The organism is Couchioplanes azureus, from assembly GCF_014648355.1.
GTDB lineage: Bacteria > Actinomycetota > Actinomycetes > Mycobacteriales > Micromonosporaceae > Actinoplanes > Actinoplanes azureus.
Genome location: NZ_BMQY01000005.1, coordinates 114,597 through 171,168, shown reverse-complemented (window position 1 = coordinate 171,168; position 56,572 = coordinate 114,597). Strand labels below are relative to the sequence as shown.

Genomic DNA, 56,572 nt, shown 5'->3' with positions numbered 1-56,572 from the left:
CGTGGGTCGGCAGCGGCGGCGGTCTGCAACTGGCGGTGGCGTCCGAGGCCGTCCGCCCGGACTGCTGGGATGAGGACGACGATTTCCTCCTCGCCTCGATCGGAGAACTGTTCTTCGACAACGGCGGGAGCGCACCGCTCATCACCCGCATCCGGTACGCGACGAACGCCGAATCGGACCCGGACCGCGGCATCGTCCGCTGCGCCGAGTTCCAGCTGGGCCTGCAGAACCGGCTGTTCTGCGACCCGAGCTGGGTGCCCGGCATCCGCCTGTCGACCTCCGGCGGGTACGAGCAGTGGCAGCGCGAGGACCGCGACCGGGAGCGTGACCTCCACGGGTTCGTGCACGAGCACGTCTGGGAGCCCGCGCGGCGCTGAGCCCTCAGAGCCGTGGGAACACCCGCGGGGAGAGCTCGGTGCCCTCGACCGCCAGGGAGGCCGGGCCGACGATGTGGGGATCGGGGGTGCCGACGATGTCCGGGTCCTTGTCGTCGTACTTGAAGCGGTGCAGGACGTGCCGCATGGCCTCGAGCCGGGCCCGCTTCTTGTCGTTGCTCTTCACGACGGTCCACGGGGCGTCGGCGGTGTCCGTGTAGAAGAACATCGCCTCCTTCGCCTCGGTGTAGTCGTCCCACTTGTCCAGCGATTCGAGATCCATCTTCGAGAGCTTCCACTGGCGTACCGGGTCCACCTGGCGGATGGCGAAGCGGGTGCGCTGCTCGCCGCGGGACACGGAGAACCAGAACTTGACCAGGTGGATGCCCGAGCGGACGAGCATCCGCTCCAGGTCCGGGGCCTGGCGCATGAACTCGAGGTACTCGGCGCGGGTGCAGAAGCCCATGACCCGCTCGACGCCGGCTCGGTTGTACCAGGAGCGGTCGAAGAGCACGATCTCGCCGGCCGCCGGCAGGTGCTTGATGTAGCGCTGGAAGTACCACTGGGTGCTCTCGCGCTCGTTCGGCTTCTCCAGCGCCACCACGGACGCGCCGCGCGGGTTCAGGTGTTCCATGAAGCGTTTGATCGTGCCGCCCTTGCCCGCGGCGTCGCGTCCCTCGAAGAGGATCACCAGGCGCTCGCCGGTGGCCTTGCACCAGTTCTGGAGCTTGAGCAGCTCGATCTGCAGCAGGCGCTTGTCGTGCTCGTAGTCCGTGCGGGCCAGGCGGGAGTCGTACGGGTAGTCCTCGCGCCAGGTGTCCACCGGCTTGCCGTCGGCCGTCAGCAGCACCGGGTCGTCGTCATCGTCGTCGGCGACCCGGTAACCCTCCAGCTCGCTGATCGGCCCCTGGTACGGAGCGGTCCGCACGTCGTCCCGGGCCCCTTCCCGGGCCTTTTGATCATCGTGGGGCTGCGGGTCGTTCTGGGACTGCTGTTCCTCGGCCTCCATGAACAGGCTTCATACCCCGTCCGGGGCGGTGCCAACTCGCTCAGCCGAGCCAGCGCCGCAGCTTGCCCTTCCGCGAGCTCCTGATCACCCCGGGCAGCTCGTGGAACGTCTCCTCCCCGATCCGCTCCTGGCGGGCGTAGAGGATGCCGTAGGCGAACGCGTCCGGCGCCGTCCGCGCCACGTCGCGCAGCACCTCGCGGGCCACGACGGAGTCCTGGTGCGCGCCGAGGACGTCCTGCAGCGAGGTGAGCGCCGAGACCAGTTTCCTGCCCGGCTTGCCGGCGGCGGGCGCGATGACCTCGACGGCGTACCGCGCCTGCTTGTACTTCTTGCGGGCCTCGTGCAGCTCCGCGTCGACGCCGTCGCTGACGGCCGTGTCGAGCAGCGCGTCGGCCCGGTGCAGCACCTTGCGGGCGCGGCGGCGGGCGCTTGCGGCCCCGGGGCGGGCCTCGTCGAGCAGGGCGTCCGTCGCGTCGAGCAGGGCCAGGTAGCGGTCGCTGTCCAGGGCCTCGGTCAGCGCCTGCCGCCCGCGTGCGACGTCGTCCTCCAGCTTCTCGCGGACCCGGGCGGCCACCTCGGGAAAGCTGTCGGCCGCGGCGGCGAGCTTCTGCCGCAGGACCTGGCCGTCGCGGACGTCGCCGAGGCGGTGCGCGAGCCATTTCAGCTCGCCCTTGAGGGACTCCGCCCGCTCCGGATCGAAGGAGGGCCGGAAGGTCTTGAGCGTGCTGCGCAGGCGCCGGGTCGCCACGCGCATCTTGTGCACGGCGTCGGGGTCGCCGGCCCGGACCGCCGCGTCGTGGGCCTCGATGGCGTCGCGCTGCTCGCGCGCGTACCCGAGGACGGGGTCGCTCTTGCGGGCCTTGCCGGGCCGCGGCGTGCGGAGGCGGTCGCCGAGCGCCCGGGCCAGCTTGGACGGCCCGGCGGCGGGAGTGGCGCCGGCCGCCCGCAGCAGTCCCTCCACCGCGTCGAGCAGCTCGGGCCCGCCGTCGACCAGCTCGACCTCGATCTCCTGCCAGCGCTGCGGGTCGCCGCCGGCCTCCGCCTCGACCTCGTCCTGCGCGACCAGGGCGAGCGTACGGCCCTCGGCGTCGCACAGCGACGTCTCCACCCGCCGGGTCCGCAGCGTGGCCACCGGCCGCAGCGGACGGGTCCGCACGATGGTGCGCACCTCGGCGGCCAGCTCGGCCGGGACGTCGTCGCCGTCGGTGAGGGGAAGCCGGTGTTCGGTGCGGTCGGAGCCCTCGCCGGGGGTCTTGAGATGCCACCCGGCGTCCGTGCCGCCGGTGCGCCGCCGCAGGGTGCGTTTGTTGCGGGCCAGCCGCAGGTCTTCGGTGTCGAAGTACGTGGCGTCGAGCTCGTGCGTCTGGGGCTCGCCGCTGCAGCTCACGCCGCCCGCGCCGGTCAGCGGGGGCAGGGTGAAGCCGGCGGGCACGTCGTACTTGCGTTCTGACTCCGTCGCGCTCTGCATCGGCCAAGTCTGGCGGATCCCCGGCGACTCAGCGACCTCTCAGGAAAGCGACGCACCCTTGCCGCAGGCTCCTGGAGGGCTCGGCCCCCGTCCCCCCGTGCGGGTGTCGGGCTCTCCAGGGCCGATGGCGCTCAGACCCGGGCCTCACCGCGGCTGCGCAGGTAGTGGGCCCGGGAGTAGTGCGCCGCGGCGGCGTTGTAGTACATGGTGGCCAGCGACACGTGGAAGCTGTTGTCGGTCAACGCATTCTTCGCGTTCGCCGTCTCCGACCAACGGATCTCCGCGTCGGACTCGCTGATCCCGCGTCGCGCGCACCGCAGCCGGGTCATCTCCTTGCCGATCCGCCACGTCTCCAGGGCGGTCTCCGCCTGCCGCATCATGGCCCGCGCCTTCTCGATGAGGGATTCGGCGAGAACCCAGGCGGCGCGTTCCTCCTCGTTGTTGAACATCGGACACCTCCCGAGGGCTACCTCCCGAATTGTCGGTCCATTCAGTGTGTGAGATGCCTTCGGCGGCTGTCGATCTTTTCCACCCGCACGGGTTACGGCCGCCGTCCCAAACGCCGACGGCGGCCGTACATTGCCTGCTCAGATGCGGATCAGGAGGAGCGCGCCACGCCGACCGGGCAGGTCATGCCGTTCGGGCCGTGGTTGCAGTAGCCGCCCGGATTCTTGCTGTCGGACAGGTACTGCTGGTGGTAGTCCTCGGCGTAGTAGTACGCGTCCAGCGGCTTGATCTCGGTCGTGATCGTGCCGTGGCCCGCCGCCGTCACCACCGGCTGGAAGGCCTCCAGCGACTCCCGCGCGATCCGCGCCTGCTCCGGCGTGGTCGTGTAGATCGCCGAGCGGTACTGGGTGCCCACGTCGTTGCCCTGGCGCATGCCCTGGGTCGGGTCGTGGTTCTCCCAGAACGCCTTCAGCAGGTCCGCATAGCTGATCTTCGACGGGTCGTAGACGACCTGGACGACCTCGGCGTGCCCGGTCCCGCCCGAGCAGGTCTCCTCGTACGTCGGGTTCCTGGTGGTGCCGCCCGCGTACCCGACCGACGTCGAGTGCACGCCCGGCAGGCGCCAGAAGATGCGTTCGGCGCCCCAGAAACAGCCCATGCCGAACACGGCGGTCTCGAAGCCGGCCGGCCACGGACCCTTCAGCGGCGTACCGAGCACCGTGTGCGTGTCGGCCACCGGCATCTCGATCAGGCGGCCCGGCAGGGCCTGGTCGGGGGTGGGCAGCTCGAGTTTCTTGTGTCGCAGGAACACGGTGTCTCCCTTCATCCGCCTGGGTGCAACGCCGTCCGGGCGGGGATCCTTACCCGAGCACGCCGGCTATCCGGGAAGCGTAGGAGGCCGCCTCCTCGTCCGAGTCGTATTTGTGCCGCGGCCAGAAGAACCCGCGAAGTCCGTCCCCCTTCGTCCGCGGCACGACGTGGGCGTGCAGATGCGGCACCGACTGCGACACGATGTTGTTCATCGCGACGAACGTGCCCCGGGCGCCCGTCGCCTCCGGGACCGCGGCGGCCACCCGCTGGACGAGGGCGAAGAAGCCGGGCAGGAGATCCTGTCCGAGGGCCGCCAACTCGGGTACGTGCGGGCGCGGCACCACCAGCACGTGCCCCTTGAAGACGGGCCGGATGTCGAGGAAGCCGACGCCCTCCGGCGAATCCACCACCTTGAACGCGGGAACCGAGCCCGCCACGATCGCACAGAACAGGCAGCCGGGCATGGGCGCAGACTAGCCTTGCCCCTCATGACGGGTAACGAGTACGGCTTCGACACACTGGCCATCCACGCCGGGCAGGACCCGGACCCCCGCACGGGTGCCGTGGTGCCGCCGATCTACCAGACCAGCACCTATGCCCAGGACGCCGTCGGCGCGCCCCGGCTGGGCTACGAGTACAGCCGCTCGGGCAACCCGACCCGTGACGCCCTGCAGGAATGCCTCGCCGCGATCGAGGGCGGCCGGCGCGGCCTGGCGTTCGCCAGCGGGCTGGCCGCGGAGGACACGCTGCTGCGCACGGTGTGCCGTCCCGGCGACCACGTGGTGATCCCGGACGACGCGTACGGCGGCACCTTCCGGCTCTTCAGCAAGGTCGCCGAGAACTGGGGCCTCGCCTGGACCGCGGTGGCGCTGCACGACCTCGACGCGGTCCGGGCGGCGTTCCGCCCCGGCCACACCCGGATGATCTGGGCCGAGACGCCCACCAACCCGCTGCTCAACGTCGCCGACATCGCCGCGCTGGCCGGGCTCGCCCACGAGTACGACGCGATGCTGGCCGTCGACAACACGTTCGCGTCGCCGTACCTGCAGCAGCCGATCGCCCACGGCGCCGACGTGGTGATCCACTCCACGACCAAGTACCTGGGCGGGCACTCCGACGTGGTGGGTGGCGCGCTGGTGACGGCCGACGACGAGCTGGGCGAGCGGCTCGCCTTCCACCAGAACGCGATGGGCGCGGTCAACGGGCCGTTCGACGCGTGGCTGACGCTGCGGGGGATCAAGACCCTCGGCGTACGGATGGACCGGCACTGCGACAACGCCGAGCGGATCGTCGCGTACCTGGACGGCCACGCCAAGGTCGGTCAGATCCTCTACCCCGGGCTGGAGTCGCATCCCGGACACGAGATCGCGGCCAAGCAGATGACGCGCTTCGGCGGCATGATCTCGTTCCGCGCCAAGGGCGGCGCCGAGCAGGCCATCGAGGTATGCAACCGGACGAAACTGTTCGTCCTCGCCGAGTCCCTCGGCGGCGTCGAGTCGCTCATCGAGCACCCGGGGCAGATGACACACCTCAGCGCGGCGGGCTCCCCGCTTGAAGTACCCGCCGATCTCGTGCGACTGTCTGTCGGCATCGAAACCGTTGACGATCTGCTCGCCGATCTGGAGCAGGCGCTCGGCTGAGGTTCCACAGACAAGCGGAGAGGGCCATGGACAACCTGGCGACCACATGGGTGGGTGCCACGGCGAAGCAGATCTCCCGTGCGGTGCGCCGTGGCGACACGACCGCCACCCAGGTCGTCGCCGACCATCTCGAGCAGATCGCGATCTCCGAGCCCGCGCTCGGCGCGTTCCGCGTGGTGCGCGGCGGCGAGGCGATCGTCGAGGCGGAGAAGGTCGACGACCAGGAGGACCTGGCCAACCTGCCGCTCGCGGGCGTACCCGTCGCGGTGAAGGAGAACACCCCGGTCGCGGGCCTGCCGACCTGGCACGGCTCCGCGGCCGCGCGGACGCCGGTGGCCGAGGAGGACCACGAGGTGGTCCGCCGGCTGCGCGGCGCCGGCGCGGTCGTCGTGGGCGTCACCCGCATGCCCGAGCTGGGGCTGTGGGGCACCACCGACGACGCGGAAGGCGCCACCCGCAACCCCTGGTCGCTGGACCGTACGGCGGGCGGCTCGTCCGGTGGTTCGGCCGCGGCCGTGGCCGCCGGACTGGTGCCGATCGCGCACGGCAACGACGGCCTCGGCTCGCTGCGCATCCCGGCGGCGTGCTGCGGCCTGGTCGGCCTCAAGCCGGGCCGCGACGTCATCCCGCGCGACGTCGGCCGCGACGGCTGGATGGGCCTGGTCGAGAACGGCGTCCTCGCCACCACGGTCGGGGACGCCGCCCTCGGCTTCCACGTGCTCGCCGGGCGCACCCCGGCCAAGCTCACCCCGCCGGGCAGGCTGCGGGTCGGCGTCGCGTTGCGCTCCCCGGTCCAGGGGGTACGCCCGGACGAGCCGAACCGGGCGGCCGTGGCGACCGCGGCGAAGCTCCTCGTCCAGGCCGGGCACGACACCGTCACCGCCGAGCCGGGCTATTCCACGGTGCTCGGCGTGACCGGACTCCTGACCTGGTTCGCGGCGGCGTACCGGGAGGTGGAGGCCGCGGGCATCGACCCGGCGGCGCTGCAGCCGCGCACCCGGCGCCACGTCCGGCTCGGCGGGCTCGCCTGGAAGCGCGGCTGGGTACGGCAGGAGCAGCGCGACGCCTGGCGCGCCCAGAGCATCGACTTCTTCGCGGACCGCCGCATCGACGTGCTGCTCACTCCGGCCCTGGCGGCGACGCCGCCGCCCGCCGTCGGTCACGCGACCGGCCGGTGGCGGCGCAACATCGTCGACAACATCCGGTACGCGCCGTACGCCGCGCCGTGGAACATGGCCGGGCTGCCCGCGATCGTGGTGCCGGTCGGCATGCGACCGGACGGGCTGCCGGTGGGCGTGCAGATCGTCGGGCCGCCCGATTCCGAACTGCTGCTGCTGTCGATCGCCGGTCTGCTGGAGGTCGCCAACCCGTGGCCCCGGCACGCCTTCGTGTGAACTGTCCGCCCGCGCCGCTGTGGCACGATCTCTGCCATGGCTGACCTGCTATCGCTTGCCGACGTCGAAGCCGCGCGGGCACTGCTCACCGGCGTCGTCCGGACCACACCGCTGGAGCACTCGACGCACCTGGGAGCCTGGCTCAAGTGTGAGAACCAGCAGCGGGCAGGCTCGTACAAGGTGCGCGGGGCGTACACCCGCATCGCCCGGTTGTCGGAGGCCGAGCGCGCCCGCGGCGTGGTCGCCGCGAGCGCCGGCAACCATGCCCAGGGCGTGGCGCTGGCGGCCGGCCTGCTCGGCGCCAAGTCGACGGTCTTCATGCCCCAGAACGCCCCGCTGCCCAAGGTCGCGGCGACGAAGGGGTACGGCGCCTCGATCGAGTACGCGGGCACCACCGTCGACGACGCGCTGCGCGCGGCCCGCGCCTTCGCCGAGGAGACCGGCGCGGTTTTCATCCACCCCTTCGACCACCCCGACGTCATCGCCGGTCAGGGCACGGTGGGCCTGGAGATCCTCGACCAGTGCCCGGACGTCGGCACGATCGTCACGGCGGTCGGCGGCGGCGGGCTCATCTCGGGTGTGGCGGTCGCGGCCAAGGCGATGAAGCCGGACGTACGGATCGTCGGCGTCCAGGCGACCGGCGCGGCCGCGTACCCGCCGTCGCTGGCGGCGGGCGCCCCGGTGACCCTCACGTCGCTGGCGACGATCGCGGACGGCATCGCGGTGATGCGCCCCGGCGACCTCACCTTCGCCCACGTGCACGACCTGGTCGACGACGTCGTCACGGTGACCGACGAGGACCTCTCCGCGGCGCTGCTGCTCATGCTGGAACGCCACAAGATGGTGGTGGAACCGGCCGGCGGCGCGGCGGTGGCGGCCCTGCTCGCCGGCAAGGTCGACCTGGAACCGCCGGTGGTCGCGATCCTCTCCGGCGGCAACATCGACCCGATGCTGCTGATGCGCGTCATCGAGCACGGCCTGGCGTCGGCGGGACGTTTCCTGCGCCTGTCGGTGCAGACGGGCGACCAGCCGGGAGAGCTCGCGCGGCTGCTCACCCAGATCGCCGAGCACCGCGCGAACATCGTCGACGTGCTGCACTCGCGCCACAACCCCCGGCTGAGCTTCGGCCAGGTGGAGGTGCAGCTCTCGGTGGAAACCCGGGGGCCGGACCACTCGGCGACGCTGATCGGGGCCCTGCGCAGCTCCGGCTACGCCATCACCCTTTTGTCGGGAACCCCCTGACCTCCCCCTGTCCGGTTGTGGGACAGCGGCGAAGGGGCAGGATGCGGCAAACTCTCGAGCCGTGATCACGTCCTGTCCCCGCTGCGCGACCGCCCTGTCGACCGCCCGCGGCGCCGAGCCCTGGTGCCCCCGATGCGAATGGGGCCTGGCCGCGTTCGAGCCGGACCGGCGCCACCCGGAGATCGGCTGGCGCTGGGCGGACCGGGCCACCCACCGGATCGCCTGGCGCCTGAACGAAAGCCAGTTCCGCGCGCTGGCGCACGGCCCGCTCGCACCCCGCACGTTCACCATGGCCCGGGCAGCGATCATGGCGCTCGCCGTGGTGATGCTGCTGTGCGTCGCCGCAGCCGCCGCCGCGGGGATCTGGCTGATCACGTACGACTTCCCGCGCTTGACGATCCTGCCCGGCGTCGCGCTGCTGGGCCTGGCCGTGGCATTGCGTCCCCGCTTTCCCGGCCCGGGCGAGGCTCAGGTGCTGTCGCCGGAGGAGGCGCCGGAGCTCTTCGCCCTGATCGAGCGGGTGGCGGCGGCCACCGGAGCGCCGGTGCCGCACATCGTCGGCGTCGACTCGTCGATCAACGCGTACGCCACCGCGGTGGGCATCCGCCGGCGCCGCGTGCTGGTGCTGGGCGTACCGCTGTGGGCGGCCCTCGACCCGCAGGAGCGGGTGGCCCTGCTCGGCCACGAACTCGGCCACTTCGTCAACGGTGACGTCCGCCGGCTCCCGCTGCAGACCATGGCGCTCACGACGCTCGGCGAGCTCGCCAGCCTGACCCGGCCGTACCTGCCCCGGGGAAGCGGCCTGTACGACCTGATCGTCGGCGCCGCCCAGTGGGTGTTGTTCCGCGTGGTGCGGGCACTGCACCTGCTCGTGGTGTCGCTGAGCCAGCGAGACTCCCAGCGCGCCGAGTATCTCGCGGACGCCCTTGCCGCGCGGGCGGCAGGCACCCCGGCGGCGGTGCGCATGATGGACATGTTCCTCGTCACCGACGCGCTGGAGACGGTGATCTGCCGCGAGGCCCGAGCCCGGCGAGCGGGTGCCGCCTGGCGGGAGGCGGCGGACACCGTACGCCGGAATCTGGCCGGGTCGCTGCCCCTGCTGCGCCAGCTGAGCCGGCGGGAGGAGGCTTCGCTGTTCGCGTCGCATCCGCCGACGGGACTGCGCGCCGCGATGCTGCAGTGCCGTCCGCACCTGCCGGCGGAGGTCACGCTGACCGAGTCGCAGTCGGCCCGCATCGACGAGGAGATCGCCGGGCCGATGGAACAGGCCCGCCGCGACCTGGCCGCCGCCCACTAGCCGCACAGCCTGGCGAGCGCCCATGAGTCGCACAGCTTGGTCGGCGCTTATGAGTCGCACAGCTTATGAGTCGCAGAGCCTGGCGGGCGCCTACGAGTCGCACAGCCTGGTGCCCAGTAAGCCGCACAGCCTGGCGGGCGCCCACAAGCGGCACAGCGTGGCCGGCACCTACTGGCCGCACCGCGGTTCGGCCGGCCGGTCTTGCGCGCACGGGGTCGGGCCGTCTGGTCTCGTGGCCGCGCTTGGGTTGGCCGGCAGGCTTTCGGGGCGGCGCGGCTAGCTGGCCGGCCGGTTTCGAGGCGTGCTCGATTCCGGCCGCGCTCCCTTCGAGACGAGCCGGCGTCGCTCTTTCTGGTCAGGGCCGCACTGCTTCTCGCCCGAGGGAGACGCCGTGGGGGCGCGTCGGTGTTGCGCGCGCCCCCGTCCGCGGTGTGCTCCGGTGGGCGGATGCAGCGGGGTCCGGTGGGCGGATCAGGCGCCGAACGGTGAGAAGTCGACGACGGTGACCTTGATGTCCGCGCCGCTGGGGGCGGTGTAGGTCACGGTCTGGCCCTTGGCCGCGCCGAGGATTGCCACGCCGAGGGCCGACTCCGGGCTGTACACCGTGAGGTCGGTCGTCGAGGCGATCTCCCGGGAGCCGAGGAGGAACTTCTCCGTGTCGGTCTTGTCCTCGTCGAAGTAGATCGTCACGACCATGCCCGGAGCGACCTTGTCGGCCGTCGGGGCCTCGCCGACCTCGGCGTTGCGCAAGAACTCCTTCAAGTAGAGGATCCGGCCTTCCTGCTTGCCTTGCTCCTCACGGGCGGCGTGGTAGCCGCCGTTCTCCCGCAGGTCGCCCTCCTCGCGGCGGGCGTTGATCTCGGCGGCGATGGCCGGCCGGGCTGCGATCAACTCGTCGAGCTCGGCCTGCAGCCGGTCGTAAGCGTCCTGGGAGAGCCAGGTCTTCGACGCTTCTGAACTGGTCACAGACTCTTCTCCTTGGGGCGGGACAGGCGTACGGAGCGAATCACCTAGCTTACCAGCGGTGTGCCTGCGGCTGGTTCGCTCGATAACGCACGGTGAACGGTTGATCCGCGGGCGGATCCTTTGCGGCGCCGGAACTCGCCGGCGGGCGCCGGTGCGTTCCTATCTTTTGTAGCGTGCGGGTCCGACAGTTTCCGCCCGGTGGCGGCCGCTGAGCCGGACGATGCGACGGAGGCCTGCGCGCCGCGGCCGAGGCTTCCCTGCTCGCCGAACAGCCGTTTCGTCCCGGTGGGCGGGCGGCGTCAGGCGGCTGGGCGGCAGCGGAGGACCTCGCCGACGAAGGCCTTGGCGGTGGTGGGCACGACCTCCGATGCCTCGATCGTGCTGCCGCCGGCGGCCGCCCGTACGGTCACTGTCCGGATGCCGACCTGATTGCCCGCATAGTCACGCGCCCGCAGGTCGCAGGTCGCCGCGGCGCCGGCGGGCACCCGTACGGTGAAATCGATGGTTATCTGGGTTTCTGTCGCCCCGGTCCATCGGATGATCTGGGCGTCGTAGTGCGGGCTGCCGTATTGCTGGTAGAGGCGGACGGCGAGGGTCACCGCGACGACCGCGACCACCACGGCGAAGATCACGGGTACGAGCAGACGTCGGCGACCGTCGCGGCGCCGGCCGTAACGACCCGGCGGGAATACCGGCGCTGTGGCGCGCGTCTCGCTCACCAGGGGGCCTCTCCTGCGAAAAGTGTCGGTGCCATCGGCCAGAATGGCCGTGTCCATCTTCGCAGCCGGAGCCGGGCCTGCGACAACAGGCCCGGTCGAGGGAGAGATCAGTGGCTGAGCAGTTGCGTCTGATGACGGTGCACGCGCACCCCGACGACGAGTCCAGCAAGGGCGCGGCCACCATGGCCCGCTACGTCGCCGAAGGCGTCGAGGTGCTGGTCGCCACGTGCACGGGCGGGGAGCGCGGCAGCGTGCTCAACCCGAAGATGGACCGGCCCGAGGTGCTGGCCGACATCACGAACATCCGCCGCCGGGAGATGGACCGCGCCCGCGAGATCCTCGGCGTCAAGCAGGCCTGGCTGGGCTTCGTGGATTCGGGACTGCCCGAGGGCGATCCGCTTCCGCCGCTGCCCGAGGGCTGCTTCGGCCTGGTCGACCCGGCCGAGGGCGCGATTCCGCTGATCAAGCTGATCCGTGAGTTCAAGCCGCACGTGATGACCACGTATGACGAGAACGGCGGATACCCGCACCCGGACCACATCATGTGCCACAAGATCTCGGTGGTCGCGTTCGAGGCCGCCGGCGATCCGGAGAAGTACCCCGAGCTGGGCGAGCCCTGGCAGCCGCTGAAGCTCTACTACAACGCCGGCTGGAGCCGGGCGCGGATGCTCGCGCTGCACGAGGGCATGCTGGCCGCCGGCCTGGAGTCGCCCTACGCGGAGTGGCTGGAGAAGGCGCAGGACCGGCCCGACCGCGGCGACAAGATCACGACGCGGATCGAGTGCGGAGAGTATTTCGAGATCCGTGACAACGCGCTGCGCGCCCACGCCACGCAGGTGGACCCGGACGGGTTCTGGTTCCACGTGCCGCTGGAGCTGCAGCAGAAGGTGTGGCCGACGGAGGACTTCGAGCTGGCGCGCTCGCTGGTCGACAGCCCGGCGCCGGAGTCCGACCTGTTCGCGGGCATCCGCGAGTCCGTCGAGGTCGGCTGACACCGAGCCGTCGCCCCCGTCCCGCGCGTTGCTCGCGGGCTGGGGCAGAGATGTAGGTCTGCGTGCGCTGCCTCCGAGCGGGGGCGGATCCTGGTTCCCGTGCGGTGCCCGGGATCGGAGGGAATCCTCGTCGTCGTGCGCTGCCTGGCCGGGTGAAGCTCGGCGCCGGCCCGCCTGGTCAGCGTTTCGCGTCTCTGCGTCAATTGGCGGCTTGTCGGGATTTGTCATCGTCTGGGCATGGATGGCTCAGTCGGTGCTGCAGGCGCTTGTGCGGTGTTTGTAGGCGCTCACGGAATGCCACGGGCGCTGGGGCGGTGCCGTGGACGTTCGCCCGGATGCCGCACGCGCTTACGCGGTGCCGTAGACGCTTACGCGGTGCTGCGGTCGGTCGTGCGGCGTCGTGGACGGGCTGGAAGCGGCGTTCTGGACGGGCTGAAGTGGCGCCGCGGGCGCTCACGCCGTGTCAGGGACCTGCTTACGCGGTTCGTGGACGGGCTCATGCGGTGGCGGAGAGATGGGCGCGGTGTCCGGACTTGTCGGGGCGGACGGCGGCCCTTTGCCGCCTGCGGGAGCCCGGGGTCACGGGAGGCGGCGAGGGGCGTACCGTTGGGGGGTGAACTTTGTCGTGGCGGTCAACAACTTCGGAGACACCCGGTCCGGCGGCCTGGCCGGGCCGATGGGCCTCTTCATCATCGTGTTGTTGTCGGTAGCGACCGTTTTGCTGATTCGCAACATGAACAAGCGGTTGCGTCGGCTTCCCGACAGTTTTCCCGACGAGCAGGATGTCGCGCGGCAGGCGGAGATCGCCCGGCTGGATGCCGATCTCGCTCGCAGTGAGGTGACGCCCGGGTCGTCCTCCGGCGGCGCGGAGAACTCCACTGTGGAGGGCGATGTTGCGGACGGCGAGGTCAAGCGCCCGGCGTCCGGGCGGACCCGGTCGGATGACCTTGACCGCGGCGAGCGCGCCTAGTTACTCACGGCTGCGGTCCACTGTGTCGAGGGGTCCTGACCTGCGACGTCGGAGACCTGCGGCGATCCGGCCATCGACAATGCTTCGCCGCCTACCCCTGTTGCGTTCCGCCGGATTGGCTTAGCCTTCCGCCGGGGGGCTTTGATGTCCCTCGACCCTGCGCGGAAAGGGGGGCAACCGGTGACCATCATCAGCCCCCCGCTTCCTCCACTGCAGATGCACGTGCATCCTCCTGTGCCACTGCTCAGCGCGCCGCAGCCGCCGGGCACAGCTGCCCCGCCATCGGGCTGGCCCACGAGAACGAGCGGGCCTACCAGAACGAGCGGGCCCACCAGAACGAGCAGGCCCACCAGAACGAGCGGGCCCACCAGAACGAGCGGGCCCACCAGAACGAGCGGGCCCACCAGAACGAGCGGGCCCACCAGAACGAGCCGGCCCACCAGAACGAGCCGGCCCACGAGAACGAGCCGGCCCACGAGATCCTGTCGGGCCACGAGAACGTGCGGCACCGAGCATGGCCGGTTGCTTCCGCACCGGATCGGCCGGGTGGTGGCATGACGTCGTCCTCGGCCTTCTCCGCCTCCGTTCGCCGTGACGCCGGTGGTCGTCTCTCTGCGGTTGTCCGGCGCAGTGCCGGCGTACGGATGATGACCGGTGGTGTGGTCGGCGTCGCGGTGGTCCTCGCGGTCCTCGCCGTGCTGCTTCCGTGGGAGCGACCCCGGGCGCTCGCGCATCCGCCGGCCGTCGGCGTGGCGGCCGCCTTGGTGCTCGCCGGCCTGGCGCAACTCGCTCAGCTGCGGGTGAGGGTCGGGCGGGGGACCGTCAGCGTCTCCTGGGGCGAGACCGCGTTCGTGCTCGGCTTCGCGCTGGCGCCGCCCGGGTGGCTGCCCGCCGCCACCCTCGTCGGTGCGGCCGCCGCCTGGTCTCTTGTCACCTGGCTCAACGGCCGGCGGGCGGTCGCCGACGTGCTTCATCTCGCGGCCTGCCTGAGCCTGGGGGCGTGCGGGGCGGTTCCCGTCGCGTACGCGATCATCGGTCCGGGCGCGTCCATGAGCGGCACGCGTACGTACGTCGGCTTGATAGCCGGCGCCGCGACCTACCTTGCCGTCACCCTCGGTCTTGTCCTGCTGACGCTGTCGGTGCATCGTGACGCCCCGCCCGCCCAGATCGCCGCGCGGGCGCTGCATGCCAAGCTCCCGATGTTCGTCGGCAACGTCCTGGTCGGACTGTCCGCGCTGTATGCCCTGGTCAACGAGCCGCTGTGGCTCGTCGCCCTGGTGCCCGTGCTGTGGCTGCTGCAGCGGACCTATCGGTATCATCTGCGCGCCGAGGAGGAGCGCCGGGTGTGGGAGGCGTTCGCGCGGGCCACGCGTACCCTCGGCGGCCCGACCGAGGTCGCGGTGGCCGAGGCCGGACTGCGGGGTGCCCTGGACGTCTTCGGGGCGCGGCGTGTCGAGATCGAGGTCTCGCTGCCGTCCGCGTCTGTGGACAGTGAGCCCGCCTCCGGCAACCGGCGCTATTCTGGCGAGGCGTCTCCCGATGCGGTGCCCGGTGCCGCCCCGGGGTCCGTCATCACGCGGAGCATGGCCGTCGGCGGCGCGACGGTCGGCAGGCTGACCGTCTGGCTCGCCGAGCCGACCATGCCCGCCGCGCGTGATGAGCTGGCTGTTTCCGCATACGCAGACGTGCTGGCCGGCGCGCTGCATGATGCGGCGGCGCACGAGCGGCTCGCCCTGCTGGACGCCCGGGTCGCGCACGACGGTGTCCACGATCACCTGACCGGTCTCGCCAACCGCCGCGCGCTGCTCGCCGAGGGCGAGGCGCTGCTGCGCTCGCTGCACCGCGACCGGGCCGTCGCGGTTCTGCTGCTGGATCTCAACAACTTCCGGGAGATCAACGGCACGCTCGGTCACGGGGCCGGCGACGACGTCTTGCGTACGGTGGCCGCACGCTTGACCGAGCTCGCCTGCGAGGGAGAACTCGTGGCGCGTCTCGGTGACGACGAATTCGCCCTGCTGCTACCCGCCGTGGCGACCCTTGCCGACTCCGCGACGGCCCTGCGGGAGGCGCCCAGCCCGCTGCCGCAGGCCGTACGGCGGGCCCGGGAGATCGCCGACAGCCTCGGGCGGCCGACCGAGATCGGGGGAGTGCGGCTGGTTCTCGAGGTCGCCGTCGGTGTCGTGGTGGAGCGCGCCGGCCACGCCGACCTCAGCGAGCTGATCCGCCGGGCCGGCATCGCCCTGGAGCAGGCGAAGGAACTGCACGTGGGCGTCGCCGCCTATGACAGCGCCCGCGACGCCAGCAGCACCGACCACCTTGCTCTCCCCGCCGAGCTGCACGACGCGCTCACCGCGAAGGACCAGCTCATCCTCATGCTGCAGCCCGAGGTCGACCTCGACACCGGCGCGCCGACCGGGGTGGAGGCGCTGATCCGCTGGAACCACCCGCGCCGCGGCCTGCTGACGCCGGCCGTCTTCGTGGAGACCGCGGAGGTCGGCGAGCTGCTCGCCCCGTTCACCCGCTATGTCCTGGACCGTGCCCTCGAGGCGGCCGCGGCGTGGGCGGCGGCAGGTGTCGACGTACCCGTCTCGGTCAACGTCTCGGCCCGCAGCCTGCTCGACGCGACCTTCCCGGCGCAGGTGGCCGACGCCCTGCGCCGGCACCGCATGGCACCGGGGCGGCTGGTCCTCGAGATCACCGAGTCGGTGGCGGTGAGCGACCAGGGTGTCGTGGACGAGGTGCTGGCGGCGCTGCGAGAGATGCAGGTGCAGATCTCGGTAGACGACTTCGGCACCGGATTCTCCTCGCTCGCCTTCGTGACCCGGGTCCGGGTCGACGAGCTCAAAGTGGACCGTTCCTTCGTCACCGACATGACGGACTCGCCCGCCGCGGCCGCCGTCGTCCGCGGCGCGGTGGAGCTCGGCGCCCGGCTGGGCGCCCGGGTCGTCGCCGAGGGAGTGGAGACCGCCGAGCAGCGTGCGGCCCTGCTGGCCCTCGGATGTACGGCGGCACAGGGCTACCACTTCAGCCGTCCGCTGCCCGTCGACAAGATCATTCCGGCGCTGGTGCACCTGGCCGACGCCGCGCCCGCCACGATCGTGCCGCTGCGAGCCGACGGCGCTTCGTAAGGTTCTCCGGCGTACGCCGGGGCTAGGTTGGGGACATGGCCAACCGTCTGGCGACCGCGACCTCGCCCTACCTGCTCCAGCACGCCGGCAACCCCGTCGACTGGTGGCCGTGGTCGCCGGAGGCGTTCGAGGAAGCCCGGCGGCGCGACGTCCCCGTGCTCATCTCCGTCGGCTACGCCGCCTGCCACTGGTGTCACGTGATGGCGCACGAGTCCTTCGAGGACGAGGGCATCGCCCGTCAGGTCAACGCCGCCTTCGTGGCGATCAAGGTGGACCGCGAGGAGCGCCCCGACGTCGACGCCGTCTACATGACCGCGACACAGGCCATGACCGGCCAGGGCGGCTGGCCGATGACGGTCTTCGCCACCGCGGAGGGTGAGCCGTTCTTCTGCGGGACCTACTACCCCCGAGCCACCTTCGCCCGTCTGCTCGACTCCGTGGCCACCGCGTGGCGCGACCAGCGCGACGACGTCGTCAAGCAGGGCTCGGCGGTGGTCCAGGCCATCGGCGGCGCCCAGCTGGTCGGCGGTCCCGCGACGCCGATCTCGGCGTCGCTGCTCGACGCCGCGGCGACCCGGCTCGCCAAGGACCACGACCAGGAATACGGCGGCTTCGGCGGCGCACCCAAGTTCCCGCCGCACATGAACATGCTGTTCCTGCTGCGCCGCCACCAGCGCACCGGCGCGGCCGAGGATCTGGAGATCGTCCGCCACACGGCCGAGCGGATGGCCCGCGGCGGCATCTACGACCAGCTGGCCGGTGGCTTCGCCCGCTATGCCGTCGACACCACCTGGACGGTGCCGCACTTCGAGAAGATGCTCTACGACAACGCCCTGCTGCTGCGCGTCTACACCCAGCTGTGGCGGCTGACGGGCGACCCGCTCGCCCGCCGCATCGCGGACGAGACCGCCGAGTTCCTCCTGCGTGACCTCGCCACACCCGCCGGGGGCCTGGCCTCGGCGCTGGACGCGGACACCGACGGCGTCGAGGGTCTCACCTACGCGTGGACGCCGGCGCAGCTGACCGAGGCGCTGGGCGAGGAGGACGGGCGGTGGGCGGCCGACCTCTTCCGGGTCACCGCCGAGGGCACGTTCGAGCACGGCAGCAGCGTGCTCGTCCTGGCCCGCGACATCGACGGCCTCCAAGAGCCGCTCGACCCGGACGCCGACGGCGTCGGCGGGGCGCTCGGTGGTGACGCCGGCGCGGGCAGCCCCGGTGAGGAGAGAAACGGGGGTCCCGAGCGAGGTGACCGCCCTGACGGTGCCACCGCGGCGGTCGTGGCTCGGTGGAGGGACGTGCGCGGCAGGCTCCTCGCCGCCCGCGCGCAGCGACCCCAGCCGGCCCGGGACGACAAGGTCGTGGCGTCGTGGAACGGGCTCGCCATCACGGCGCTGGTCGAGCACGCCGCGCTCGTCGGCTCGCCCACGTCCCGCGCGGCGGCCGTGGCCCTCGCCGAGGTGCTGGCCGACCGGCACATCGTCGACGGCCGCCTGCGCCGCGTCTCCCGGGACGGCGTCGTCGGGGAACCGGCCGGCGTGCTCGAGGACTACGGCGCCGTGGCGGAGGCGTTCTGCGCGGTGCACCAGCTCACCGGCGACGGCCGCTGGCTCACGTCGGCCGGCCGGCTCCTGGACGTGGCACTGGCCCACTTCGGCACCGGCCAGGGCGGCTTCTACGACACGGCGGACGACGCGGAGCGGCTGGTGACCCGACCGGCCGACCCCACCGACAACGCCACCCCGTCGGGCCTGGCGGCCATCTGCGCCGGCCTCGTGGCGTATGCGGCGCTGACCGGTGACGCGCGCTACCGCGAGGCGGCGGACGCGGCGCTGGAGACGGTCGGGTCGCTGATCGGCGGCCACCCGCGCTTCGCCGGCTACTCGGCAACGGTGGCCGAGGCGGCGCTCGCGGGCCCGTACGAGATCGCCATCGCCACCGACAACCCGGACGACCCCCTCCTGACCACAGCCCACCGCCACGCCCCACCAGGAACCGTGATCGTCGCCGGCCCACCGGACAAGCCGGGCGTCCCCCTGCTCGCCAACCGCCCCCTCATCGACGGCCACCCGACGGCCTACGTATGCCGAGGCTTCGTCTGCGACCAACCGGCAACAACCCCATCAGAACTGGAGGCCCGCCTGACAACCTGAAACGAACGGCCGGCCGCACCGAACCGTAGGCCCCCGTCGCCGGCACCGGCACCGGACCGCCGGCCGCACCGGACTGCCCGGGCGCCGGCGGCGGCACTGCAGCGCCGGTCGTGGCGGGCTGCCGGGCGTGGGCGGGGGCACTGGAGCGCCGGCTGTGGCGGGCTGCCGGGCGTGGGCGGGGGCACTGCGGCGCCGGCTGTGTCGGGCTGCCGGGCGTGGGCGGGGGCACTGCGGCGCCGGCTGTGTCGGGCTGCCGGGCGTGGGCGGGGGCACTGGAGCGCCGGCTGTGTCGGGCTGCCGGGCGTGGGCGGGGGCACTGGAGCGCCGGTCGTGGCGGGCTGCCGGGCGTGGGCGGGGGCACTGGAGCGCCGGTCGTGTCGGGCTGCCGGGCGTGGGCGGGGGCACTGCGGCGCCGGCTGTGTCGGGCTGCCGGGCGTGGGCGGGGGCACTGCGGCGCCGGCTGTGTCGGGCTGCCGGGCGTGGGCGGGGGCACTGCGGCGCCGGGTGCGTCGGGCTGCCGGGCGTGGGCGGGGGCACTGCGGCGCCGGCTGCGTCGGACTGCCGGGCGGTCGGCGGGGGACTGGACCGCTGGTGGCGCCGGAGTGCCGGCGGTTGGTGGTGGCATTGGGTCGCTGGTCGTGCCCGAGCGGCGGTTGGTGGCGGCATGGGGTCGCCGATGGCGCCGGAGTGTCGGCCGCTGGTGGCGGCACTGGATCGCCGGCCGCCTTGGACCGCCGACTACCGGCGGCGGACCGGCTTGCCGGCCGCATCCCACCGCCGGCGGCGGCACCGGACGGTCTGCGATCCGACGGTGTCTGGCGCGGCGTCCGGCGGGCGTGGGCGGCTTGGAGCCCGACGGTGTCTGGCGCGGCGGGCTGGCGGGCGTGGGCGGCTTGGAGCCCGACGGTGTCTGGCGCGGCGTCCGGCGGGCGTGGGCGGCCTGGAGTCCGACGGTGCCGAGTGCGGTAGCCGCCGGAGGCGGGGTCGGTCGGTGCTGCTTCTGTCGGCCACCGTGGGCGTACCTAAGGACCGGTTCTTCGTCATAACGGGCCTCGTCTCGCCTCAGCCCTGGCCTCAACTCCCTCATCCCCTAGCCTCAACTCCCTCACACCGCCTCAACTCCCTCTGCCGCTGGTCACCTCGTGCGGCCGCCTCTTCGGCGCCGAGGTCCAGTCGTTAGGCTTGGTCAGCGATGGATACTCGAACCGGTCTTCCCGTTGTCGGCATGGTGGGCGGCGGGCAGTTGGCCCGGATGACCCACCAGGCCGCGATCGCTCTTGGGCAGTCGTTGCGTGTGCTTTCCCAGGCGCCCGACGACAGTGCCGCTCTCGTTGCCGCGGATGTGCGGATTGGGACGCATACGGATCTTTCGGCGCTGCGGGAGTTCGCCAAGGGGTGCGATGCCGTCACTTTTGATCATGAGCATGTGCCGACCGGGCATATCGCCGCCTTGGCCGCCGAGGGTGTGAAGATCTATCCGGGTGCGGAGGCGATCGTCTTCGCGCAGGACAAGCGGCGGATGCGCGAGCGGCTGTCGGAGCTGGGTGCGCCCGTGCCGCGATGGCGGCCGGTGTCGACCGCCGCGGAGATCGCCGACTTCGCTGCCGAGGTCGGGGCTCGGCCGGGGGAAGGGTCCGGTTGGCCGGTTGTGGCCAAGGCTGTCCGGGGTGGCTACGACGGGCGTGGGGTGTGGATGCTCGCCGATCTCGCGGCCGCGGAGGAGCTTGTTGCCACCGGGGTCGAGCTGATCGTCGAGGAGCGGGTGCCGCTGCGGCGGGAGATTGCGGCTCTGGTCGCTCGGTCGCCGTTCGGGCAGGTTGCCGCCTATCCGGTGGTGGAGACCGTGCAGCGGGACGGGATCTGTGTCGAGGTGCTCGCGCCCGCTCCGGGGCTTCCCGAGGAGCTGGCCGTCGAGGCTCAGCAGCTTGCGATCGACCTTGCCCATGCGCTCGGAGTTGTCGGGCTGCTGGCCGTCGAGCTGTTCGAGACGGCGGACGGGATCGTCGTCAACGAGCTGGCCATGCGGCCGCACAACTCGGGGCACTGGACCATCGAGGGGGCCCGGACCTCGCAGTTCGAGCAGCATCTGCGGGCCGTGCTCGACTATCCCATGGGGGAGACCTCGCTCACCGCTCCCGCCGTCGTCATGGCGAATGTGCTCGGCGGGGCGCCCGGTGGGATGACGCTGGACGAGCGGTTGCATCATCTTTTCGCCGCGGATCCCGGGGTTCGCGTCCATCTGTACGGCAAGCAGGTGCGTCCCGGACGCAAGATCGGGCATGTCACCGTGCTCGGCGACGACATGACATCGGTACGCGCCCGGGCCGCTCGGGCCGCCCGGTGGCTGCAGGAAGGCAAGTGATGGCACCCAGCGTCGGCGTGATCATGGGCAGCGACTCCGACTGGTCCACGATGGAGGCGGCGGCGCTGGCGCTCGCCGAGTTCGAGGTGCCGTTCGAGGTCGGCGTGGTTTCCGCGCACCGTACCGTGCAGAAGATGGTCGACTATGCGACGTCGGCCGCCGATCGCGGGTTGAAGGTCATCATCACCGGTGCCGGTGGTGCCGCGCACCTGCCCGGCATGGTCGCTGCCCTGACGCCGTTGCCGGTGATCGGTGTGCCGGTTCCTCTCAAGTACCTGGACGGCATGGATTCGCTGCTGTCGATCGTGCAGATGCCGGCCGGGGTGCCGGTCGCCACGGTCTCCATCGGCGGTGCCCGGAATGCGGGCCTGCTGGCGGTGCGGATCCTCGCCGCCTCGGATCCGGGGCTTCTGGCGAAGATGCGGGCCTTCCAGGAGAATCTGGAGCAGGTCGTGGCGGAGAAGGACGAAGCGCTGCGGACCAAGCTTCTGGGCTGATCCCACCCCGGCCCGGGCCGGAACCGCAAGGCTGCGCGGTCCTGGCGGCGGGGCGCGGTCCCCGGTGGGACGTGAGGTGGAAGCGGCGCGTCAGCGCATCCGGACCAGGGCCCCTCGCAGTCGTTCCTGGGTCCTTCGCCGGTTCTCGTTGGTCGCGCCGAGGAAGAGCAGGACCACTCCCACCGGCACCAGCACCAGCCACGGCCCCACCAGGGTCGTGGCGAAGTGCAGGGTGGCCACCGCCGTGGCCACTGCGCCGATGACCACCGGGGCCTGTTGCTGGAGGCGCGAGCCGATGATCAGCGTGACGACCGCGCCCAGCAGGAGAAGCATCTCGCGCAGGTCGCCCGCGTCCGTGGCGATCACCAGGCCGGTGGTCGGGACGAAGGCCGCCAGCAGGGCCGGGCCGTACGCCGCCCAGCTGCTCAGCTCCGGCCGCTGACGGGCCTCCAGGATGCCGACCAGCAGCGCCAGCGCCGCGAAGGGCAGCGTGTACGCCTCCGGCAGCGCGACGTCCGCCAGCGCCACGAACAGCCAGATGCCGATGATCTCGAAGCCCACCGCCAGCCAGAACAGGTTGCGGCGCTGCTGGGGTGTGCGGCCGGGCCGGGTCGCGGCGAGGCCGAGGATCGCGCCCCAGGCCGCCAGCAGAGCCGCGAGGTGGGAGGGGGAGTTGTAGGCCAGGGCTCCCGCGAGCACCGCCGAGGTGTAGCCGCTCCACTCCACCGTGGCCGCTTCGAGGCGGTACTCCGGCAGGCCGAGGCGCGGCAGGGCGGCCTCGAGGATGAGCAGCGCCGCGCCGACCGCCAGGACGCCGAAGGCCGCCCATTCGCGGGTGAGCCCCGCGACGAGCGCCACGGCGAGGACGAAGAACTGGCCCATCGCCGCGGTGAACAGCCAGCCCAGCACCCGGGCGTGGCGGCTGCGGCCGGCGATCGCGGCGACCAGGCCGACGCCGACGGCGCAGCCCAGGGTGAACAGCGTCAGCTGCCGGGTCGCCAGGCTGCCGGCGAGGCCGGCGCCGCCGCCGAGCAGGCCGATGACGAAGACAATGGTGCGGGTCGTGTGCAGCAGGGTGGCGTGGGTTGCGACCGGCGGCGGGGTCAGGGCCAGGCCGAGCATGGCGATGGTGAACACCACCAGGGCCGCCGCCGTCGACGCCGGCCAGCGGGCGTCCAGCGCGATGGGCGCGATCAGCAGGGTGATCGCCAGACCCGGCAGGATGACGGGTACGGCCTCGGCCGGCTTGCCGCCGAAACCGAGGGCGGCCAGCGCGGCGGCCACGGTGAGCAGCACGGTGGCGAGCACGCTGGTGCCGTCGACGCTGCCGGACGCGGGGTCGGTGAGGGCGGCCACCGGGCCGTCCCAGATCGCGTTCACCTGCCGCAGCGGGTCGAGCAGCGCGGCGCGCAGCGCCGGTGCGATGGAGAACAGGGCGAGGACCGTGGGCAGGGCCGCGACGATGACCGCGCCGGTGGCCGGGCCGACGAGCCAGCGTCCGCGGAGGCCGCTCGGGCGCCGCCCGGGGCGGCGCGGCCGGGTGATGCGCCGCTCCCGCCAGGTGTGCGGCGGTGCGAGGGTCAGCCCCGGCGCCGGCACCGTGCCGCGCAGCAGCTCCGCGACGACGCCGAGCAGCGCGGCGGCGGCCGCGTACAGGGCCGTGGGGTAGTCGCTGGGTACGGACGCGACGGCGGTGATGGTGGCGCCGCCGACCAGGCCGAAGGTGGCCCACGGCAGGTATTGCGGCACCCAGCGGCCGGCGACCGCCAGCAGGGACAGCATGAGGCTGGACCCGGCGAGGGCGGCGGTCAGCACGACCTGTGCCGTGCGGTGCTGGTCGGCGGCGATCGCGGCCAGCACGCCGGGGGCGGCGAGCAGCGCGCCCATGGTGGCCGCGCCGCCGATCTGGGCGCGGTGCCGGGGCATGCCGGTGTCGTCGAGCGTGTATGCCACGACCTGGTCGAGCTCGGCACGCTCCGCCCAGCCGCGCCGGGCGGCGGGGGTCAGGTCGGCCCGGGCCAGCCAGGCCACCAGCGTGCCGGTCAGCACGATGAGGCTCAGCGCCACCGCGGTGGACCAGGGCCGGATCAGCCCGGCGCCGGCCGCGTGCAGCGCGACCACGGCGGCGACCCCGGCGCGGCTGAGCGCCGCCCGGGGCTCCGGGGCGGCCACCGAGGCGATCCCGTACCCGACGGCGACGGCGCCGCCGATCAGCAGCGGTGACCACCAGGGCAGGCCGAAGGCCGCGGGGGCGCCGATCGTGGCCAGCGCGACGCAGACGGCGCTGACGTCGTACCGGGCCGGGCGGGGCAGGGCGGTGGTCGCCGCGATCGCGAGGACCACCAGGGCGATCGGCGCCTGCCAGGCGCCGGGCTCGGCGGCCGTCGGGTAGCCGCTGACGTCGGAGGCCCAGATCGGTCCCGGAGCGGCCATGATCCGCAGGCCGTCCGCCAGCGCCTGCCAGCCGGCGATCGCCGCGACGACCAGGCCGGCCAGGCCGACGCCGCGGGCCGGGCCGCGGCGCCAGTCCTCCGGCAGCGAGTGGACGCCGGAGGCGACGATCAGGATCACGACCGCGCCGACGGCCAGCGGCGCGTCCGGGAAGGCGAGGGCCGCGACCCGGGCGAGCGCGCCGCAGACCGCCACGGTCGCGGCGGCCGCGGCGATGTCGGGGCCGTCGAGCAGCCGGTCGGCGCGGCGGCCGTGGTCCAGCGAGTTGGCGAAGAAGAGCAGGGCGGCGGCGACGAGCAGGAGCGCACCGACCCAGATGTCCGCCGCGGTGGCGCCGGGCGAGAGCAGCGCGGCCAGGGCGAGGGCCACCGCGCCGAGGCCGGTTCCGGCGGTCATCGGGAGGCTGATCTCGCGGCGCGCGACCTGGAACACCGCCGCGTAGGTGAGCGTGCCGGCGACGGCGAGGAAGCCGAGTGCGAGCGCCGGCACCGTGACGGCCTCGGTGGGTGGCGGGCCTCCGCCGGGGTCGTCGACGGCGAGGACCGCGGTCACCACGGCGCCCGGGATCGCCAGGGCGGCCGCTCCGGAGGCCCAGTCGCCGACCAGCCAGGCGTAGAGGCGTACGGGCATCTGCCGGGCCGCGACCGCGACCATGACGCCGGCGCCGGCCAGCGCGGTCAGGACGGCGGCGGTGAGCCACGACGCGCTCAGCGCGGCGCCGGCGCCGAACCCGCCCACCACCCCGGCGGCGGCGATGTGGGCGACCGCGACCCGGCGGGTCGGCGCGAGCAGCCCGGCGGCGCCGATGCCGATCGCGGCGATCACCAGCGGCCAGGGCGCCTCCGACCAGGGCAGGCCGAGCGAGGCGGGCACGGCCAGGGCGGTCAGGGCGACGCCGGTGACCGCGCCCTCGCGCCGGTATTCCGCCGGCAGGGCGAGCGCGGCCGCGACGGTCGCCAGCAGGGCGCTGAGCGCGAGCAGCCAGCCCGAGTCGCCGGCGGCCTCGGCGATGCGGCCCGCGTACGCGGCGGTGTCGGCGTCCCAGACCGGCCGCGCGGCCTGGACCGGCGCCAGGGCGGCGCGGAGGGCGTCGACGGCCACGAACAGGCCGATCAGGGTGAGCGCCCCGGCCGAGGCGTACTGCGGGCCGCGGCGTACCTCGTCGGGAAGCATGCGCACGGCCGCCCCGGTGGCCGCGACGGCGGCGGCCGCGACCGCGAGGGTCCAGGCCGGCGACGCCACGTCGGCGATGCGCGCGCTGGCCGCGATGACCGCGAGGGTCAGCACCGCCCCGGCGATGTTGCTGGCCTGGATCTGGTCGACCAGCCGGGCCGCCGCCGCCGCGGTGACCGCTGCCAAGATCAAGATCAGTCCGGAGCGTACGGCGTCAGCCACCGCATCCGCGCCGACCAGGCCGGCGCTCGCGTACACCAGGGCCCCGGCCGCGGCGAGGCACAGCAGGCCGAACGTCATCTGCCGCAGCCACCCCGCGGACGGCGGGGTGGCGGGCGGTGCCAGCGGCACGGAGCCGGCCGGCGGGGCGCCCTCGGGCCGCGCGCCGGGGAAGATGCGGGTCGGCAGCCAGCGCCGCCGCCGGTTGCCGGTGAGCCCGTCGATGATCAGGTCGGGTTCCTCGGGCCGCGACTCGGGGCGGTCCGGGGTTCCGTAGCCGGCGTCGGCCCCGGCCGGGTCGGCGCCGGCGTCGCGCACGGCCGGGTCGTAGGAGCCGGGATCGGCGGGGTCGAGCCGGGTCGCGAAGTCGCGGGCGCCGATGTCGCGGGCGTCCGCCTCGGCCAGCGACTCCCGGTCACCGGCCACCGGGCGGCCTGCCGGCCAGCGCGGCACCAGCCGCCCGGTGCGGATCACGGTGGTCAGCAGCAGCAGGTCGATGACGGCCACCGCGGTCAGCGCCACCGCCCAGCCGGCCGGGCTCTCGATCACCGGGTACGCGAGCAGCGGCGGCACCGGCTGCACGGCCACCACGGTGGCGTACCGCGGCGCGGCGAGCCGGGTGACGCCGGCGTACATGAAGGAGGCCGCGGCGGTGATCAGCAGCGTGACGCCGAGGAAGACCGGGGACGGGACCGCGGTGCCGCCGAGCGCGGGGCTGCCGTGCAGGGCGTACAGCGTCATGGGCAGCAGGACCAGGCCGACCGCGGCCAGCGTCTCACCGGTCGAGGTCAGTCCCCGGCGGGCGATCGCCGGCGCGGCGACGAGGGCGACGCCGGTGGCGATCGCGAGGATGAAGGCGCGCCCGATCGCGTTGCTGGCGGCGCCGGCGAAGACCACCGCCGCGACGCCGAGGACCAGGGCGCTGAGGCCGAGCAGGATGTTCTGCACCGACTGCGACGAGGTCTCCGGCGGGTGCCCCGGCGGGTGCTCCGGCGGTGGCGCGACCCGGCGGCGCGGCGGCGGGGGCGCGGGCTCCTCGGTCGGCGGCGGGTCGTCCACGAGGACGGTCACGCCGTCGGTGGCCTGTCCGGGCGGCCCGGTGTGCGGCGTGCCGGGCGGCGACCAGGACGGGCGGCTGTCGGCCGGCGGGGGCGGCTCGGCGGGGCGCCGCCGCACCCGGCGGGTGGTCTTGGCGGCCGCCGCCCGCTTCCGCTGCTGGTTGGCGTGGGCGAGGATGTCCCGCTGGAACTGCGCGGCCTGGATCTTGCTGGCGATGGTGGTGCGTTCCTTGGCCGCGGCCATGTCGCGGATCTTCAGCTCCGCGATCGACGCGTCGATCCGGGCCAGCTCCTCGTCGTAGCTGTCCGGTTCATCCGCCTGCGCCACGGCACCCTCCTAGACCGGCCCCACCCGAAGCATGCCCTTCCGACACCTCATTAGAACAGGCCCAAGCGGGTCGAGATCAATGGAAACGGCCGCGAACCAGGCAGGTTCGCGGCCGCGGAGGTGAAACGGTCATACCTCAGAGTGTCGGTGCGGGACGGCCCATGCCGCGGTAGAGCCAGCCGGCCCGCGCCCACCGCGCCGGGTCCAGGCAGTTGCGGCCGTCGATGACCCGCTTGCCGGCGACCAGCTCGCCGAGCGCGGACGGGTCCGCGTTGCGGAACTCCGCCCACTCGGTGAGCACGCACACCAGCTCCGCGCCGGTCACCGCCTCGGCCATGGAGGTCTCGTACGCCAGAGCGGGCTGCACCACCCGCGCGTTCTCCATGCCCTGCGGGTCGTACACCCGTACGTCCGCGCCGGCCTTGGCCAGGGCCGCCGCGACGGCGAGCGCGGGCGCGTCGCGGACGTCGTCGGAATTGGGCTTGAAGGCGGCGCCGAGCACGGCGATCCGGGTCCCGGACAGGTCCGGGCCGGCCGGGCCGGAGCGGCGGCCGAGCAGCTCGGCCGCCAGGGTGAGCACCCGGGTGCGGCGCCGCTGGTTGATCAGGTCGACCTCGTGCAGGAAGCGCAGCGCCTCGCCCGCGCCGAGCTCCTGGGCCCGGGCCTGGAACGCGCGGATGTCCTTGGGCAGGCAGCCGCCGCCGAAGCCGACGCCGGCCTGCAGGAAGCGGTTGCCGATGCGCGGGTCGTAGCCGATCGACTTGGCCAGCTGGGTGACGTCGCCGCCGGCGACCTCGCACACCTCGGCCATCGCGTTGATGAAGCTGATCTTGGTGGCGAGGAACGCGTTCGCGGCCACCTTCACCAGCTCGGCGGTGGCGAAGTCGGTCACCACCACCGGCACCTCGCGGTCCTCGGTGGCGGCGAGGTCGAAGACGCCCTTGTGTGCGGCGTACAGCATGCCGTTCGACCATTCGGACCGTACGCCGACCACGATGCGGTTGGGGCGCAGCACGTCCTCGACCGCGAAGCCCTCCTGCAGGAACTCCGGCGACCAGGCCACCTCGACGCCCAGCTCGGGGTCGGTGTGCTTGGCGACCAGCTGCTCGACCCACTCGGCCGTGCCGACCGGGACCGTCGACTTGCCCACGATCAGGGCGCGGCGCTTCAGGTGGCGGGCCAGGTTGGTCACCGACGCCTCGACGTACGAGAGGTCGGCGCCCATGCCGTCGGCGCGCTGCGGCGTGCCCACGCAGATGAAGTGCACGTCGGCGAAGTCGGCGACCTTCTCGTAGGAGGTCGTGAACCGCAGCCGTCCCGAGGCCAGGTTGGTGCGCAGCAGCTCGTCGAGGCCGGGCTCGTGGAACGGTACCTGGCCGGCGGCCAGCTTGGCGATCTTCGCCTCGTCGACGTCGAAGCCCAGGACCTCGTAGCCCAGCTCGGCGAAACAGATCGCGTAGGTGGCACCCAGGTAGCCCGTGCCGAGGAAGGCGAGCCGCGGCCGGGAGGCGCCGGAAGGCATCTCGACCTCGGAGAACGCGGGCACGGTGGGGTTGCTCGGGTACGGGATGGTCACGCTGCGGACTCCTCACACGGGGCGCCGGGGGTGGGGGGCTGACGCCGTTCGTGGCACACACCTTCTCATGCCGGCGCAGAATTTCCACCCGACAGAGGTTCCGAGCGAGAATAGTGCGCGTAACCTACGCGTCGGTAACATGAGGCCGGGAGCCGCAGAGAAGGAGCCACAGCACATGTCTGATTTCGACGTCTATCAGCTGCCGGAGGACCACGAGACCATCCGCGCGGCCGTACGCGACGTCTGTGACGCGCGCGTGGCGCCCAACGCCGCCGAGGCGGACGAGAGCGGGGAGTTCCCGAAGGCGTCGTACGACGCGCTGCGCTCCTCGGACTTCCACGCCCCGCACATCCCCGTCGAGTACGGCGGCGCCGGCGCGGACGCCCTGGCCACGGCCATCGTCATCGAGGAGGTGGCCCGCGCCTGCGCCAGCTCGTCGCTGATCCCGGCGGTCAACAAGCTCGGCACGATGCCGCTGATCCTGTCGGCGTCCGAGGAGCTCAAGCGCAAGTACCTGACCCCCGTGGCGGCCGGCGAGGCGATGTTCTCGTACTGCCTCTCGGAGCCGGAGGCGGGCAGCGACGCCGCGTCGATGACCACCCGCGCGGTCCGTGAGGGCGACTACTGGGTCCTCAACGGCGTCAAGCGCTGGATCACCAACGCCGGCGTGTCGGAGTACTACACGGTCTTCGCCGTCACCGACCCGGCGGCCCGCTCGCGCGGCATCTCGGCGTTCGTCGTGGAGAAGTCGGACGAGGGCGTCAGCTTCGGCGCGCCGGAGAAGAAGCTGGGCATCAAGGGCAGCCCGACCCGCGAGGTCTACTTCGACAACGTCCGCATCCCGCTGGACCGCATGATCGGCGCGGAGGGGACCGGCTTCGCGACCGCGATGAAGACCCTCGACCACACCCGGGTGACGATCGCGGCCCAGGCCGTCGGCATCGCCCAGGGCGCGCTCGACTTCGCCCTCGGCTACGCCAAGGAGCGCCGCCAGTTCGGCAAGCCGATCGCCGACTTCCAGGGCCTGCAGTTCATGCTCGCCGACATGGGCATGAAGCTCGAGGCGGCCCGCCAGCTGACGTACGTGGCGGCGGGCAAGAGCGAGCGCGGCGACGCGGACCTGACCTACTTCGGCGCGGCGGCGAAGTGCTTCGCCTCGGACGCGGCGATGGAGATCACCACCGACGCGGTCCAGATCCTCGGCGGCTACGGCTACACCCGCGACTACCCGGTGGAGCGCATGATGCGCGACGCCAAGATCACCCAGATCTACGAGGGCACCAACCAGGTCCAGCGGATCGTCATGGCGCGGCAGCTCCTGAAGGACTGATTCCGGACGTTTCCCCGGCAAGGACCACGACCCGCGATGGGTCGTGGTCCTTGGCGTTGGACGGGCCGGCCCCGCACGAAAAAGAGGGCCGCCGCTGAACAGCGGCGGCCCGTCGAGCGACGGCGATCAGCCGGCGGCCAGCCACTGGCGGGCGGCCTGCAGCGGGATCGCGAAGAACGTCGCGTTGCTCCAGCGGATCGTCTGGCCGGGCTTGTCGATCGGCTCGACCACCCAGGCGTCGACGATGCGCCGGCCGTCGATGTTCACGCTGTCGCCCCCCGCGCCGTCGGCGAACTCGATGGAGCGCAGCCATCCGACGCCGTCCGCGTCGCCGCGCTGACCCGCGGAGAACTCGACGACCAGGTCGCCGACCCGCGGTCGCTTCATCCGCTCGCGGAGCTCGGCGGTCACCCACGACGCGTTGGGGACGAGGCTCGAGCACCACAGCTCGTTGCCGAGCACGGCGATCAGTTGCGTCTTGCTCACGGGCACGGGCACGGACGAAAGTCTCTCACGTGTCGTGTCACCAGGTAAAACGCTTCGGCTGGCCATCGCTTGACCCCCAGTTCGGGCTTTCGGGATGAACGGAGTGGAATCTCGTCGGGACGCGGTCACGAGGCGGCCTTCTTGGGGGCGCCGCCGTTCGCGCGCTTGTCGATGACGGCGTCGCCGAGGTGTTTCTCGGCCAGGTCCTTCCGGACCGTCTGCGCGCGCGGGTCGTCCGCCGCGATCGCGCTGCCGTCCGCGTTCGCGACCAGGCAGTACACCAGGTAGTGGCCGTGCACGTCCCACGCGAGGTTCGCCGCGGCCCGGCTGATGATGTTCGACGCCTTCCCCGCGACCAGGCCGCCGAAGCGGCCCTGCCCCTTCTTGACGGCGGTGTCGATCGCGGCCGCCGCCTCCTGGGCCCTGGTCCGGTTCTCGAGGTTGAAGATCCCCGCGGTGATGACGAGCTTGCCGTCGGGCGACGTCAGCGTCGCCCGCACCACCTGGTTGCACCCGGCCGAGGCCAGCTCCTTCGCGACGGCACCGCCGGCGGCCGTGCCGCAGTCGGAGGCGGCCTGCGTCTTGAGGACCTTGTACTCGCCCTGGGTGCCGGCGACGGTGTCGGCGCCGAAGACCTCGTCCGCGGTCAGCGGCTCGGGGTCGGCCTGCCGGTCCGCGACCTTGAGCTCCTGTGCGGTGGGCGCCTTGTCGGCGGATCCCCGCAGGTAGTACCAACCGGCTCCGCCGCCGGCCCCCAGCAGCAGGAGGACGAGCGCGACGACGAGCGGCTTGCGGGAGCGCCGCCCGGTCTCCGGCGCCGGCTCGGCGTCCCCGAGGTCGGGAAGGGCCGGCTGCTGCAGGGTCGACTGCGACCCGCGGGCGGAGCCGGTGGCGGTGCCACTCCGGCTCGGGTCGCTCGCGTACTGCGCCGGGATGCCGGGTGTGCCGCCGCTTCCGTAGACGCCGGCGGTCCCGGGCTCCGGATTCGGCCGCGGCCGCGGCGCCGTGTCGCCGCCCGGCATCGGCGAGCGCTGACGGGGCGGCTGGAAGCCGGCCGGCGGCTGTGCGTCGTGGCCCCGCGGCGGCTGCGGCCCGGCCTGGCCCCCGCCGAACGGGTGGCCGCCCGGCTGGTGCGCCCGCGGGTCTTGGGGGTGGCCGCCGTACGGGGTGCCGGTCTGCTGCCCGCGGGGGTCCTGGGGGCGGCTGCCGTACTGGGTGCCGGGCTGCTGGCCACGGGGGTTCTGGGGGTGGCCGCCGTACGGGGTGCCGGTCTGCTGCCCGCGCGGGTCCTGGGGGCGGCTGCCGTACTGGGCGCCGGGCTGCTGGCCACGGGGGTCCTGGGGGTGGCCGCCATACTGGGTGCCCGCCTGGTGCGGACGCGGATCGTGCGGCGGCCTCTGCGGCCGGCCGTCGCCGTATCCGGGTGTGTCGGGGCCGGCGGGATTCTGCTGGCCCCTGGGCTGGCCCTGACCACGTGGAGTCGCGCCCGCGCCGTAGTCATAGGTCATGGCGCATGACGGTAGTCGAAGAATGGGAAGAGGTCAGCTTCGATCAGCATGAACCTCGTCACGTCCTGGGCGGAATCATCCAAATTCAGGACATTCCATGCATTGGGGATCTGTCATGAAATTTGTGGGTGAGCCGGACGCTCATTTCGGGATCAGCCGTAAAGTAAGCCCCTAACCGGACAACGGCCTCGCAAATCCACAGTACTGGAGATTGCGCAGATACCGGTTCCTGGGGGAGGCGAAAAAACCTTCTCGTGAGTAACATGTGCCCCCGCTCCTCGGGAGATCGCTGTTCGACGAAAGCGGGGATTACGTGCCCAACCACCTCGGATTGTTCGAGATACTGCTTGCCGCGGTCGGCGTGGTGACGATTTTTGCGGTGAGTGTGCGTCTCTTCTGGAGACGTGGGATGAAGCCGTGACCAAGGCGGCCAAGACCGCGCGGTGGACCCCGGGCCGGGCGCTGCCCGCAGTGATCCTCATGCTGGGCGCCACGTCCCTCTGGCTGTACCACCACGCGACCCGGTTCCAGAACTTCGAAACCGAGGTGTCCGCGTTCGAGGTCGTTTATGCGTTCGCGTTCCTCATGTTCTTTCTTCAGCTCCTGCTCGCGACCTTCGACCGGCCCAAGCGGGTCACCCCCCGGCAGGTCGCCGCGCTGGCCAAGCTGAAGGTGGTGGCAGTCGTCCCCCTCTACAACGAGGACGTGGACGCGGTCATCGCGACCATTCGCGGCCTGCTCGGGCAGTCGCGGCTTCCGGACGCGATCTTCGTACGCGACGACGGCTCGAACAAAGTGGACTATCTGCCCACTGAGCTGTGGGCGATCGAGGCCGCGAACGAGGCGGGCGTCCCGCTCGTGTGGGTGCGCGACCGCAACCGGGGCAAGCGGGCGACCCACGTCGCCGCGTCCCTGCGCTTCGGCGGCTGGGCCGACGCGTACCTCACGATCGACTCCGACTCGTGCCTCGCGCCGGACGCGCTCGAAAACCTGATCAAGCCGCTCGCCGATCCCGAGGTCATGTCGGTCGCCGGGGTCTTCCTCACCTACAACCTCAAGGGCGTGATCGCCCGGGCCGTCGACCTGATCTGCACGGCCTCGCAGCTGACCGACAGGTCCGCCACGTCGGCCCTGGGCTCGGTGCTCGTCAACTCGGGCGGCATCTCGCTCTACCGCGCCCGGGTGATCGACGAGTGCCGGCACGGCTACGCGAACGAGGAGTTCTTCGGCCGTCGCGTCGAGTTCTCCGACGACTCCTACCTGACGATCCAGGCGCTGCTGCGCGGCAAGACGGTCCAGCAGGCGAACGCCTTCGCGTTCTGCGTCATGCCGGAACGCCTCGGCAACCACCGCCGGCAGTTCCTGCGCTGGTTGCGCGGATCGTTCATCCGGTCCTTCTGGCGTTTCAAGTACCTGCCCCTGGACCGGATCGCCTACTGGCTGCACGCGCTGAAGTGGGTGCAGACCATCGCCTCCACCATCATCGTGGGCTGGCTGATCGCCATCAAGCCGGTGGTCGACGCCGTCGCCTGGGCGCGCGGCGGCGGGACGGAGGCCTTGCTGGCGGATGCCAAGATGCTGGGGATCACGCTGGCGATGCTGATCGTCTTCGGCTACGTCCAGCTGTTGCGTATCTTCACGGTCCGGCGGTCCGACCAGAGCCGGCCGGCGCAGCTGTTCTGGTTCCTGGTGCTGGCCCCGGTCGCGACTCTGTGGCAGTGGTCGGTCCTGCGGGTGTGGCGGCTCTGGGCCATCGCTTCCTGCATGCGCTTCAAGTGGGGCACCCGCCAGCAGATCGAGGTAGCCATCGGAGGTGATCATGAAACGGTTCTTGCTAGTGCTTCCGCTGCTGCTATTGGCTGGATGCGAGACGAAACCACCATCTTCTTTCCAGGGCAGTCAGTCCGCGGTGAGCGCGACCGATCCGGCTCTGCGACCTAGCGCGATCCGCGCCACGGTCGCGATGCTGAAGACCGAGAAGCCGGCCTTCGGCGTCACCTCCGAGAAGGAAGCCGCGAAGGACTCCGACGAGATTGCGAAGGAGGCGGGATGCCGGCCGGTCTGGCGCGGTGTCTACGCCTCCATCGGTGCTCCGTTCGAGTTGTCCCGGCTGACCGAGGCGGCGGGCACTCCGTTCCTCACCGTGCAGCCGAAGGAACTCGGCTCGGAGGTGGAGCAGAAGTCCTGGTCCCTGGCGGCGGTCGCCGCGGGCAAGCGCGATGCGCAGTTCCGTGCCGTCGCCGACACCGTCGTGGAGTACGGCGACCTGGTGGTCATCCGGTATGCGCCGGAGATGAACGGCAACTGGTCGCCGTGGGCGGCGGGCGTCAACGGCAACACCCCGGGGCAGTACGTCAAGGCATGGCGGCACGTGGTGGACCTGTTCCGTAAGGCGGGTGCGACCAACGTCCTCTGGCTCTGGGCGCCGAACATCGCCCGGGGCGCGACGGTCAAGGGCATCTCGCAGTTCTGGCCGGGTGACGACTACGTCGACCTGGTCGGCTTCACCGGTTACGGGGTCGGAAGCTCCGTGTTCGGTTTCGAGCCGTCGGCGAGCGAGACGTTCGATCCCACCATGAAGCTTCTCGCCCCGTACAAGAAGAAGCCGGTCATCCTCGCCGAGACCGGCGTGGCCGGGGCCCACAAGGCCGACTGGATCGCCAGTCTGGGGCCCTGGTTGCGCGAGCACCCGAACGTCATCGGAATGATCTGGACCCAGGCGCCGCCGCCGCATTCCAGTGCGGACTGGCGGTTCGACGACACCCCCGGCAACTTGAAGGCCTTCAAGAAGTCGCTCGTCCCGTACCTGGGGTGCCTTCCCGGCGATTGAGCCGGATTCCGGACGAATCTCTGACACAACCTCGGTTCGGGCGCCGACCGCCCGAACCGGCTTACCTGGCTGGGCGGACGGTGCCCATCCACCCAGTTACAAAGGAGTCACCGTGGCTGTCGACATAGTAATTCTCGGGCTCGGATACGTGGGCCTTCCGCTGGCTCGTGAGGCGACCCGGGCCGGTATGTCCGTGATCGGCTTCGACGTCAACCAGGGGTTGGTGGAGTCGCTCAACGCCGGCCGGTCCCATGTCGACGATCTCTCCGACGACGACATCGCGGAGATGAGGAAGAGCGGCTTCCGCGCCACGGTCGACGAACGCGAGATCGCCACGGCGAAGGCGGCCGTCATCTGCGTCCCGACGCCGCTGCTCGAAGAGGGCGGCCCCGACCTCGGCGCCGTCCAGTCGGCCACGGACGCCGTCGCGCGCAACCTGCAGCCCGGGATGCTCGTCATCCTCGAGTCGACGACCTATCCGGGCACCACCGACGAACTGGTGCGTCCCATCCTCGAGGCCGGCGGCCTCGTCGCCGGCCAGGACTTCCACCTGGCGTTCTCGCCGGAGCGCATCGACCCGGGCAACGAGAAGTTCGGCCCGCGCAACACGCCCAAGGTCGTCGGCGGCCACACGCCGGCCTGCACCGAGGCCGCGGCCGCCCTGTACGGCCGGTTCGTCGACACGGTGGTGCGGACCAAGGGCACCCGGGAGGCCGAGACGGCCAAGCTGCTCGAGAACACCTACCGGCACGTCAACATCGCGCTCGTCAACGAGATGGCCAAGTTCTGCCACCGGCTCGACATCGACCTGTGGGACGTCATCCGGGCGGCGTCCAGCAAGCCGTTCGGGTTCCAGGCCTTCTACCCCGGGCCGGGCGTGGGCGGTCACTGCATCCCGATCGACCCGAACTACCTGAGCCACAACGTGCGCGTACGCCTGGGCTACCCGTTCCGGTTCGTCGAGCTGGCGCAGGAGATCAACGCCACGATGCCGGCCTACGTGGCACGGCGCGCGCAGAACATCCTCAACGAGGCGGGCCTGGCGACGACCGGCGCGAACATCCTGCTGCTGGGCATCACGTACAAGGCGAACATCGCCGACGAGCGCGAGTCCCCGGCCGTCCCGCTCGCCCGGGACCTGGGCAACCTCGGTGCGAAGATCAGCTACCACGACCCGTACGTGGCGGAGTGGCGGCCGGGCGTGGACGCCATGAAGGTGGACGACCTGGAGGGCGCGGTCGCCGCCGCGGACCTGGTCATCCTCGTCCAGAACCACCGCGACTACGACCCGGACAAGCTCGCCGCGACGGCGAAGCGCTTCTTCGACACACGCGGCGTCACCACCACGGACGACGCTCTTCGCCTGTAGCGCGCCGGCGCGCGTGACAGAAAGGGCCGGACCCGGGATCGGGTTCGGCCCTTTTCTGTGGGGGGTCTTCGATCGGCGGCCGGCCGCGTCGACCGCCGTCCGGGCGGGAAGCGACCGTCAGGACAGACGCAGTCGCTTCCCCGCGGCAGGACCGGTCATGTCCGCGCCCCCGTCATTACTGCGCGCATGACCGAACCTGCGACGCGGGGAACTCTAGGGCCACCGACCCGGCCGCACATCCTGCAACCTTGCAGGTCCGGGCAGACCCCGACCCGGCTGCCGGACGTTCCCGGCCGGTGATTCGTCTCTAGACTGCCGGCATGGAGAACCACGCCAGCGTGATCGCCGTGCAGGCCACCCTGGACGCGGCGGGCGCGCGGACGGCCGACGGCTCGGCGCCGCGAGTGATCATTCTGGACGAGGCGGTGCACACCGCGGCCGCCGCGGCCGCCGCGCTCGGGGTGAGCGTCGGCCAGATCGCGAACTCGCTGGTCTTCGACGCCGACGGGGAGCCGCTGCTCGTGCTGACGTCCGGGGCGCACCGGGTGGACACCGCGAAGGTGGCGGCCGCCCTGGGCGTCGCCAAACTGCGCCGGGCGTCGCCGGAGTTCGTCCGCGAGCACACGGGCCAGCCGATCGGCGGGGTCGCGCCGCTGGGTCACCCGCGGCCGGTACGCACGCTGATCGACACCGCGCTGGGGCGGTATCCAGAGGTCTGGGCGGCCGGCGGCGTGCCCCGCGCGATCTTCCGGACCACGTACGACGAGCTGGTCCGGGTCACCGCGGGCACGCCCGCCGAGGTGGCCTGAGGGGTCACGCCCGCACCGAGGTGTGGTGGATGGTCAGGCCGGCCTCGGCGAGGTGGCGCCACCAGCGGTCGACCCGGTCCGGTTCGGATGCCGCCTGGTGCAGGCCGGGCGCGACCCGGCCGTCGAGGATCTCGCGGACGGCGGCGGCCAGCGTGAGCGACACGCACCTGGCCATGGCCGAGCCGGTGGCGTCGCCCTGGACGTCGAGACTGTAGGCCTCGGCCCACCTCCGGCCCTCCGGAGTGCGCAGCGACAGTCTGGTGTGGAGCACCACCCGGTCGTGATCCTGGGCGGTGGCCGGATAGCGCGCGGCGAGCTCGTCCGCCAGCGCGTCCACTCGTGCGCCGTCGCCCTCTTCCAGCTGCCGGAAGACCTCGGCCCACGCCGTGGACCAGCCGTCCAGCCGCAGGGTGCCGCGGACGAAGCGGTCGAGACGCCACCCCGCGGGGAGCGCGTACTGCGCGATCGCCGTCGTGCTGTCGCGGTTGGGGTAGCCCTCGAAGCGCTCACCGTCGAGGGTGACCGGCGTGATGGCCTGCCAGGGACGGGCGACCGTGCGCACATCGCCGCCGTCGATGAACCGGGCCTCGTTCAGCAGGGCCCGGAGCACTCCACGCGGGGCCCACGAGAACCGGTACCGGAACTCGTTCGGGACCGCGGGCAGCCCGCCACAGTACGAGGTGAACTCGGCGACGGCGTCGTCGCCGATCGCCCGCCGGCCGTCGGCCACCAGGCGGTGCGCCATGAGATGGTCGATCCCCGGGTCGAGGCCCGCCTCGACGACGGCTACCAGCCCGGCCGCGGCCAGCGACCCGGCCGCGGCGGCGATGTCGTCGGACAGGTAGCTGGTGTTCGCGAAGTGCGCGCCCCGGTCGAGGCAGAGGCGGAGGAGGCTGCCGTGCTCGGTCGCGGGCAGCATCGACACCACCACGTCGCCCGCGCGTACGGTGCCGGCGAGCTCGTCGAGCGGCCGGACGCCGACCCGGCCGGTCAGCGCCAGGCGGTCGGCCAGATCGTGCGCGCGTTCCGGCTTGCGGGCCCAGAGGGTCACGGCCGCGTGCTCGGTGAGGGTGACGATCCCGGCTCCGCTGGAACGTCCCGCGCCGACCCAGTGCACCACCCCGCGGGCGGGGAGTGGATCCGTCATGTCAGGGCACCTCGCTTGTCGTCAAGGTTTCGACGGCGGCCCGGTAGGCCGCCGCACAGCGTCGCCACGAGCCGCCGAGCCCGTCGAGGTCCATCAGGTGCGGCCACAGGTCCGCGGAGAAGCTGTCGGTGGCGTCCTTCGGCAGCAGGGACGGCAGGTTGTCGATCGCGATGACGGCGACCGGCCCGGCGGTGGTCGCCGGTGCCTCCCAGGTCGTGACGGTGTCGTAGATCGGAAGCGCGTTGTACGGCGAACCCGGGTCGCAGCTGACGTCGACGACGCAGCGCAGGCGGCAACCGGGGTCCGCCAGGTCCGCACGCCGGAGGAAGGGCTCGGTGCCGGGGCCGGTCAGGACGGCGTTGACCAGCAGGTCGTGCCGCAGCAGAGCGGCACGGTCCAGGTGGCGGGTCTCCGCGAGGTCCCACCGGGTGGTGGGGACTCCGGCTTCGGCGAGGGCGTCGGCGGCGCCCCGGCCGCTGCGGCCGAGCGCGCCGATCACCAGTGCGGCGCCGTTCGGCCGCGTGCGGTACTGCCGCAGTCTCTCCACCAGTTCCGCGCTGGTGGTCGGCTGGAGGGGCGCACTCAGGTCGCCGTGCCGCTGGAGCACCCCCAGCGCCGCCCCCACGAAGCCGGCCCAGTAGCCGAAGGCCGCGTGGCGGCGTCCCGCGTCGTCGGCGAGCTGTTCCAGGTCGAGCAGCATGCCGCCACCCGCGCGGAATCGCTCCAGCAGGCGGCGCGCACCGGGCTGGCCCTTGTACGCGTGCCCGAAGAACACATGCCGGTGCCGCAGCTCGGCCGGTTCGTCGGGCAGTTCCTTCAGGCCGAGGACGACGGCCTGCGACGGCGCGTGCACCCAGCTGCCCGCCGGGGCGGTGGCGCAGCCCTGCGCGACGTAGTCGGCGAGCGGATAGATCCGCTGCGGCGACTCCTCGACGGTGATCCGGGCCCCGCGGCGGATCAGCGTCCCCGCGTCCGCGGGGCTGAGCGCGCAGCGCCGCTCGGATACGCGCGTCTCGTGTCGGATCCACAACTCAAGCATGGTCACTCCGGTTCACCTGGTCGGTCGGTGCGGTCGTGGGGTAGAGCATGCGCCCGTCTCTACACCAGGTTGAGTTCGGGGCGGGCGGCCGCGGCGCCGAATCGCTGCACGCTCAGCGCGGACAGGTCGAGCGGTGGCGCCAGGCCGAGCGCGAGCGCGGCGAGACAGCGGCCGACGGTGGGCGCCTGCTGGAATCCGTGGCCGGAGAAGCCGGTGGCGTAGAGGAGTCCCGCCGGCGTGCTGCAGGCGCCCACGACGGCGTTGTGGTCGGGGCTCATCTCGTACAGGCCGGACCACTGGCTGCGGATCCCGACGTCGGCGAGGGCCGGCAGACGCCGGACGGCGGGCTCGGCCAGTTCCTCGGCGGTGGGCCACGGGCCGCCCATGATGAGGCCGGTGCGCTCGCCGTGGAAGTACAGGCTGGTCGCGAAGTCGATGGTCAGCGGGCAGTCCGGGCCGATCGCCGGCGGGGCGTCGGCGAAGTAGACGTAGCGCCGCTGCGGCGTCACCGGCAGGGCCAGCCCGGCCGTGGCGGCGAGCGCGGGTGACCAGACTCCGGCCGTCAGGATCACCGTGGGGGCGTGCAGATCGCCGGAGTCCGTCCGGACGCCGGTGACGCGGCCGGCGCCGGTGAGGATCGCCCGGACCGTACGTCCCTGCTCGATGGTCGCGCCGAGACCGCGCGCCGCCGCGGCGTAGCCGGCCACCACCGCTTGCGGGGTGGCCAGGCCGTCCGTCGGGCAGTAGGTGGCGGCGGCGAGGTCGTCGGTGGCCAGCCCCGGCACCAGCCGCGCGGCCTCGCGCGGCTCCAGCCATTGCACGGGTACGCCCGCGGCGCGCTGCACCGCCGTGGACGACCGGAACGCGGCGACGTCGGACTCCCTCAGCAGGAACAGGTAGCCCACCTCGCGGAGTCCGATGTCGACGCCGAAGGTGTCCCGGAACCGCCGGAAGACGGCGTTGCTGTCGAGCGCGACGGCGATGTTCAGCGGGTCCGAGAACTGGGCCCGGAAGCCTCCGGCGGCGGCGCCGGTCGAGCCGCTGCCGAGCTCCGCACGCTCGAGCAGGACGGCCGAGCGGCAACCGGCCAGCGCCAGGTGGTAGAGCACGCTGACTCCGACCACCCCGCCGCCGACCACCACCACCTCGGCCGCACCGGTATTCACCAGCCCACCGTAGTGCCCTGGGCAAAATGTCGCGGTGAATGGCGGCGGCGGCGATTCATGATCGATTTTTCTTCGGCATCCATGAATGCAATATCGGTTGCCGTCGCGCCCTGGGCAATAGGACATGATCCGCGTCACAGTCCCTTGTGGCCGGTCGACGCACCGCGTGAGGATCGGTTCGCGTTCGCCGCGAGCGATCCAAGCCGACGGCAGGGTGTTTTGCCTGGTCAGGGCGTCGTAGCCAGCGCTTTTGTCCGTTAATCGGCGCAAATCGAGCGGAATCCTCGTGGGCCTGATTGCGCATTTACGCAACGCTTACAAAACGCTGACAAAGGAGTGTGACGCATGTCCGACAACGTCGAGCAGACCATTTGTAAAATCATGAACACCGAACTGTTCGTGGAGACCCCGGCGGACCGGATCGACCTCGACGAGAGCCTGCGTGACGGGTACGGGCTCGACTCGCTGGGCTTCGTCGAGCTGCGGGTCCAGTGCGAGGACCTGTTCGCCGTGCAGATCGGCGACGACGACTTCACCCCGGAGAACTTCAGCACGGTGCGCTCCGTCGCGAACCTCGTGCGCAAGCTGCAGGGCGTCCCGGCGTGAGCGGCAGCCTCACCGCCGGCGAGCTCGGCCTGCTGCGGGCCGGAAGCGACCTGCACATGAACCACTACGGCGGCCGGCGCCTGCCGTACGCCGTCCTCTCCGGCCGGGGAGTGCACCAGCGGCTCGCCGTGGTCGACGGCCCCGACGCCGGCCGGGTCCTGGACGTGATGGACGCCAGCGGCGGATACGCCAGCGCCTGCCTCGGCGCCGGCCACCCGAGGATCGGCGAGGCGCTGCGCCGCGGTGTCGAGGAGGCCGGATACGCCACGGACGAGGTCGGGTCGCTGGAACGCGCCCGGCTGCTGACCGAGCTCTTCGGCGACGACGGCCGCTGGTCCGCCCGGTTCCCCGGCGGCGAATACCACGTCAGCAGCCGCAACTCCGGTTCCGAGGGCATGGAGCTGGCGCTGCGGCTCATGCTGGAGGCGCGGTTCGACTCGCGTACCCTGCGCCCGGCCGCCGGCCGTGCGGAGCGGGACGTCATCCTCGCCTTCGAGGGTGCCTGGCACGGCTGGACCTCCGGCCTGGTGCCGCTGCTCAACCGGCGGCACTACCGGGTCGGCCTGCCCGTCCCGGACGTCGCCAAGCCCTACGGCGTCCGCGTCGAGCACCTCCCGTTCGGCGACGCCGAGGTTCTGCGCGACTACTTCGCCGAGCACGGTCACCGCGTTCTCGGCGTGGTCGTCGAGCCGGTGCAGGGCGACGCGGGCATCCTGGTGCCGGCCGACGGCTACCTGCGGGAGCTCGCCCGGCTCTGCACCGAGCACGGCGCGCTGCTGACCGCCGACGAGATCCTGACCTTCGCCAAGAGCGGCGACTACTTCGCCATGACCGACTCGCTCGGCCCCGTGCCGACCGACATCACCGTGATCGGCAAGAGCATCGGCATGGGCGCGGTCTCGGCGTCCCTGGTGATCGCCCGGCGCGCGCTCGCCGTACGCAGCTCGGGGGCCGTGGCGACCTCGGACCTGCGGCCCCTGACGTGCGCGGTGATGCGCGAGGGCCTGGCGGTCATGAACGACGACAAGCTCCTGGCCCACTCGGCCGGCATCGGCCGCCGTCTCGCCGACGGCCTGCACGGCCTGGTCGCCGAGTTCCCGGAGCTGTACCGGGAGGCCCGCGGCCTCGCGGTGATGCAGGGGCTGGAGCTCACCGAGCCGGCCGCCCGGCGCCTCACCGACCTGCGGGAGGCCGTCATCCGCAGCGGGGTCTACGTCGAGTTCATGGCGGGCGCGGGCCGCCGTACCCGCGGCCTGCGGTACGTCTTCCCCACGATGCGCATCGCGCCGCCGCTGATCATCACCGAGATCGAGGCGTCCGAGTTGCTGCAACGGCTGGCCGAGGGCTCGCGCCGGTTCCGGGAGACGCTCGGATGACCGTGACGACGGGCGTGCCCGCGGTGACCCGGCGGGTCGAGCACGTCGACACCGACGCCGCCGGGGTGGTGCACTTCAGCCGCTACGCGTCGCTGCTGGAGACCGCGATCCTGGAGACCCTCGAGACCCTCGGCGCGGGCGTCCACCGACTGCTCGGCGAGGGCCTGGACCTGGCCGTCACCGACCTGCGGATGACCTACCTGGCGCCCGCCCGCTTCCTCGACGACCTGGCGATCCAGGTCTCGGTGGACCAGGTGGGCGGCGCGTCCTGCCGGCTGGCGGGCGAGATCGCCCGCGTCGCACCCGGCCCGGCCACGCCGCTCGCCCACGGCACGTTACGGCTCTGCGCCGTACGCCGTACCGACCAGAAACCCGCCCCGCTACCCGGCTGGATGCGCACCATCCTCCGCGACGCAAAGGACGACCCACGGTGACCGACACCCTCGCAGACCCCTCCACCCGCACGATCGGCTTCTCCGAGCTCAAGGACTGGCTCCGCCACCGGCATCCGATGATCTACATCGACCGGGTCGTCGACTACGTGCCGGGCGAATCCATGCGCAGCCTGATGTCCGTCTCCGGAACCATGGACGCCATCGCCGGGCACTTCCCCGAGCGGGCCATCTTCCCGGGCAGCCACCTCATGCAGGCCTTCGCCCAGTCCGCGATCATCCTGTACCAGCTGAGCACCTCCAAGCTGGCGGACGACGAGCTGACCCTGATCGGCTCCGTGCGCAGCCGCTTCATGAAGGTCGTGGTCCCGGGCGACCAAGTGATCTTCGATCTCAAGGTGGACCGGCTGTACGGTCCGTCGTGCCACTTCTCCTGCCGGGCCACCGTGGACGGTGCCGCAGTCGGCGCGTTCCGCGGTTCCCTGGTGCGCACGAAGGTGGCCGAGCTGGGACGGCAGCTGTGGTAGAGCCCGTCCGGGTCACCGGCATGGGCTGGACCACCCCGCTGGGCGACAGTCTGACCGGCGTGTGGCGGCGCCTGCTCGACGGCGAGACCGGCCTGGGGGTGTGGCCGGCGGCTCATTCCGTACGCAATCCGCTGGTGGCCGTGGTGCCCGAGCCGCCGCTGACCGTGCCGGCCGCCGCACGGCAGACGGCGCTCGCCGTGCGCGCGATCGAGGCCGCCCTCGCGCAAGCCGGGCTGAGCGGCCGGGCCGAGGACGTCCTGCTGGTGCTCGGTACGAGCTACGGCGCGCACCTCGACGACGAGTCCACCGGTGAGCTGGACCGGTGGGCGGCGGAGGTGGCCACCGCCGTGGGCGTCCGCCGGCCACCGATCTCCCTCACCACGGCGTGCTCGTCGGGCTCCGACGCGGTGGCCCTCGGCGCGCGGCTCGTCGCGGCCGGCGAGACGGGCACCGCCGTCTGCGTCGGTGCCGACGTGCTGACCCCCGCGAAGCGGTACGGCCACACGACCCTGGGCACCATGTCGCCCACGGTGACCCGGCCGTTCGACGCGCGCAGCGACGGGATGCTGCTCGGCGAGGGGGCGGGGGCCCTCGTCCTGCGGTCCGGTGCGGCGGACCAGCCGGGAACCCACGCGCTGGTGCTCGGCTCGGGCGCCTCCAACGACGCGGCCGGGCTGACCGCCCCCGACGCCAGCGGGCGCGGCCTCGTCCTGGCCGTGCGGCGGGCCCTGGCCGCCTGCCGCCGCGACGCCGGGGACGTCAGCGTGATCAACGCGCACGGCTCCGGCACGCCGGCGAACGACGAGGCCGAGGCCGCCGGTCTCGACGAGCTGTTCGGCGCGCTCCCCGCTCCGCCGACGGTGTTCGCCACCAAGGCGGCCCTCGGACACAGTCTCGGTGCCACCGGGGCGCTGGAGGCGATCGCCTCGGTGCTGGCGTTGCGGGCCCGGCGGGTGCCGCCCGTCGCCGGCCTCGAACGGCCCCGGCCCGGCCTGCGTCTGCCGGTCGCCGCCGGCGCGCCCGCCGCCATCCGTCCCGGCCTGGCGCTCAGCCTCACGCTCGGCTTCGGCGGTTTCAACACCTGCCTGGTATTCGGGGATGCGCGATGACCGTCCTGATCGGACCCCCGCTGCTCGGCCGCGGAGAAGTGGCGCTCACCGACGACATCGCCGCCCGGCACAGCCGGCCTTCGTTCTACGCCGACCCGGCGGCGTGGCTCGCCGTCGAGGCGGTCGCCGCCGCGCTCGGCGAGGCCGGCGCGGCGGTGGCCCAGGCGGGGGAGGACGTCGGCGTGCTGGCGATCAGCGCGACGGCGACCACCCGCACCATGCGCGCCATCCGCCGGACGGCGGCGGCCGGCCGGGTGTCGCCGCTGCGCTTCGCCGGGGCCAATCCCGGCTCGCTGGCCGGACTCGTCTGCATCGAGTACGGCTTCCGCGGTCCCAGCCTCACCCTGTCGATGCCACCGGAGCAGGCGTGGCCGGTGCCGGTCATCCGGCAGGACTGGCTGGACGGCCCGTGCCGCTACGTCGTCACCGTCACCCACCGCGGCGGCCCGGAGGGCCCGGAGGTCGCCGAGGCGGTCGTGCACGGGGGGAGCGGGTCGTGAGCGCATCCGTCACGTACGCCGCGGCGGCGCGATTCCTCAGCGCGGTGCACGACCTCGGCGACCCCTCCGGCGCGGCAGTCACCGGGCTCGACGACGTCACCCGGGGCCTGCACGCCGCCGGAATCGCCCCCGGAGAGCCGGTACTCATCGTGGCCCCCAACGGGGCCGGCCTCCTGCACCTGTTCCTCGGCACCCTGCTCGCCGGCGCCGTGCCCGTCCTCATGTCGCCGGCGATCACCTCGGAGCGGCTGCGGAGCAACGCGGAGGCGCTGGGCGCCCGGGCCGTCGTCGTGCCGGCCCCCGCGCCGCTGCTGCCCGAGGCCGTGGCCCGGCACCGCTGGGGCGGCGTCGAGCTGCGGCTGCTCGGCGCGACGGCGACCACGTACGCCCCGGACCACGTCATCATCCTGACCTCGGGCACCTCCGGAATCCTCAGTGGATGCCTGCACGAGACCCGGTCGCTGGTGCGCAACGCGTCCCGGCACGCCGCCGCGGTCGGGCTGCGCGAGGGCGACACCGTGCTGGCCAACCTGCCCCTGCACTTCTCCTACGCACTCGTCGCCCAGGCGCTCGCCGCCCTGGTGACGGGTGCCCGGCTGGCGGTCACCGGTCCACCCTTCACCCCCACCGGGTTCACGGCCGCCATCGAGGCGAGCGAGGCGAGCAGCGCATCGCTGACGCCGTACATGGTCCGGACGCTGCTGGCCGCCGAGTGGAAGCCTCCGGCGCCGCTGCGGATGCTCACCGTGGGCGGGGACGCGCTCGCGGCCGCCGACGTCGCCCGGCTGCTCGACCACTGCCCCGGCGTCGAGGTCTACCTGACCTACGGCCTGACCGAGGCGGGGCCGCGGGTCAGCACGCTGGCCGCGCACCGCGAGCCGCCGCACCGCTGGTCCTCCGTCGGCCTGCCGCTGGACGGGGTCGGCGTGGCGCTGGGCGACGGCGCCGACGGCGCCGGGGAACTGCTGGTGAGCACCGACACCCGGATGGTGCGCAAGGTCGGCCGCACGGACGCGGTGGCCGGCAGCCGCATCCTGCCCGACGGCCGCATCGCCACCGGCGACATCTTCCGGATCGATCCGGACGGATATCTCCACTTCCAGGCGCGGCGCTCCGACTCCGTGGTGGTGCACGGCAGCAAGGTGTCGCTGCGCTCGGTCCGCCGGGTCGCCGAGGCGCTTCCCGGCGTCGCGTCCGCCGAGGTCACCTGCGCGCCGGACGAGCACGGCGAGCCGCAGATCCGGGTACGCCTGTTCACCGACCGGACCGATACCGGTGCGGCACTGCGCCGCGACCTGCTCCGGCAGCTGCTGCCGGCGGAACGGCCGAAGCGATGCGAGGTCCTGCCGCTGACGGCGAAGGGCCACAAGTAGATGATGGTCGCCGTGTCGTGGACTGATCTGCGCGGGCGGTTGCTCGTCGTCGTCGCCGCCGCGGGTTTCGGCCTCATGCCGATCTTCGCCCAGTACGCGTACGCCGAGGGCATGGGCGTACAGACCCTGCTGTTGCTGCGGTTCACCATCGCCGCGGCGGCGCTGCTCGGCTACCTGGCCCTCACCCGGAGGCTGGTGTGGCCGGGCCGGCGGGCGCTGGCCCGGCTCGCCGTGCTCGGCGGGGTGCTGTACGCGGCGCAGTCCACTCTGTACTTCTCGGCGGTCCGCTACATCTCGCCGACCCTGGCGGTCCTCCTGCTCTATCTGTATCCCGCGCTCGTCGTGCTGCTCACCGCCGTCGTCGAGCGGACGCCGCCATCGCTGACCCGGCTCGCGTCGATCGGTCTGTCACTGGTCGGCGTGGTCATCGTGCTGGGCGCACCGACCGGTGAGGTCCGGCTGGCCGGCGTGCTGCTGGCACTCGGCGCGGCCCTCACGTACGCGGTCTACATCGTCGCGGGAGACCGCTTCTCCAGCACCTTGCCGCCGTTCACCACCGCCGCGTACGTGATCGCCTTCGCCGCCGTGTCGTTCGCGGTGACCGGCGTCGCCCGCGGGGCCGTCGACCTGACGATCAGCCCCCGCGGCTGGGCGGCGGTGGCCGGGGTGGCCGTGATCTCGACCATCGTGGCGATCGGCTGCTTCTTCGCCGGGATGGCGGCGGTCGGGCCGGCCCAGGCCGCCATCCTCAGCGTGGTGGAGCCCGTGGTCAGCGTCGCCGCGACGGCGCTGCTGCTGCACAAGGGCCTGTCGGCTCTGCAGATCGTGGGCGGCGTGCTCGTCCTCGCCGCCGCCGTGTGGGGCGTCGCGGGTGGCGGCGACCGCAGAACCCCGCCTCCCGTCGCGACGCGGCCGACCCGGCCGGTGGGCCGCGGCTAGTCCGGCCGGCGCAGGTAGGCGACCTTGCCCTCCTGCTCGAAGTTGACGACCTGCCAACCCTCGGCCTCCAGCATCTCGGCCGCGGTGAAGACCATGTCGACCATGGCGGCGACCGTGGAGCCGCTGGCCACGGTGACCCGGAAGCCGCTCGACGGGGTCGCGTTGATCCAGATGTAGCGGAACGGGTAGCCGGCGAGGCTGACCCGGCCGTGGACGATGTCCTCGGCCGAGAACCAGCGCGGCGGCCGCGGCGCCGTCATGCGAGCTCAGCGAAGATCATCGAGGACGTCCTTGGTGAGGGCGACGGCCGGGTCGCGCAGCTCGGCGAGGCTGTCCGCGGAGGCCGGCGGGGCCGGGGGCCGGAGCCGGACGATCGCCACGGCGTTGTTGGACAGCACGCGGACCGTCATGCCGTCGGGCTCGCGGGACGCGAACGCCTCGCGGCCCAGCCCCGCGACCGGGTCGGTCTGGCCGGTGCGCAGCGCCGACCACTCCGCGTCGGCGCCCTCCTGCCGCTGGTAGATGCTGATCCGTGCGGTGGCCGCGGTGCCCTTGCCGTCGGTCGAGCCCCAGGCGCAGTCGGCGCGGACGATGTCGCCGAAGTCGCCGTACTCGTCGGTGGGGCGGCCGGCGCCGGCGACGCCGAGCCGGGTGGCCACCGGACCGGTGAGCGCCGGGCACTTCGCGGTCAGCCCGGCCCACTTGCCGGTCGGCGGCGGCAGGCCGGCGGTGGGGGCGGACGGCAGGCCGGCCGTTGCGGCGGGCGCCGGGGCCGAGCCGGTGACCGGGTTCTCCACCGGGCTGGTGTCGACGCCGGTGCCGCAGCCGGCCGCGCTCAGCACGAGCGCCGCCGCGGCGAGGACGCCGCGGACACCGGGCCTGATGCGGTCACCGGGCGGCATGCGTTCACCGGGCCTCATGCGCGTTCACCGGGCCTCATGCGTTCACCGGGGTGGGCCACTTACCGCCGGGGAGGCCGGTGTGGTCGCCGTACTCGCCGGCCACCGCGGTGATCTGCTTGATCACCTCGGCCATCCGGTTGGCCAGGTTCGCCAGGTACTGCAGGGTCTGCTTGACGATCTCGCCGATCAGCTCGGAGGTGTGCTGGAGAGTGATGACGACCTGGGTGACCGCGCCGGCCGCCGTCTCGGTGGCGTCGATGACCATCGCGACCAGGGCGCCGACCACCTCGGCGCCGCGCTCCGCCATGCTCACCATGTAGGCGGTGTTGGCGGCGGCCACCTCGGCCAGCCAGTTGCCCACCGTCTTCACCTTGCCGGTGGTCGCCTCCACGGCGTCGATCTGGTCGCGTACCCGCTTCTCGTAGGTTTCCTTCGCCGGGCCGCGCCAGGCGTCCACAGCGCCGGAGCCGGTCATGTCCGGACCCAGGTCGGACAGTGGCGTGTTCACCTTCACCGCCCAGTCCAGGCCCACCTCGAACAGCGACAGCACCGGCACCGAGCCGGCCACCACCTTGTCCAGCGAGGCGAGCACCTCGGAGACCTGCTGGCCGATCTGCTTGACCAGGCTGTGGATCTTCTCGACCGCGTTCTTGATCTTCTCGGTCCACCACTCGGAGATGGTGGCCCAGATGCTGTCGTTGTTGAGCTCGTGCTCGAGGCGCTCCAGCAGCGCGTTGATCCGCGCCACCATCGCGTCCCATTCCTTGCGGATCTTGTCGACCAGCTGCGAGAGCAGATCCTTGGCCGCGCGGAACGAGCCCAGCGTGCCCTGGGCGAACTGGTTGCCGTCGGGCGCGGCGCCGGTCGAGCCGCCAGGTGCCGGGTTGGTCATCGGTCCTTCCCCCGTCCGTCGGTCCCCGTCACGACGAGGCGATCTCGTCGAAGTTCTGGGCCGTGTTCTCGTCGCTCTGCTCGTACCAGTCGGCGATCTGCATCAGTGCCTTGCCGAACTTGTCGAACTCGTCGGTCGCCTGCGTGAAGAGCCCGTTCAGCCATTCGTACATCTGGTTGTACGCCGAGCTGAGGTCGGCGGCGGTGACCACGCCCGTGATGTCCGTGACGACGAACGCGGCGACGCTGAGCGTCTGGTCCTTGGCCGCGTGGGACACTGTGGTCATCCGGTCGGAGAACTCGTACCACTTCTTCGCCTCGGCACGGATGCCGTCGGCGGCGACCTGGATGTTCTCGTCGGAGAACCAGTTGTAGTCGGGCATCTACGCCTCCCCCGTGAGGACCGCGGGCGACTGCACCGCCCGCAGGGCGTCCAGCGCGTCCAGCGCCAGCTCCGTCCCGCTGTCCGGGCCGACCATGAAGGTGTCCACCCGGGCCTCGACGATCTGTGACCCCCTGAGCACGACATGAAACAGCCCGCGGGGGCCGCTGACGGTGCGCTCGGCGCCGGAGTCGCGCAGCCGGCTGACCCGCTCGGCGTTGGTCATGATCTGCTCGGCGCGGCGCAGGTTGCGCGCCAGCGCATCCTCGAACCGCTCGCTGTCGTACCCGGGCAGCGGGACGGGCGGCATGTCGGTGAACGCCGACGCCGGATCGTAGGCGGGAGCGGGCACCTCGTGACCGTGCTGCTGGAGCATCATCCGCGCGGCGGCCGCCTTGTCCTTGGCGGAGCGCACGGCCTGCAGGATCGCGCTCCCGACGGCGCGCGGCCCGACCTGCTCCCACCAGGAGTCGTCCAGGCCGATCCGCAGCAGCGCGCCGGTCACGTCGACGACGCCGTAGACGGTGCCGGAGCCGTCCGTCCCGTCGATCTGCTCCAGGCCGCGCACCGGCCGGCCCGGGGCGGCGCGGGACACCAGGTCCTCCACGTCGCCCAGGAATCTGCGCGCGTCTCCCACGCGGTTGTCCCCGTAACTCACCGCTGCCCGTCCCCGTCGTCGTCACTCGGTCGGTGACCAACCTAGCTGCTCGGGGCGGGCAGGCGCACCTGGCGGACGCCGCACCCGGGCGCCGAGGGGACCTGGTCGATGGACGGCGGTCAGGACGCGAGACGGTACGGGCAGGCCGACGACTCGTTGTGGTGCTGGTGATGGCCGGTCTCGGCAAGGTGGAGCACGGCCTCCACCAGATCGGTGTTGGAGAAGGGCTTGAGCAGGACCCCGCACACCTGCCCGTCGGCGAAGCGCGGGTCGCCGGGCTGGATGCCGCCGCTGAGGATGGCCACCGGGATGTCGCTCAGCTCGGGGTCCCGGCGGATGGCCTGGCACAGCTCCAGGCCGTCGAGGTGGGGCATGTCGAGGTCGGTGAGCACGACGTCCGGGGGCTGCCGGCGCGCCAGTTCCAGTGCGGCGCGCCCGTCCTCCGCCGCCAGGACGGTGAATCCGGCGCGGGTGAACAGGCGCTGCAGGACCATGCGGACGTCGTCGGTGTCCTCGGCGATGAGGAGCGTGGTCATGACCGGGCCCTTTCTCGAGGCGCAGCCCGTTCCCCCTTGACGGATCAGCTTCGCTGCCCGGCCGGCCACCCGGTGGGCATTACGCTCGCTTTTGGGCCTTTCGGCGGAATGATACGTACTTTCGGTCGAGTCCCCCTGCGCTGGACCGGCGCCGGAGGGCGGGCGCCGAGGTCCGGCGGGCGGGAGGAACTAACGTAACGGGCATGAGTGATCAGCCGGTGGGCCTGCCCACCTCGCACTCGCGCGTCACGCTCAGCCGGATCATGACCGCGGTCGACGTCAACCTGTACGGCACCGTGCACGGCGGCGTGCTGATGAAGTTCGTCGACGACGTGGCCGGGGCGGCGGCGGCCCGGCACAGCGGCGGCACCGCGGTCACGGCGGCGATCGACGAGATCGTCTTCGCCGAGCCGGTGCGGGTCGGCGATCTCGTGCACGCGTACGCGCAGGTGAACTGGACCGGCAGCACCTCGATGGAGGTCGGCGTACGGCTGACCGCGGAGCGGTGGGACACCGCCGGCGGCGAACCGATCACCGTGGCGACCGCCTACCTGGTGTTCGTCGGCGTCGACGTCTCCGGCCAGCCGCGGCCGACCCCGCCGGTCCTGCCCGAGTCGCCCGACGACGAGCGCCGCTTCCGCGAGGCGATCATCCGGCGCGAGCACCGCCTCGCCCGCCGCAAGGCGATCCAGGACGCCCGCTCGACACCAGCAGAGTGAGACACCCGCTGAGTGAACGTTAAGGTGTCGACATGACAGTGCTGTGGGAGCCTCCGGCGGACGTTCTCGAAACCTCCCGGATGGGGCGGTTCCTGACCTGGCTGCGCGCCGAGCGCGGCGTCGAGGTGGCCGACTACGCCGGACTGTGGGAGTGGTCGGTCACCGACCTCTCCGGCTTCTGGCGGGCGGTCTGGGACTACTTCGAGATCATCGCCCACAGCGAGCCGACCGCGACGCTCGGCGACGCGGCCATGCCGGGAGCCCGCTGGTTCCCCGGCGCCACGCTCAACTACGCCGAGCACGTGCTGCGGATGCCGGGGCTCGGCGACGACGAGCCGGTCGTCCTCGCGTACTCGCAGACCCGCGAGCCGGTCACGCTGACCGCCGCGCAGCTGCGCGAGCAGGTCCGCAAGGTCGCCGCCGGGCTGCGCCGGCTCGGCGTCGGGGCCGGCGACCGGGTCGCGGCCTACGCCCCCAACATCCCCGAGACGTACGTGCTCATGCTGGCGACGGCGAGCCTCGGCGCGATCTTCTCCTCCTGCGCGCCGGAGTTCGGCTCGCGCAGCGTGATCGACCGGTGGACGCAGATCGAGCCGCGGGTCCTGGTCGCCGTCGACGGCTACCGCTACGGCGACAAGGCGATCGACCGGCGCGCCGAGGTCGCCGCGATCCACGCCGCGCTGCCCAGCGTCGAGCACCTGATCACGATCCCGTACCTGGGCGCCGAGGGCGACTGGGACACCCTGGACGGCGACGACCCGCTCACCTTCGCCGCGGTGCCGTTCGACCACCCGCTCTACGTGCTCTACTCCTCGGGGACCACCGGCCTGCCGAAGCCGATCGTGCACGGCCACGGCGGCATCCTGCTGGAGCACCTGAAGATGCTCGCGCTGCACCACGACCTCGGCCCCGGCGACCGCTTCCTGTGGTTCACCACCACCGGCTGGATGATGTGGAACTTCCTGGTCTCCGGCCCCGCGGTCGGCGCGGCCATCGTGCTCTTCGACGGCAACCCGGGCCACCCCGACCTGGGGGCGCTCTGGCGGCTCGCCGCCGACGCCGGGGTCACCTTCTTCGGTACGTCCGCACCGTTCATCCTCGCCTGCCGCAAGGCCGGGGTACGGCCCCCGGCGAACGTCGTCCGCGGGGTGGGCTCGACCGGCGCGCCGCTGCCTCCCGAGGGCTACCGCTGGATCTACGAGGTGCTCGGCGACCGACCGCAACTGCAGTCGCTCTCCGGCGGCACCGACGTCTGCACCGGCTTCGTCGGCGGGACGCCGCTGCTGCCCGTGGTCGAGGGCGTCATCTCCTGCCGTGCCCTGGGCGCGCGGGTGGAGGCGTACGACCCGGAGGGCAAGCCGGTCATCGGCCAGCTGGGCGAGCTGGTCATCACGGCGCCGATGCCGAGCATGCCGGTGGGCTTCTGGAACGACGCGGACGGCCGCCGTTACTTCGAGGCGTACTTCGACGTCTTCCCGGGGGTCTGGCGGCACGGCGACTGGATCACCATCGGCGAGGACGGCAGCTGCGTGATCACCGGCCGGTCCGACGCCACCCTGAACCGGGGCGGCGTGCGGCTGGGCACGGCCGAGTTCTACTCGGTGGTGGAGGGCATCGACGAGATCGCCGACTCGGTCGTCGTGCACCTGGACGAGCAGGACGAACTGCTGCTGTTCGTGGTGCTCGCCGAGGGTCTGGAGCTGGACGACGCGCTGCGCGACCGGATCCGGCGGGAGCTGCGTGCCGCGCTGTCGCCGCGGCACGTCCCCGACGAGATCCATCAGGTACGGGCGGTGCCCCGCACGCTGTCGGCCAAGAAGCTCGAGGTGCCCGTCAAGCGCATCCTCACCGGCACCCCGGCGGACCGGGCGGCGGCCAAGGGCGCCCTGGCCAACCCGGAGTCGCTCACCGCCTTCGAGGACTACGCGAAGGGCCGCAACGCCTGATCAGAGGGTCAGGGTGACGTGTTCCGCCGCGGCCCGCCGCTCGGCGACCGCCGGGTCCAGGCTCGCGCACAGAACGATGCTCGCTCCCGCGTAGAGCGGCGCCAGCAGCCAGTCCAGCGGATCGGGACGGGCGGCGGCGTCGATCAGGACCCGGGCGCCCGGCGTGATGCCGAGCTCGCGGGCGCGGGCCGTGGCCGCCGCGGAGATCTCCCGGTGGCTCGTCGCGCCGAGCGCCGGGTCGTCGGGCGTCACCGGCTGGTAGGCGGTGAAGCGGTCGCCGTGCCCGCGTACCTCGATCGTGTAGTCCGCGAACCCGGCCGGGAGCGGGCGCATCGGCATGGCGAGCGGCAGCAGGCCGGTCGCGTAGCGGTCCCCGGCCGGCCAGGCGCCGGCCGCCTCGGCGGTCGCCGGGCCGGCGAACACGACGTCCACCGGTCGCGGGCCGGGGCCCAGGTGCACGGCCGGCCCCGCCGTCCAGGTGCCGAGCAGGATCGCCGCGGTCTGCCAGTGCGGGGGCAGCAGCACCGCGGCCGCGTCGCCCGGCCCGAGCCCGGCGCCGTCGACCAGCAGGTTCGCCGTCTTCGCCACCCAGTTGTCCATCGTGGCGCCGGACAGCTCGGTGCGGTCGCCGGTGGTGTCGTCGTACCAGGTGAGCAGGGGCGTGGTCGGGTCCGCGTGCACCGCCGCCGCGAAGGCCGCCGGAATCGTCTCGTTCATCGCTCCCGACGATAGTCGTATTACTGACAGTGATTGGGTGGTGTCGGCGCGGATCGAGCTGGGAAAGAGCTCATAACTAAGAGATGTCGGGGGGTGCCGCGGTCCCCACATCAAGCATCGAGCGGCGTACCCTTGCCAGTGGTCTGGCCCACAGATGTGAGGAGTTGCCACGTGACCGCCGGTCGCCCGCCCCGAGTCCTCGTCGACGCCACGAGCGTCCCCGCCGATCGAGGCGGGGTGGGCAGATACGTCGACGGACTGCTCGGCGCCCTCGGTGCGATGGGATCGGAGCGCGTCGATCTGGCGGTCGTGGCCCAGCGTTCGGATGCGGAGCGTTACTCCCGGATGCTCCCCGGCGCCGAGGTCATCGCCGGCCCGTCCGCGGTCGCGCACCGCCCCGCGCGCCTCGCCTGGGAGCAGACCGGGCTGCCGCTGCTCGCTCAGCAGGTGGGCGCCAAGGTGCTGCACTCGCCCTTCTACACCTGCCCGCTGCGAGCGGGTTGCCCGGTGACGGTGACCGTGCACGACGCGACGTTCTTCACCGAGCCGGAGCACTACGACAACACCAAGCGGACCTTCTTCCGCAGCGCCATCAAGACGTCCCTGCGCCGCGCGGCGCGGGTGATCGTGCCCAGCAAGGCGACCCGCGACGAGCTGATCCGGCTGCTCGACGCCGACCCGACGCACATCGACGTGGCCTACCACGGGGTGGACCAGTCCGCCTTCCACGCGCCGACCGACGAGGAGAAGGCCCGGGTCCGCGCCCGGCTCGGCCTCGGCGACGCCGGCTATGTCGCCTTCCTCGGCGCCAAGGAGCCGCGCAAGAACGTGCCCAACCTGATCCGCGGCTGGGCCCGGGCGGTCGCCGACTGGCCGCATCCGCCGGCGCTCGTCATCGCCGGCGGTCAGGGCCACGACGACGACATCGACCGCGCGGTGGCGGAGGTGCCGTCGCACCTGCGGCTGCTGCGCCCCGGATATCTGCGCTACGCGGACCTGCCCGGCTTCCTCGGCGGTGCGCTCGTGGCCTGCTACCCGTCCTTCGGCGAGGGCTTCGGCCTGCCGATCCTCGAGGCGATGGCCTGCGCCACGCCGGTGCTGACCACGCCGCGGCTGTCCCTTCCGGAGGTCGGGGGCGACGCGGTGGCGTACACGACCGAGGACCCGGACCGGATCGCCGCCGACCTCGCCGACCTGCTGCACGACGAGCCCCGGCGGCTCACCCTCGCCAAGGCGGGCTTCGACCGGGCCAAGGAGTTCAGCTGGGCGTCCAGCGCCGAGGTGCACGTCGCGACGTGGAACCGCGTGGCGGCGTGACCATTCGTTACAATCCGTGCGCATGAGTGAGAATTCGGGCGGGCTGTACGCCGTCATCCCCGCAGGTGGCAGTGGAACACGCCTCTGGCCGTTGTCGCGTGCCGGCCACCCGAAGTTCCTGCACCCGCTGACCGGCACCGAGGCGTCCCTGCTGCAGGCGACCGTCGAGCGCCTGATGCCCCTGACGGACTGCTCCCGGGTGTACGTGGTGACCGGCGTGGCGCACGCGGCGGCCGTGTCGCGCCAGCTCACCGACGTACCGGAGGAGAACATCCTCGTCGAGCCCTCGCCGCGCGACTCGTGCGCGGCCATCGCCCTGGCCGCGGCGGTGATCGCCCGCCGCGAGCCGGAGGCCGTGATGGGCTCCTTCGCGGCCGACCACCTCATCGCCGACGGCGAGCGTTTCATCGCCGTGATCGAGAAGGCGATGAGCGGCGCCCGGCAGGGCCTGCTGATGACGCTCGGCATCACCCCGACGCGGCCCGAGACCGGCTACGGCTACGTCCAGTGCGGCGGCCCGGTCGGCGACGGCGCCGTCCTCGCGGTCGAGGAGTTCAAGGAGAAGCCGTCGTACGAGGTGGCCGAGAGCTACGTCAACTCCGGCAACTACCTGTGGAACGCGGGCATGTTCGTCTGGCGGGTCGACGTGTTCCTCACGGAACTGGCCAGGCAGCAGCCGCAGTTGCACGCCGGCATCTCCCGCATCGCCCAGGCCTGGGACTCGCCCTCGCGGGAGGAGGTCCTCGGCGAGGTGTGGCCCACCCTGCCACGCATCTCGGTCGACTACGCGGTGATGGAGGGCGCGTCGGCGGTGGGCCGGGTCGGCACGGTCCCCGGCGACTTCGGCTGGAACGACGTCGGCGACTTCCACACCCTCGGCGAGGTGCTCGCCTCGGACCACGCGGGCAACGTCGTCGTCGGCCAGGACGCCCAGGCGAAGCCGGGCGTGATCCTGCGCGAGGCCGAGAACCTCGTCGTGGTCCCCAACTCCGGCCGCCTGGTGGCGGCGCTCGGGGTCCGCGACCTGATCGTGGTCGACACCCCGGACGCGGTCCTGGTCTGCCCGCGCGACCGCGCCCAGGAGGTCAAGTCGATCGTCGACGACCTCAAGGAGAAGGGCGAGGTCGGCTACATCTGACGGGCGGCCGCGAGCCTGGCGAAGGCGGGGGCGAGCTGCTGCACGACCCCGTCCGCCAGCGGGGACGGCAGCTCGTCCGCCGCGAACCAGCCCAGCTCCGCCGACTCCTCGCTGACCTGCTCGACGGCGCCCGGCGGGCAGACCGCGAGGAACCGGACGTCGTAGTGCCAGGACGCCTCCGCCGGCTGGGCGTCGGCCGGGGCGCAGCGCACGGCGTGCACCTCCACATCGATCGGCTCCGGGTCGAGACGCAGGCCCGCGATCCCGGACTCCTCGGTCGCCTCGCGCAGCGCGGCCGCGGCCAGCGAGGCGTCGCCCGGCTCGCAGTGCCCGCCCACCTGCATCCACAGGCCGAGCCGGCCGTGCAGGCAGAGCAGCACGCGGCGGCGCTCGTCGACGATGAGCGTGCTGGCCGTGACGTGCCCCGGCCGATGCGCCCGGGTCATCGCGACCGGACCGGCGCCGAGCAGGCCGAGCGTGCGGGCGCGGGCGGCATCGGCGGCCGCCGAGGTGGCCCGCCAGCCGGTGAGGATGCCGAGCGTGTCGGCGTAGAGGCTCATGGCGCCGCCGCGGAGACGGCGACGGTGGCG

At 72.6% G+C, this 56,572-nt stretch carries 52 protein-coding genes (2 of these 52 only partly in view); 28 read left to right on the top strand and 24 right to left on the bottom strand.

The window, feature by feature from the left end:
* A protein-coding gene (locus IEY99_RS19310; protein ID WP_189205143.1) for a hypothetical protein crosses the window boundary here: on the top strand, positions 1-377 show its 3' portion. It extends 157 nt beyond the left edge of the window; 377 of the gene's 534 nt are visible here — the last part of the coding sequence; its start codon lies off the left edge, out of view; the stop codon is at positions 375-377.
* A 4-nt stretch (positions 378-381) separates the two neighbouring features.
* Here the strand turns inward: IEY99_RS19310 and ppk2 are convergent, their stop codons facing one another.
* From ppk2 to IEY99_RS19285, 5 genes are all read right to left on the bottom strand, one after another.
* On the bottom strand, positions 382-1,383 hold the full coding sequence (gene ppk2 / locus IEY99_RS19305) for a polyphosphate kinase 2 (RefSeq protein WP_189205141.1): 1,002 nt from the start codon (positions 1,381-1,383) through the stop codon (positions 382-384).
* A 40-nt stretch (positions 1,384-1,423) separates the two neighbouring features.
* A complete protein-coding gene (locus tag IEY99_RS19300; protein ID WP_189205139.1) occupies positions 1,424-2,851 on the bottom strand; it encodes a CYTH and CHAD domain-containing protein in 1,428 nt (475 codons plus the stop codon).
* 131 nt (positions 2,852-2,982) lie between these two features.
* Positions 2,983-3,300: a hypothetical protein gene (locus tag IEY99_RS19295; protein WP_189205137.1), complete on the bottom strand. Its 318-nt coding sequence runs from the start codon at positions 3,298-3,300 to the stop codon at positions 2,983-2,985.
* Between the two features lie 149 nt (positions 3,301-3,449).
* Entirely contained in the window at positions 3,450-4,109 is a 660-nt protein-coding gene (gene msrA, locus IEY99_RS19290) for a peptide-methionine (S)-S-oxide reductase MsrA (protein WP_189205135.1), read from the bottom strand.
* 49 nt (positions 4,110-4,158) lie between these two features.
* Entirely contained in the window at positions 4,159-4,572 is a 414-nt protein-coding gene (locus IEY99_RS19285; RefSeq protein WP_189205133.1) for an HIT family protein, read from the bottom strand.
* 24 nt (positions 4,573-4,596) lie between these two features.
* Here IEY99_RS19285 and IEY99_RS19280 point away from each other — a divergent pair, with 24 nt between their 5' ends.
* From IEY99_RS19280 to IEY99_RS19265, 4 genes are all read left to right on the top strand, one after another.
* Positions 4,597-5,748 (top strand): cystathionine gamma-synthase, encoded by a 1,152-nt coding sequence (locus IEY99_RS19280; protein ID WP_189205131.1) that lies wholly within the window; start codon positions 4,597-4,599, stop codon positions 5,746-5,748.
* Positions 5,749-5,774: 26 nt separating this feature from the next.
* Positions 5,775-7,142, top strand: a complete 1,368-nt coding sequence (locus IEY99_RS19275) for an amidase (protein WP_189205130.1) — start codon at positions 5,775-5,777, stop codon at positions 7,140-7,142.
* 36 nt (positions 7,143-7,178) lie between these two features.
* Positions 7,179-8,384: a threonine ammonia-lyase gene (ilvA, locus tag IEY99_RS19270; protein ID WP_189205129.1), complete on the top strand. Its 1,206-nt coding sequence runs from the start codon at positions 7,179-7,181 to the stop codon at positions 8,382-8,384.
* Positions 8,385-8,445: 61 nt separating this feature from the next.
* Positions 8,446-9,681, top strand: a complete 1,236-nt coding sequence (locus IEY99_RS19265; protein WP_189205128.1) for a M48 family metallopeptidase — start codon at positions 8,446-8,448, stop codon at positions 9,679-9,681.
* A 471-nt stretch (positions 9,682-10,152) separates the two neighbouring features.
* Here IEY99_RS19265 and greA read toward each other — a convergent pair whose 3' ends face one another.
* The gene (greA, locus tag IEY99_RS19260; protein WP_189205127.1) at positions 10,153-10,647 is read right to left on the bottom strand and encodes a transcription elongation factor GreA; all 495 of its coding nucleotides are present in this window, start codon (positions 10,645-10,647) and stop codon (positions 10,153-10,155) included.
* 299 nt (positions 10,648-10,946) lie between these two features.
* Positions 10,947-11,366: a DUF4307 domain-containing protein gene (locus IEY99_RS19255; RefSeq protein ID WP_189205126.1), complete on the bottom strand. Its 420-nt coding sequence runs from the start codon at positions 11,364-11,366 to the stop codon at positions 10,947-10,949.
* A 110-nt stretch (positions 11,367-11,476) separates the two neighbouring features.
* Between IEY99_RS19255 and mca the strand changes: the two genes are divergently transcribed.
* Positions 11,477-12,358, top strand: a complete 882-nt coding sequence (gene mca / locus IEY99_RS19250; RefSeq protein WP_189205125.1) for a mycothiol conjugate amidase Mca — start codon at positions 11,477-11,479, stop codon at positions 12,356-12,358.
* 676 nt (positions 12,359-13,034) lie between these two features.
* Positions 13,035-13,328 carry a hypothetical protein gene (locus IEY99_RS19245; protein ID WP_229799039.1) on the top strand — a complete coding sequence of 98 codons (294 nt, stop codon included), beginning with the start codon at positions 13,035-13,037 and terminating at the stop codon, positions 13,326-13,328.
* 310 nt (positions 13,329-13,638) lie between these two features.
* Here the strand turns inward: IEY99_RS19245 and IEY99_RS19240 are convergent, their stop codons facing one another.
* Complete coding sequence (locus IEY99_RS19240; RefSeq protein WP_189205124.1) at positions 13,639-13,884, bottom strand: hypothetical protein; 246 nt, start codon at positions 13,882-13,884, stop codon at positions 13,639-13,641.
* A 91-nt stretch (positions 13,885-13,975) separates the two neighbouring features.
* Between IEY99_RS19240 and IEY99_RS19235 the strand changes: the two genes are divergently transcribed.
* The 4 genes from IEY99_RS19235 to purE all read left to right on the top strand — a co-directional run bounded on the left by IEY99_RS19235 (position 13,976) and on the right by purE (position 21,465).
* Positions 13,976-16,456 (top strand): putative bifunctional diguanylate cyclase/phosphodiesterase, encoded by a 2,481-nt coding sequence (locus IEY99_RS19235; protein WP_189205815.1) that lies wholly within the window; start codon positions 13,976-13,978, stop codon positions 16,454-16,456.
* Between the two features lie 35 nt (positions 16,457-16,491).
* A complete protein-coding gene (locus tag IEY99_RS19230; protein WP_189205122.1) occupies positions 16,492-18,606 on the top strand; it encodes a thioredoxin domain-containing protein in 2,115 nt (704 codons plus the stop codon).
* Positions 18,607-19,798: 1,192 nt separating this feature from the next.
* Positions 19,799-20,968: a 5-(carboxyamino)imidazole ribonucleotide synthase gene (locus tag IEY99_RS19225; protein ID WP_189205120.1), complete on the top strand. Its 1,170-nt coding sequence runs from the start codon at positions 19,799-19,801 to the stop codon at positions 20,966-20,968.
* Positions 20,968-21,465, top strand: coding sequence for a 5-(carboxyamino)imidazole ribonucleotide mutase (purE, locus tag IEY99_RS19220; protein ID WP_189205118.1), 498 nt, complete (start codon positions 20,968-20,970; stop codon positions 21,463-21,465). Before IEY99_RS19225 ends, purE begins: the two co-directional genes overlap by 1 nt.
* A gap of 90 nt (positions 21,466-21,555) precedes the next feature.
* On the opposite strand, the gene IEY99_RS19215 is transcribed toward purE, so the two are convergent.
* Positions 21,556-26,694, bottom strand: coding sequence for an SCO7613 C-terminal domain-containing membrane protein (locus IEY99_RS19215; protein ID WP_189205116.1), 5,139 nt, complete (start codon positions 26,692-26,694; stop codon positions 21,556-21,558).
* Between the two features lie 136 nt (positions 26,695-26,830).
* Positions 26,831-28,270: a UDP-glucose dehydrogenase family protein gene (locus IEY99_RS19210; protein ID WP_189205114.1), complete on the bottom strand. Its 1,440-nt coding sequence runs from the start codon at positions 28,268-28,270 to the stop codon at positions 26,831-26,833.
* A gap of 175 nt (positions 28,271-28,445) precedes the next feature.
* Here IEY99_RS19210 and IEY99_RS19205 point away from each other — a divergent pair, with 175 nt between their 5' ends.
* Positions 28,446-29,600: an acyl-CoA dehydrogenase family protein gene (locus tag IEY99_RS19205; protein ID WP_189205112.1), complete on the top strand. Its 1,155-nt coding sequence runs from the start codon at positions 28,446-28,448 to the stop codon at positions 29,598-29,600.
* 126 nt (positions 29,601-29,726) lie between these two features.
* On the opposite strand, the gene IEY99_RS19200 is transcribed toward IEY99_RS19205, so the two are convergent.
* Both IEY99_RS19200 and IEY99_RS19195 read right to left on the bottom strand, forming a co-directional pair.
* Entirely contained in the window at positions 29,727-30,098 is a 372-nt protein-coding gene (locus IEY99_RS19200; protein WP_189205110.1) for a hypothetical protein, read from the bottom strand.
* A 113-nt stretch (positions 30,099-30,211) separates the two neighbouring features.
* Positions 30,212-31,594: a hypothetical protein gene (locus IEY99_RS19195; protein WP_189205108.1), complete on the bottom strand. Its 1,383-nt coding sequence runs from the start codon at positions 31,592-31,594 to the stop codon at positions 30,212-30,214.
* 417 nt (positions 31,595-32,011) lie between these two features.
* Here IEY99_RS19195 and IEY99_RS19190 point away from each other — a divergent pair, with 417 nt between their 5' ends.
* The 4 genes from IEY99_RS19190 to IEY99_RS19175 all read left to right on the top strand — a co-directional run bounded on the left by IEY99_RS19190 (position 32,012) and on the right by IEY99_RS19175 (position 36,602).
* On the top strand, positions 32,012-33,535 hold the full coding sequence (locus tag IEY99_RS19190; RefSeq protein ID WP_189205106.1) for a glycosyltransferase family 2 protein: 1,524 nt from the start codon (positions 32,012-32,014) through the stop codon (positions 33,533-33,535).
* A complete protein-coding gene (locus IEY99_RS19185; protein WP_189205104.1) occupies positions 33,504-34,424 on the top strand; it encodes a glycoside hydrolase family 26 protein in 921 nt (306 codons plus the stop codon). Before IEY99_RS19190 ends, IEY99_RS19185 begins: the two co-directional genes overlap by 32 nt.
* A gap of 112 nt (positions 34,425-34,536) precedes the next feature.
* Positions 34,537-35,793, top strand: coding sequence for a nucleotide sugar dehydrogenase (locus IEY99_RS19180; protein WP_189205097.1), 1,257 nt, complete (start codon positions 34,537-34,539; stop codon positions 35,791-35,793).
* 320 nt (positions 35,794-36,113) lie between these two features.
* Complete coding sequence (locus tag IEY99_RS19175) at positions 36,114-36,602, top strand: YbaK/EbsC family protein (RefSeq protein WP_189205095.1); 489 nt, start codon at positions 36,114-36,116, stop codon at positions 36,600-36,602.
* Positions 36,603-36,606: 4 nt separating this feature from the next.
* Here the strand turns inward: IEY99_RS19175 and IEY99_RS19170 are convergent, their stop codons facing one another.
* Genes IEY99_RS19170 through IEY99_RS19160 form a run of 3 tightly spaced genes read right to left on the bottom strand, consistent with a single transcriptional unit; the run spans position 36,607 to position 39,954 of the window.
* Positions 36,607-37,749, bottom strand: coding sequence for a saccharopine dehydrogenase family protein (locus IEY99_RS19170; RefSeq protein ID WP_189205093.1), 1,143 nt, complete (start codon positions 37,747-37,749; stop codon positions 36,607-36,609).
* Between the two features lies 1 nt (position 37,750).
* Complete coding sequence (locus tag IEY99_RS19165) at positions 37,751-38,788, bottom strand: saccharopine dehydrogenase (protein WP_229798968.1); 1,038 nt, start codon at positions 38,786-38,788, stop codon at positions 37,751-37,753.
* Between the two features lie 59 nt (positions 38,789-38,847).
* On the bottom strand, positions 38,848-39,954 hold the full coding sequence (locus IEY99_RS19160) for an NAD(P)/FAD-dependent oxidoreductase (RefSeq protein ID WP_189205090.1): 1,107 nt from the start codon (positions 39,952-39,954) through the stop codon (positions 38,848-38,850).
* Positions 39,955-40,299: 345 nt separating this feature from the next.
* On the opposite strand from IEY99_RS19160, the gene amcB reads away from it, so the two are divergent.
* Genes amcB through IEY99_RS19120 form a run of 8 tightly spaced genes read left to right on the top strand, consistent with a single transcriptional unit; the run spans position 40,300 to position 46,776 of the window.
* Positions 40,300-40,560 (top strand): cispentacin biosynthesis acyl carrier protein AmcB, encoded by a 261-nt coding sequence (amcB, locus tag IEY99_RS19155; RefSeq protein WP_189205089.1) that lies wholly within the window; start codon positions 40,300-40,302, stop codon positions 40,558-40,560.
* Positions 40,557-41,936, top strand: coding sequence for an amipurimycin biosynthesis protein AmcC (gene amcC, locus IEY99_RS19150; protein ID WP_229798966.1), 1,380 nt, complete (start codon positions 40,557-40,559; stop codon positions 41,934-41,936). Before amcB ends, amcC begins: the two co-directional genes overlap by 4 nt.
* Positions 41,933-42,370 (top strand): acyl-CoA thioesterase, encoded by a 438-nt coding sequence (locus IEY99_RS19145; RefSeq protein WP_189205088.1) that lies wholly within the window; start codon positions 41,933-41,935, stop codon positions 42,368-42,370. Before amcC ends, IEY99_RS19145 begins: the two co-directional genes overlap by 4 nt.
* Entirely contained in the window at positions 42,367-42,855 is a 489-nt protein-coding gene (amcE, locus tag IEY99_RS19140) for a cispentacin biosynthesis cyclizing decarboxylase AmcE (RefSeq protein ID WP_229798964.1), read from the top strand. Before IEY99_RS19145 ends, amcE begins: the two co-directional genes overlap by 4 nt.
* Complete coding sequence (amcF, locus tag IEY99_RS19135; protein WP_189205087.1) at positions 42,849-43,964, top strand: cispentacin biosynthesis acyltransferase subunit AmcF; 1,116 nt, start codon at positions 42,849-42,851, stop codon at positions 43,962-43,964. The genes amcE and amcF overlap by 7 nt, the downstream gene beginning before the upstream one ends.
* Positions 43,961-44,464: a cispentacin moiety biosynthesis protein AmcG gene (gene amcG / locus IEY99_RS19130; RefSeq protein WP_189205086.1), complete on the top strand. Its 504-nt coding sequence runs from the start codon at positions 43,961-43,963 to the stop codon at positions 44,462-44,464. Before amcF ends, amcG begins: the two co-directional genes overlap by 4 nt.
* Positions 44,461-45,837: an adenylate-forming 2-oxoglutaryl-ACP ligase AmcH gene (gene amcH, locus IEY99_RS19125; RefSeq protein WP_189205085.1), complete on the top strand. Its 1,377-nt coding sequence runs from the start codon at positions 44,461-44,463 to the stop codon at positions 45,835-45,837. Before amcG ends, amcH begins: the two co-directional genes overlap by 4 nt.
* Positions 45,838-45,849: 12 nt before the next feature.
* On the top strand, positions 45,850-46,776 hold the full coding sequence (locus IEY99_RS19120; protein ID WP_189205084.1) for a DMT family transporter: 927 nt from the start codon (positions 45,850-45,852) through the stop codon (positions 46,774-46,776).
* Here the strand turns inward: IEY99_RS19120 and IEY99_RS19115 are convergent.
* The 6 genes from IEY99_RS19115 to IEY99_RS19090 form a co-directional block, all read right to left on the bottom strand.
* Complete coding sequence (locus tag IEY99_RS19115; protein WP_189205082.1) at positions 46,773-47,036, bottom strand: hypothetical protein; 264 nt, start codon at positions 47,034-47,036, stop codon at positions 46,773-46,775. The genes IEY99_RS19120 and IEY99_RS19115 overlap by 4 nt on opposite strands.
* Before the next feature lie 6 nt (positions 47,037-47,042).
* Positions 47,043-47,678: a hypothetical protein gene (locus IEY99_RS19110; protein WP_189205080.1), complete on the bottom strand. Its 636-nt coding sequence runs from the start codon at positions 47,676-47,678 to the stop codon at positions 47,043-47,045.
* Positions 47,679-47,712: 34 nt separating this feature from the next.
* Positions 47,713-48,570, bottom strand: a complete 858-nt coding sequence (locus tag IEY99_RS19105) for a hypothetical protein (protein ID WP_189205078.1) — start codon at positions 48,568-48,570, stop codon at positions 47,713-47,715.
* 28 nt (positions 48,571-48,598) lie between these two features.
* The gene (locus IEY99_RS19100) at positions 48,599-48,952 is read right to left on the bottom strand and encodes a type VII secretion target (RefSeq protein WP_189205075.1); all 354 of its coding nucleotides are present in this window, start codon (positions 48,950-48,952) and stop codon (positions 48,599-48,601) included.
* Positions 48,953-49,588 carry a hypothetical protein gene (locus IEY99_RS19095; protein ID WP_189205073.1) on the bottom strand — a complete coding sequence of 212 codons (636 nt, stop codon included), beginning with the start codon at positions 49,586-49,588 and terminating at the stop codon, positions 48,953-48,955.
* Positions 49,589-49,728: 140 nt separating this feature from the next.
* Positions 49,729-50,145 carry a response regulator gene (locus IEY99_RS19090; protein ID WP_189205071.1) on the bottom strand — a complete coding sequence of 139 codons (417 nt, stop codon included), beginning with the start codon at positions 50,143-50,145 and terminating at the stop codon, positions 49,729-49,731.
* 203 nt (positions 50,146-50,348) lie between these two features.
* Here IEY99_RS19090 and IEY99_RS19085 point away from each other — a divergent pair, with 203 nt between their 5' ends.
* Entirely contained in the window at positions 50,349-50,864 is a 516-nt protein-coding gene (locus IEY99_RS19085; protein WP_189205070.1) for an acyl-CoA thioesterase, read from the top strand.
* 32 nt (positions 50,865-50,896) lie between these two features.
* A complete protein-coding gene (locus IEY99_RS19080; RefSeq protein WP_189205069.1) occupies positions 50,897-52,810 on the top strand; it encodes an acetoacetate--CoA ligase in 1,914 nt (637 codons plus the stop codon).
* On the opposite strand, the gene IEY99_RS19075 is transcribed toward IEY99_RS19080, so the two are convergent.
* Positions 52,811-53,527 carry a TIGR03089 family protein gene (locus IEY99_RS19075; protein WP_189205068.1) on the bottom strand — a complete coding sequence of 239 codons (717 nt, stop codon included), beginning with the start codon at positions 53,525-53,527 and terminating at the stop codon, positions 52,811-52,813. It abuts the gene before it with no gap.
* Between the two features lie 171 nt (positions 53,528-53,698).
* On the opposite strand from IEY99_RS19075, the gene IEY99_RS19070 reads away from it, so the two are divergent.
* Complete coding sequence (locus IEY99_RS19070) at positions 53,699-54,844, top strand: glycosyltransferase family 4 protein (protein ID WP_189205067.1); 1,146 nt, start codon at positions 53,699-53,701, stop codon at positions 54,842-54,844.
* A 22-nt stretch (positions 54,845-54,866) separates the two neighbouring features.
* Positions 54,867-55,982, top strand: a complete 1,116-nt coding sequence (locus tag IEY99_RS19065) for a mannose-1-phosphate guanylyltransferase (RefSeq protein WP_189205066.1) — start codon at positions 54,867-54,869, stop codon at positions 55,980-55,982.
* Here the strand turns inward: IEY99_RS19065 and IEY99_RS19060 are convergent.
* Positions 55,973-56,542, bottom strand: coding sequence for an NUDIX hydrolase (locus tag IEY99_RS19060; protein ID WP_189205065.1), 570 nt, complete (start codon positions 56,540-56,542; stop codon positions 55,973-55,975). The two genes, IEY99_RS19065 and IEY99_RS19060, sit on opposite strands and share 10 nt — an antisense overlap.
* Positions 56,539-56,572 carry the 3' end of a coenzyme F420-0:L-glutamate ligase gene (locus IEY99_RS19055; protein WP_189205064.1) on the bottom strand. It continues 983 nt past the right edge of the window, so the window shows 34 of its 1,017 coding nt (coding positions 984-1,017); the start codon falls outside the window, past its right edge; it ends in the stop codon at positions 56,539-56,541. The genes IEY99_RS19060 and IEY99_RS19055 overlap by 4 nt, the downstream gene beginning before the upstream one ends.

Bases quoted from the DNA above. Each gene is read 5' to 3' on its own strand.
- purE (WP_189205118.1), top strand. From the start codon at position 20,968: ATGGCACCCAGCGTCGGCGTGATCATGGGCAGCGACTCCGACTGGTCC.
- IEY99_RS19115 (WP_189205082.1), bottom strand. From the start codon at position 47,036: ATGACGGCGCCGCGGCCGCCGCGCTGGTTCTCGGCCGAGGACATCGTC.
- IEY99_RS19145 (WP_189205088.1), top strand. From the start codon at position 41,933: ATGACCGTGACGACGGGCGTGCCCGCGGTGACCCGGCGGGTCGAGCAC.
- amcG (WP_189205086.1), top strand. From the start codon at position 43,961: ATGACCGTCCTGATCGGACCCCCGCTGCTCGGCCGCGGAGAAGTGGCG.
- IEY99_RS19205 (WP_189205112.1), top strand. From the start codon at position 28,446: ATGTCTGATTTCGACGTCTATCAGCTGCCGGAGGACCACGAGACCATC.
- IEY99_RS19175 (WP_189205095.1), top strand. From the start codon at position 36,114: ATGGAGAACCACGCCAGCGTGATCGCCGTGCAGGCCACCCTGGACGCG.
- IEY99_RS19065 (WP_189205066.1), top strand. From the start codon at position 54,867: ATGAGTGAGAATTCGGGCGGGCTGTACGCCGTCATCCCCGCAGGTGGC.
- IEY99_RS19060 (WP_189205065.1), bottom strand. From the start codon at position 56,542: ATGAGCCTCTACGCCGACACGCTCGGCATCCTCACCGGCTGGCGGGCC.
- IEY99_RS19085 (WP_189205070.1), top strand. From the start codon at position 50,349: ATGAGTGATCAGCCGGTGGGCCTGCCCACCTCGCACTCGCGCGTCACG.
- IEY99_RS19240 (WP_189205124.1), bottom strand. From the start codon at position 13,884: ATGCCACCACCCGGCCGATCCGGTGCGGAAGCAACCGGCCATGCTCGG.
- IEY99_RS19300 (WP_189205139.1), bottom strand. From the start codon at position 2,851: ATGCAGAGCGCGACGGAGTCAGAACGCAAGTACGACGTGCCCGCCGGC.
- ppk2 (WP_189205141.1), bottom strand. From the start codon at position 1,383: ATGGAGGCCGAGGAACAGCAGTCCCAGAACGACCCGCAGCCCCACGAT.
- IEY99_RS19295 (WP_189205137.1), bottom strand. From the start codon at position 3,300: ATGTTCAACAACGAGGAGGAACGCGCCGCCTGGGTTCTCGCCGAATCC.
- IEY99_RS19090 (WP_189205071.1), bottom strand. From the start codon at position 50,145: ATGACCACGCTCCTCATCGCCGAGGACACCGACGACGTCCGCATGGTC.
- IEY99_RS19230 (WP_189205122.1), top strand. From the start codon at position 16,492: ATGGCCAACCGTCTGGCGACCGCGACCTCGCCCTACCTGCTCCAGCAC.
- IEY99_RS19235 (WP_189205815.1), top strand. From the start codon at position 13,976: ATGACCGGTGGTGTGGTCGGCGTCGCGGTGGTCCTCGCGGTCCTCGCC.
- IEY99_RS19285 (WP_189205133.1), bottom strand. From the start codon at position 4,572: ATGCCCGGCTGCCTGTTCTGTGCGATCGTGGCGGGCTCGGTTCCCGCG.
- IEY99_RS19280 (WP_189205131.1), top strand. From the start codon at position 4,597: ATGACGGGTAACGAGTACGGCTTCGACACACTGGCCATCCACGCCGGG.
- ilvA (WP_189205129.1), top strand. From the start codon at position 7,179: ATGGCTGACCTGCTATCGCTTGCCGACGTCGAAGCCGCGCGGGCACTG.
- IEY99_RS19245 (WP_229799039.1), top strand. From the start codon at position 13,035: ATGGGCCTCTTCATCATCGTGTTGTTGTCGGTAGCGACCGTTTTGCTG.
- IEY99_RS19110 (WP_189205080.1), bottom strand. From the start codon at position 47,678: ATGCCGCCCGGTGACCGCATCAGGCCCGGTGTCCGCGGCGTCCTCGCC.
- IEY99_RS19105 (WP_189205078.1), bottom strand. From the start codon at position 48,570: ATGACCAACCCGGCACCTGGCGGCTCGACCGGCGCCGCGCCCGACGGC.
- IEY99_RS19165 (WP_229798968.1), bottom strand. From the start codon at position 38,788: ATGCTTGAGTTGTGGATCCGACACGAGACGCGCGTATCCGAGCGGCGC.
- IEY99_RS19275 (WP_189205130.1), top strand. From the start codon at position 5,775: ATGGACAACCTGGCGACCACATGGGTGGGTGCCACGGCGAAGCAGATC.
- IEY99_RS19195 (WP_189205108.1), bottom strand. From the start codon at position 31,594: ATGACCTATGACTACGGCGCGGGCGCGACTCCACGTGGTCAGGGCCAG.
- IEY99_RS19075 (WP_189205068.1), bottom strand. From the start codon at position 53,527: ATGAACGAGACGATTCCGGCGGCCTTCGCGGCGGCGGTGCACGCGGAC.
- amcB (WP_189205089.1), top strand. From the start codon at position 40,300: ATGTCCGACAACGTCGAGCAGACCATTTGTAAAATCATGAACACCGAA.
- IEY99_RS19100 (WP_189205075.1), bottom strand. From the start codon at position 48,952: ATGCCCGACTACAACTGGTTCTCCGACGAGAACATCCAGGTCGCCGCC.
- IEY99_RS19225 (WP_189205120.1), top strand. From the start codon at position 19,799: ATGGATACTCGAACCGGTCTTCCCGTTGTCGGCATGGTGGGCGGCGGG.
- IEY99_RS19170 (WP_189205093.1), bottom strand. From the start codon at position 37,749: ATGACGGATCCACTCCCCGCCCGCGGGGTGGTGCACTGGGTCGGCGCG.
- IEY99_RS19080 (WP_189205069.1), top strand. From the start codon at position 50,897: ATGACAGTGCTGTGGGAGCCTCCGGCGGACGTTCTCGAAACCTCCCGG.